The sequence below is a fragment of the Streptomyces sp. MS191 genome (assembly GCF_008042125.1).
Taxonomy (GTDB): Bacteria; Actinomycetota; Actinomycetes; order Streptomycetales; family Streptomycetaceae; genus Streptomyces.
Genome location: NZ_RDBI01000035.1, coordinates 109,440 through 166,623, shown reverse-complemented (window position 1 = coordinate 166,623; position 57,184 = coordinate 109,440). Strand labels below are relative to the sequence as shown.

49 protein-coding genes (1 of these 49 running past the window's edge) are annotated in these 57,184 nt (G+C 72.7%); 23 read left to right on the top strand and 26 right to left on the bottom strand.

What is annotated here, in order from left to right:
* Positions 1–2,776: the 3' portion of a SpoIIE family protein phosphatase gene (locus tag EAO71_RS05390; RefSeq protein ID WP_261992014.1), read on the top strand. Its footprint begins 8 nt before the window's first position; 2,776 of the gene's 2,784 nt are visible here — the last part of the coding sequence; its start codon lies beyond the left edge, outside the window; it ends in the stop codon at positions 2,774–2,776.
* A 56-nt stretch (positions 2,777–2,832) separates the two neighbouring features.
* Here the strand turns inward: EAO71_RS05390 and EAO71_RS05385 are convergent, their stop codons facing one another.
* Complete coding sequence (locus EAO71_RS05385; RefSeq protein WP_261992013.1) at positions 2,833–3,657, bottom strand: ABC transporter substrate-binding protein; 825 nt, start codon at positions 3,655–3,657, stop codon at positions 2,833–2,835.
* A 170-nt stretch (positions 3,658–3,827) separates the two neighbouring features.
* Positions 3,828–4,883 carry a glycosyltransferase family 2 protein gene (locus tag EAO71_RS05380; protein ID WP_261992012.1) on the bottom strand — a complete coding sequence of 352 codons (1,056 nt, stop codon included), beginning with the start codon at positions 4,881–4,883 and terminating at the stop codon, positions 3,828–3,830.
* Positions 4,884–5,233: 350 nt separating this feature from the next.
* On the opposite strand from EAO71_RS05380, the gene EAO71_RS05375 reads away from it, so the two are divergent.
* From EAO71_RS05375 to EAO71_RS05335, 8 genes are all read left to right on the top strand, one after another.
* The gene (locus tag EAO71_RS05375; protein WP_147976603.1) at positions 5,234–6,703 is read left to right on the top strand and encodes a sugar transferase; all 1,470 of its coding nucleotides are present in this window, start codon (positions 5,234–5,236) and stop codon (positions 6,701–6,703) included.
* Between the two features lie 16 nt (positions 6,704–6,719).
* Positions 6,720–7,829, top strand: a complete 1,110-nt coding sequence (locus EAO71_RS05370; RefSeq protein ID WP_261992011.1) for a Gfo/Idh/MocA family protein — start codon at positions 6,720–6,722, stop codon at positions 7,827–7,829.
* Complete coding sequence (locus EAO71_RS38570) at positions 7,826–10,021, top strand: aminotransferase class I/II-fold pyridoxal phosphate-dependent enzyme (protein WP_261992010.1); 2,196 nt, start codon at positions 7,826–7,828, stop codon at positions 10,019–10,021. Before EAO71_RS05370 ends, EAO71_RS38570 begins: the two co-directional genes overlap by 4 nt.
* Entirely contained in the window at positions 10,018–10,743 is a 726-nt protein-coding gene (locus tag EAO71_RS05355; protein ID WP_147976601.1) for an acetyltransferase, read from the top strand. Before EAO71_RS38570 ends, EAO71_RS05355 begins: the two co-directional genes overlap by 4 nt.
* Positions 10,740–11,855 carry a DegT/DnrJ/EryC1/StrS family aminotransferase gene (locus EAO71_RS05350; protein ID WP_147976600.1) on the top strand — a complete coding sequence of 372 codons (1,116 nt, stop codon included), beginning with the start codon at positions 10,740–10,742 and terminating at the stop codon, positions 11,853–11,855. The genes EAO71_RS05355 and EAO71_RS05350 overlap by 4 nt, the downstream gene beginning before the upstream one ends.
* Positions 11,856–11,917: 62 nt before the next feature.
* Positions 11,918–15,178 carry a DUF4082 domain-containing protein gene (locus tag EAO71_RS05345; RefSeq protein WP_147976599.1) on the top strand — a complete coding sequence of 1,087 codons (3,261 nt, stop codon included), beginning with the start codon at positions 11,918–11,920 and terminating at the stop codon, positions 15,176–15,178.
* Positions 15,179–15,274: 96 nt separating this feature from the next.
* Positions 15,275–16,321: a glycosyltransferase family 2 protein gene (locus tag EAO71_RS05340; RefSeq protein ID WP_147976598.1), complete on the top strand. Its 1,047-nt coding sequence runs from the start codon at positions 15,275–15,277 to the stop codon at positions 16,319–16,321.
* A gap of 47 nt (positions 16,322–16,368) precedes the next feature.
* Positions 16,369–16,977, top strand: coding sequence for an acyltransferase (locus tag EAO71_RS05335; protein ID WP_147976597.1), 609 nt, complete (start codon positions 16,369–16,371; stop codon positions 16,975–16,977).
* 28 nt (positions 16,978–17,005) lie between these two features.
* Here EAO71_RS05335 and EAO71_RS05330 read toward each other — a convergent pair whose 3' ends face one another.
* Positions 17,006–17,665: a hypothetical protein gene (locus EAO71_RS05330; protein ID WP_261992009.1), complete on the bottom strand. Its 660-nt coding sequence runs from the start codon at positions 17,663–17,665 to the stop codon at positions 17,006–17,008.
* Between the two features lie 59 nt (positions 17,666–17,724).
* On the opposite strand from EAO71_RS05330, the gene EAO71_RS05325 reads away from it, so the two are divergent.
* Positions 17,725–19,776 (top strand): O-antigen ligase family protein, encoded by a 2,052-nt coding sequence (locus EAO71_RS05325; RefSeq protein WP_147976595.1) that lies wholly within the window; start codon positions 17,725–17,727, stop codon positions 19,774–19,776.
* Positions 19,776–20,747: a glycosyltransferase family 2 protein gene (locus EAO71_RS05320; RefSeq protein ID WP_147976594.1), complete on the top strand. Its 972-nt coding sequence runs from the start codon at positions 19,776–19,778 to the stop codon at positions 20,745–20,747. Before EAO71_RS05325 ends, EAO71_RS05320 begins: the two co-directional genes overlap by 1 nt.
* Here the strand turns inward: EAO71_RS05320 and EAO71_RS05315 are convergent.
* The 9 genes from EAO71_RS05315 to EAO71_RS05275 form a co-directional block, all read right to left on the bottom strand.
* Positions 20,726–21,517 carry a glycosyltransferase family 2 protein gene (locus EAO71_RS05315; RefSeq protein ID WP_147976593.1) on the bottom strand — a complete coding sequence of 264 codons (792 nt, stop codon included), beginning with the start codon at positions 21,515–21,517 and terminating at the stop codon, positions 20,726–20,728. The two genes, EAO71_RS05320 and EAO71_RS05315, sit on opposite strands and share 22 nt — an antisense overlap.
* A gap of 34 nt (positions 21,518–21,551) precedes the next feature.
* Positions 21,552–22,229 carry a class I SAM-dependent methyltransferase gene (locus EAO71_RS05310; RefSeq protein WP_147976592.1) on the bottom strand — a complete coding sequence of 226 codons (678 nt, stop codon included), beginning with the start codon at positions 22,227–22,229 and terminating at the stop codon, positions 21,552–21,554.
* A gap of 99 nt (positions 22,230–22,328) precedes the next feature.
* Complete coding sequence (locus EAO71_RS05305) at positions 22,329–23,450, bottom strand: right-handed parallel beta-helix repeat-containing protein (RefSeq protein ID WP_147976591.1); 1,122 nt, start codon at positions 23,448–23,450, stop codon at positions 22,329–22,331.
* 1 nt (position 23,451) lies between these two features.
* Entirely contained in the window at positions 23,452–25,014 is a 1,563-nt protein-coding gene (locus EAO71_RS05300; protein WP_147976590.1) for a lipopolysaccharide biosynthesis protein, read from the bottom strand.
* A 39-nt stretch (positions 25,015–25,053) separates the two neighbouring features.
* Entirely contained in the window at positions 25,054–25,920 is an 867-nt protein-coding gene (locus tag EAO71_RS05295; RefSeq protein WP_147976589.1) for a YveK family protein, read from the bottom strand.
* Positions 25,921–26,071: 151 nt separating this feature from the next.
* On the bottom strand, positions 26,072–27,175 hold the full coding sequence (gene wecB, locus EAO71_RS05290) for a non-hydrolyzing UDP-N-acetylglucosamine 2-epimerase (RefSeq protein ID WP_147976588.1): 1,104 nt from the start codon (positions 27,173–27,175) through the stop codon (positions 26,072–26,074).
* 3 nt (positions 27,176–27,178) lie between these two features.
* Positions 27,179–28,435 (bottom strand): nucleotide sugar dehydrogenase, encoded by a 1,257-nt coding sequence (locus tag EAO71_RS05285; RefSeq protein WP_147976587.1) that lies wholly within the window; start codon positions 28,433–28,435, stop codon positions 27,179–27,181.
* Positions 28,435–29,208, bottom strand: coding sequence for a WecB/TagA/CpsF family glycosyltransferase (locus EAO71_RS05280; protein WP_147976586.1), 774 nt, complete (start codon positions 29,206–29,208; stop codon positions 28,435–28,437). Before EAO71_RS05280 ends, EAO71_RS05285 begins: the two co-directional genes overlap by 1 nt.
* Positions 29,205–30,347: a hypothetical protein gene (locus EAO71_RS05275; protein ID WP_147976585.1), complete on the bottom strand. Its 1,143-nt coding sequence runs from the start codon at positions 30,345–30,347 to the stop codon at positions 29,205–29,207. Before EAO71_RS05275 ends, EAO71_RS05280 begins: the two co-directional genes overlap by 4 nt.
* 596 nt (positions 30,348–30,943) lie before the next feature.
* On the opposite strand from EAO71_RS05275, the gene EAO71_RS05270 reads away from it, so the two are divergent.
* Together EAO71_RS05270 and EAO71_RS05265 are read left to right on the top strand one after the other, a co-directional pair.
* Positions 30,944–32,371 (top strand): MFS transporter, encoded by a 1,428-nt coding sequence (locus EAO71_RS05270; protein ID WP_410093953.1) that lies wholly within the window; start codon positions 30,944–30,946, stop codon positions 32,369–32,371.
* Positions 32,372–32,373: 2 nt separating this feature from the next.
* On the top strand, positions 32,374–33,402 hold the full coding sequence (locus EAO71_RS05265; protein WP_147976665.1) for a TolB-like translocation protein: 1,029 nt from the start codon (positions 32,374–32,376) through the stop codon (positions 33,400–33,402).
* On the opposite strand, the gene EAO71_RS05260 is transcribed toward EAO71_RS05265, so the two are convergent.
* From EAO71_RS05260 to EAO71_RS05250, 3 genes are read right to left on the bottom strand one after another with little or no spacing between them, the layout of a single operon-like run.
* The gene (locus EAO71_RS05260) at positions 33,368–34,147 is read right to left on the bottom strand and encodes a class I SAM-dependent methyltransferase (RefSeq protein ID WP_147976583.1); all 780 of its coding nucleotides are present in this window, start codon (positions 34,145–34,147) and stop codon (positions 33,368–33,370) included. The genes EAO71_RS05265 and EAO71_RS05260 overlap by 35 nt on opposite strands.
* Positions 34,148–34,199: 52 nt before the next feature.
* Positions 34,200–34,604 carry a hypothetical protein gene (locus EAO71_RS05255; protein WP_187282566.1) on the bottom strand — a complete coding sequence of 135 codons (405 nt, stop codon included), beginning with the start codon at positions 34,602–34,604 and terminating at the stop codon, positions 34,200–34,202.
* A 5-nt stretch (positions 34,605–34,609) separates the two neighbouring features.
* Positions 34,610–35,035, bottom strand: a complete 426-nt coding sequence (locus EAO71_RS05250) for an ATP-binding protein (RefSeq protein WP_147976664.1) — start codon at positions 35,033–35,035, stop codon at positions 34,610–34,612.
* 257 nt (positions 35,036–35,292) lie between these two features.
* On the opposite strand from EAO71_RS05250, the gene EAO71_RS05245 reads away from it, so the two are divergent.
* The 3 genes from EAO71_RS05245 (at position 35,293) to EAO71_RS05235 (ending at position 37,286) form a co-directional block, all read left to right on the top strand.
* Complete coding sequence (locus EAO71_RS05245; RefSeq protein ID WP_147976581.1) at positions 35,293–36,165, top strand: helix-turn-helix domain-containing protein; 873 nt, start codon at positions 35,293–35,295, stop codon at positions 36,163–36,165.
* Complete coding sequence (locus EAO71_RS05240; RefSeq protein ID WP_137992288.1) at positions 36,166–36,402, top strand: DUF397 domain-containing protein; 237 nt, start codon at positions 36,166–36,168, stop codon at positions 36,400–36,402. It abuts the gene before it with no gap.
* A gap of 77 nt (positions 36,403–36,479) precedes the next feature.
* Complete coding sequence (locus EAO71_RS05235; protein WP_147976580.1) at positions 36,480–37,286, top strand: SAM-dependent methyltransferase; 807 nt, start codon at positions 36,480–36,482, stop codon at positions 37,284–37,286.
* A gap of 88 nt (positions 37,287–37,374) precedes the next feature.
* On the opposite strand, the gene EAO71_RS05230 is transcribed toward EAO71_RS05235, so the two are convergent.
* Positions 37,375–39,276 (bottom strand): M64 family metallopeptidase, encoded by a 1,902-nt coding sequence (locus EAO71_RS05230; protein WP_147976579.1) that lies wholly within the window; start codon positions 39,274–39,276, stop codon positions 37,375–37,377.
* Positions 39,277–39,344: 68 nt separating this feature from the next.
* The gene (locus tag EAO71_RS05225) at positions 39,345–40,688 is read right to left on the bottom strand and encodes a 6-phospho-beta-glucosidase (RefSeq protein WP_147976578.1); all 1,344 of its coding nucleotides are present in this window, start codon (positions 40,686–40,688) and stop codon (positions 39,345–39,347) included.
* Positions 40,689–40,705: 17 nt separating this feature from the next.
* Here EAO71_RS05225 and EAO71_RS05220 point away from each other — a divergent pair, with 17 nt between their 5' ends.
* Entirely contained in the window at positions 40,706–41,092 is a 387-nt protein-coding gene (locus tag EAO71_RS05220) for a VOC family protein (protein WP_147976577.1), read from the top strand.
* 37 nt (positions 41,093–41,129) lie between these two features.
* Here the strand turns inward: EAO71_RS05220 and EAO71_RS05215 are convergent, their stop codons facing one another.
* Positions 41,130–42,698: a hydroxysqualene dehydroxylase gene (locus EAO71_RS05215; RefSeq protein WP_147976576.1), complete on the bottom strand. Its 1,569-nt coding sequence runs from the start codon at positions 42,696–42,698 to the stop codon at positions 41,130–41,132.
* Between EAO71_RS05215 and EAO71_RS05210 the strand changes: the two genes are divergently transcribed.
* Positions 42,615–43,019: a YchJ family protein gene (locus EAO71_RS05210; protein WP_261992008.1), complete on the top strand. Its 405-nt coding sequence runs from the start codon at positions 42,615–42,617 to the stop codon at positions 43,017–43,019. The genes EAO71_RS05215 and EAO71_RS05210 overlap by 84 nt on opposite strands.
* A gap of 24 nt (positions 43,020–43,043) precedes the next feature.
* Here the strand turns inward: EAO71_RS05210 and EAO71_RS05205 are convergent, their stop codons facing one another.
* The 3 genes from EAO71_RS05205 to EAO71_RS05195 all read right to left on the bottom strand — a co-directional run bounded on the left by EAO71_RS05205 (position 43,044) and on the right by EAO71_RS05195 (position 47,224).
* Positions 43,044–45,128 (bottom strand): MDR family MFS transporter, encoded by a 2,085-nt coding sequence (locus EAO71_RS05205; RefSeq protein WP_147976574.1) that lies wholly within the window; start codon positions 45,126–45,128, stop codon positions 43,044–43,046.
* A 231-nt stretch (positions 45,129–45,359) separates the two neighbouring features.
* Complete coding sequence (locus EAO71_RS05200) at positions 45,360–45,557, bottom strand: hypothetical protein (RefSeq protein ID WP_384866583.1); 198 nt, start codon at positions 45,555–45,557, stop codon at positions 45,360–45,362.
* Between the two features lie 605 nt (positions 45,558–46,162).
* Positions 46,163–47,224 carry an ATP-dependent DNA ligase gene (locus tag EAO71_RS05195; RefSeq protein ID WP_147976572.1) on the bottom strand — a complete coding sequence of 354 codons (1,062 nt, stop codon included), beginning with the start codon at positions 47,222–47,224 and terminating at the stop codon, positions 46,163–46,165.
* A gap of 52 nt (positions 47,225–47,276) precedes the next feature.
* Between EAO71_RS05195 and ligD the strand changes: the two genes are divergently transcribed.
* The 4 genes from ligD to EAO71_RS05175 all read left to right on the top strand — a co-directional run bounded on the left by ligD (position 47,277) and on the right by EAO71_RS05175 (position 50,200).
* Entirely contained in the window at positions 47,277–48,296 is a 1,020-nt protein-coding gene (ligD, locus tag EAO71_RS05190; RefSeq protein WP_147976571.1) for a non-homologous end-joining DNA ligase, read from the top strand.
* A 158-nt stretch (positions 48,297–48,454) separates the two neighbouring features.
* On the top strand, positions 48,455–49,336 hold the full coding sequence (locus EAO71_RS05185) for an alpha/beta fold hydrolase (protein ID WP_147976570.1): 882 nt from the start codon (positions 48,455–48,457) through the stop codon (positions 49,334–49,336).
* Positions 49,337–49,603: 267 nt separating this feature from the next.
* Entirely contained in the window at positions 49,604–49,768 is a 165-nt protein-coding gene (locus tag EAO71_RS37495; protein ID WP_187282565.1) for a hypothetical protein, read from the top strand.
* Between the two features lie 174 nt (positions 49,769–49,942).
* Positions 49,943–50,200 (top strand): WhiB family transcriptional regulator, encoded by a 258-nt coding sequence (locus EAO71_RS05175; RefSeq protein WP_147976569.1) that lies wholly within the window; start codon positions 49,943–49,945, stop codon positions 50,198–50,200.
* 69 nt (positions 50,201–50,269) lie between these two features.
* On the opposite strand, the gene EAO71_RS05170 is transcribed toward EAO71_RS05175, so the two are convergent.
* From EAO71_RS05170 to EAO71_RS05160, 3 genes are read right to left on the bottom strand one after another with little or no spacing between them, the layout of a single operon-like run.
* Positions 50,270–50,965 carry a hypothetical protein gene (locus EAO71_RS05170; protein WP_147976568.1) on the bottom strand — a complete coding sequence of 232 codons (696 nt, stop codon included), beginning with the start codon at positions 50,963–50,965 and terminating at the stop codon, positions 50,270–50,272.
* Positions 50,966–50,976: 11 nt separating this feature from the next.
* A complete protein-coding gene (locus EAO71_RS05165) occupies positions 50,977–52,179 on the bottom strand; it encodes a hypothetical protein (protein ID WP_147976567.1) in 1,203 nt (400 codons plus the stop codon).
* Positions 52,172–52,471, bottom strand: a complete 300-nt coding sequence (locus EAO71_RS05160) for a hypothetical protein (protein ID WP_147976566.1) — start codon at positions 52,469–52,471, stop codon at positions 52,172–52,174. Before EAO71_RS05160 ends, EAO71_RS05165 begins: the two co-directional genes overlap by 8 nt.
* Before the next feature lie 111 nt (positions 52,472–52,582).
* On the opposite strand from EAO71_RS05160, the gene EAO71_RS05155 reads away from it, so the two are divergent.
* Positions 52,583–53,908 carry an SDR family NAD(P)-dependent oxidoreductase gene (locus EAO71_RS05155; RefSeq protein ID WP_147976565.1) on the top strand — a complete coding sequence of 442 codons (1,326 nt, stop codon included), beginning with the start codon at positions 52,583–52,585 and terminating at the stop codon, positions 53,906–53,908.
* Positions 53,909–53,925: 17 nt separating this feature from the next.
* On the opposite strand, the gene EAO71_RS05150 is transcribed toward EAO71_RS05155, so the two are convergent.
* Together EAO71_RS05150 and EAO71_RS05145 are read right to left on the bottom strand one after the other, a co-directional pair.
* Complete coding sequence (locus EAO71_RS05150; protein WP_147976564.1) at positions 53,926–54,900, bottom strand: acyl-ACP desaturase; 975 nt, start codon at positions 54,898–54,900, stop codon at positions 53,926–53,928.
* A 371-nt stretch (positions 54,901–55,271) separates the two neighbouring features.
* Positions 55,272–56,915 carry an ABC-F family ATP-binding cassette domain-containing protein gene (locus EAO71_RS05145; protein WP_187282564.1) on the bottom strand — a complete coding sequence of 548 codons (1,644 nt, stop codon included), beginning with the start codon at positions 56,913–56,915 and terminating at the stop codon, positions 55,272–55,274.
* Between the last annotated feature and the right edge of the window lie 269 nt (positions 56,916–57,184).

The window sequence follows — 57,184 nt, the reverse complement described above, 5'->3', positions numbered from 1 at the left end:
ACTCGGGCGATTCGCCCCGGCGAGCCGACGGCGCGGCCGCGTGCCGCCGAAGGCCGGGTCGTCGAAGGCCGGCCCGGAGGCCCGCCACCCGGCGGCCGGCCGGCGTGTCCCGTCGTTGCTGAACCCGCGCAGTGCCGCCGGTCAGGTCTTCCTGCTGCAGCTGGTGGTCGTCCTGCTGCTCATCGCCACGGCCCTGGTGGTGCTCGTGTTCCAGGACCGCAACCGAGCGATCCAGGAAGCCGGCGACCGGTCGCTGGTGGCGGCCGAGTCGTTCGCGAACGCCCCGGGCACCGCGGAGGCGATGGAGAGCGACGACCCGACGGCGGCGCTCCAGCCGCACGCCGAGGTGGTGCGCAAGAAGACCGGTGTCGACTACGTCGTGGCGCTGAGCCCCTACGGCTTCCGTTGGACCCACCCGGACCCGGACCAGATCGGGAAGCACGTCTCCACCTCCTACGGCCAGGCGCTCGAGGGCGAGCCCCACCAGACCACGTTCGACAGCAGCCTGGGGAAGGCGGTCGACTCGACGGTGGCCGTCTTCGACGAGAAGGGGAACGCGGTGGGCCTCGTCACCGTGGGCGTCACGGTGGACAAGGTGACCAGTGTCGTGGAGGACCAGCTGCCGGTGATCTTCGCCGCCGGCGGTGTCGCGCTGCTGCTGGCCGCGGGTGGGTCGGCGCTGGTCAGCGGGCGTCTGCGGCGCCAGACCCGGGGCCTCGGGCCGGTGGAGATGACCCGCATGTACGAGCACCACGACGCGGTGCTGCACGCGGTCCGTGAAGGCGTGATCATCCTGGACGTCGACGGAAAACTGCTGCTGGCCAACGACGAGGCGCGCCGGCTGCTCGCACTGCCGCCCGAGGCCGAGGGTCGACCGGTCACCCGACTCGGGCTGAGCCCGGCCCTGGCCGAGCTGCTGGGATCGGGCCAGGCGGCCACGGACCGGGTCTTCCTGGCCGGGGAGATCCTGCTCGCGGTCAGCGTGCGGCCGGTCGTCGGGCCGCAGGGGGGCAGCGTGGCCACCCTGCGGGACACCACGGAGCTGAGCGCCCTCGCGGGCCGGGCGGACGTGGCGGGCGGGCGCCTGCGACTGCTCTACGAGGCCAGCACCCGGATCGGCACCACTCTCGACATGCAGCGCACCGCCGAGGAGCTGACCGAGGTGGCGGTCCCGCGCTTCGCCGACTTCGCCACCGTCGAGCTGGTGGAGCCGGTGCTGCAAGGCGGTGAACCGGCCGGGGCGAGCACGGAGATGCGCCGCATCGCAGCCGCGGGCATCCGGGAGGACGCGCCCTTCCATCCGGTCGGGACGCCCATGCGCTACGCGCCCGGCAGTCCCGTGGCCGTCAGCCTGACCACCGGCCGGCCGGTGGTGGTGGCGCACCTCGCCACGGCCGACGGATGGCGGGCCCAGGACCCGGAGTGGGCCCGGAAGGTCGTCGAATCCGGTATCCACTCCATGATCTCGGTGCCGCTCCAGGCCCGAGGCCAGTTGCTGGGGGTCGTGGAGTTCTGGCGTTCGGAGCAGGACCCCTTCGAGCCGGACGACCTGTCTCCCGCCGAGGAACTCGCCGCCCGGGCCGCCGTGTGCATCGACAACGCGCGCCGGTACACCCGCGAGCACACCACGGCCGTCACCCTCCAGCGCAGCCTGCTGCCCGGAGCGCTCCCCGAGCTGTCCGCGCTGGAGGTCGGGCACCGGTACCTGCCCGCCCAGGCGGGGGTGGGCGGTGACTGGTACGACGTCATCCCGCTGCCGGGGGCCCGGGTGGCCCTGGTGGTCGGCGACGTCGTCGGACACGGTCTGCACGCCGCCGCGACGATGGGCCGCCTGAGGACGGCGGTGCACAACTTCGCCGCCCTGGACCTCCCTCCGGACGAACTGCTCGCGCACCTGGACGACCTGATCACCCGGATCGACCAGGACGCGGCGGCCGAGGGCAACACCGAGGCCGTCGCCGGAGCCACCTGCCTGTACGCGGTCTACGATCCGGTCTCAGGGCGATGTGTTCTCGCCCGGGCCGGTCATCCCGGTCCGGCGCTGGTCTCGCCCGACGGCTCGGTGACCTTCCCCGACATCCCCGTCGCCCCGCCACTCGGCGTGGGAGGAGGCCTGCCGGTCGAGACGGCCGTGCTCCGGCTGGCCGCCGACAGCCGGCTCGTCCTCTACACCGACGGCCTGGTCGAGGCCCGCGGCCGTGACATCGACGTCGGGCTCGACATGTTGAAGGCGGCGCTCGCCGATACGCACGGTGCCACCCCGGACGACACCTGCCGGGCGGTCCTCGACGCGATGCTGCGCACCAGGTCGAGTGACGACGTCGCCCTGCTCGTCGCACGCACCCGGTTGCTCGACCCCGACCAGGTCGCGGAGTGGGAGGTGCCGGACGACCCCGCGGCTGTCCACTGGATCCGCGCCGAGGGCACCCGCAAGCTGGAATCCTGGGGGCTCGGCGAGGCGGCCTTCACGACCGAGCTGATCCTCAGCGAACTGGTGACGAACGCCATCCGGTACGGCGGGAGCCCCATCAGCCTGCGGCTGCTGCGCGACGGCGACAGCCTGATCTGCGAGGTCGCCGACGGCACCAGCACCTCCCCGCACCTGCGCCGCGCGACCTTCACCGACGAGGGGGGCCGTGGTCTGTTCCTCGTCGCGCAGCTGTCCCGCCGCTGGGGGACCCGGTACACCGACCGAGGCAAGATCATCTGGGCTGAGCAGGCGCTCGACGCCGGAGCGGCGGGGGACCTGAGCGGTCTCCTCATGGCCGACCTTTGAGGCGGGACGGAGACCGGACCGCCGCACACCGCGGGGTGTGCGGCGGTCCGGAGCCTTCAGGAGCCGCCGCCGACGGTGAAGTACGGGATCTTGGCCGGATCCTGGCCGAAGGCGGCCCCGAGATAGACGGCCGACAACTTGGTGAGTGTCCCGTCGTCGATCAGCTGCCTGATGATCCGGTCCAGCTCGTCCTTGTTCGGCGACCCCTTCGGGTAGAGGGCGCCGTACCCCTGGTCGGTCCTGTACTGGCCCACGAGGCGCACCCTGCCCTCCCGCTTCTGGGGGTACGCCAGCAGAATCGTCGTGTCGTGGACGACCGCGTCGATCCGTCCCTCCTCCAGCGCCGTGACCATCGCCGGGTCGTTGGCGAAGGCGGTGACGGGCTTGGTCGGCTTGAGGCGCTTCTCGACGAACTCCTCGCCCGTGGTGCCCTCGGCCACCCCGATGCGGACGTCACGGATGTTGTCCTCGTCGATCTTCTCGCCGTCCCTGATCAGCACTCCCAGGGTCGAGGAGAGGTAGGGCGGGGAGAACTCGGCGACCTTGCTCCGCTCCGGGGTGATCGTGATCTGCGCCAGGGCCAGGTCGAAGTCCGTGGTCCGGCCGGACACCACCTCCGGAAAGGGGGCGTTCTCCACCTTCAACCGGTCGAGTCCGGACCGGTAGGCGATGTTGGCGGCCATGCAGTACTCGTAGCCGCTCTCGATCGAGTCCGGCGTGTCGCCGTTCCACCAGCCGGGCGCGGGCAGGGTCGTCTTGACCGTGAGGGCGCCCGCCGTCCTGGGTGAGAGCTGGAACTCCCCGTGACGTCCCGAGATCGGACAGTCGCCGTACCGGGCGTTCGACGACGTCGACCCGCCGTCGTCGCAAGCCGATGTCACGCCGATGAGCGTCACGCTGACAGCCAGAGAGGCGATCGCTGCAGCGGCGCGCATCATCGCACCTCCGGTGAGGGGGCATATGTCCTGAGTCACCATAAATCACCCCGAGCCACAGGACTGCCCGTGCCACGTGGGAAGAATGGGGCCCGGGTCGGGTCGCCCGGCCCGCCTCAGCCCTGCCGGCTGCTCTCGTCGCGCAGCCAGGTGTGGAAGTCGCCCTCCCGGATCGCCTTCTTCGCGCCCCGGCGCGCGGCGATCGCCGCGGCCGCGAAGACGAGGACGGACGGCAGCAGCCGGGGCTCGGCGCGCAGCAGCGCGCGGAGGTCGCCCATGCTGGTGCGCGCCGACGGGCGGTCCGCCGGTCCGCCCGGTGCGACCTCCCCCGGCGGTGCGGGGTCCGCGGCCGGCTCGTTCCGTGCCGCACGCTCCTGCTCGCTCTCCAGCTGCGCCGTCGACGTGGCGGCCCGGACGCGCCGGCGGATCAGGTCGGACCACGTCCGCGGCGGGTGCACCACGACGCGGGCCGCGTCGACCACCGTCCGCTCCTCGGGACCGAAGGCGAGCGAGGCGGCCAGGTCGTCGGCCATCAGGGGAGGCAGTGCGGCGATGCGGGCATGGCCCGCCCCCGACATCGCGATCACCCCTCGCCCGAACAGCCCCTCCCGTACCGCGGGCAACCGCTGCCACACGCGGTAGTACGCGCGCACACGCCAGCCGCAGCCGGTCATCGGCAGATGCCGCTCCGGGGCCGCGGCCAGTTTGGCGCCGGGGCCCTCGAGGGCCGCCGCGAGGGCCCGGGCGTCGGCCGCTCCGAGGACCACGTCCGCGTCCACGTACAGCCGGGGGAAGCCGCGCGCGTGCTCGTCGCCGGCCCGCAGCGCGGCGTGTTTCGAGGGGACCGGGATCTCGACCACACGGACCCGCGCGCCGCGGGCGGCGGCCACGCCCGCCGTGTCGTCCGTGCAGCCGTTGCACACGACGACGATGTCGAAGTCGTCCGCGGAGGCCCGGCCCGGGGCCGCGGGTGCGAGTGAGGGGTCGGACGGGTCGCCGGCGGTGGAACCGGAACGGCCGGGTTCGTCGGTGGGAGCAGCCGGAGCGGCGGAATCACCGGAAGCGGAGGGATCGGAGAGCCCGGAAGGACCGCCCGGCTCGGCCAGGAGCGAGTCCAGGAGCCGGCCGAGTGTGCGCTCTTCGTTGTGGGCAGGGATCACGATGCTGGGCACCGCGCCAGTATGACGAATGCACGCCACGCTCACAGTTTCTTTGACGCTTGGTGGGAGTTTTCCACAACTCCTTCATGACCTGCCCCACTTGCTCTAGATTGAGCGCTGCCGGATCCGCGCGGACGCGAGCACCTTTCGCGACGGGTGGATTCTGCGTCGTTGTGCGGACTCCGGTCGCGGGGGGGCTTCTTGCGATCGGTTCGCACCGTTTGGTCAGGCGGAAGACCCGCGTTCCCTCGACGCGCCATCAATGCCCGTCCTCCACCTCGCGAGTTGTGCGCTCGCGCGGGCGGGACACGGGGCACGGGTGGCTCAACGGGGTACGCGCGAAGCGCCCTTGGGGGGAATGGATGACCGTCCTGCCGGTCACACATGAGCGGCATCGTGTTGAATCCACACACTTCGACGTCCACCGGCTGTGGTGGAAACGGAGACATCAGATCGTCCTGCTGGTCGCGGACCTGGTCGCGGCCTCCGCGGCCTCGCTGCTGGTCCTGGAGGCGGTCGGCCGCTGGCACGTGGTCCTCGGACTGCCACCGGCCTGGATCGCGATGATGTACGGCCACCAGGCGTACGAGCACAGCTCGCTGGGGGCCGGGAGCGAGCTGTACCGGCGGGTGCTGCGCGGCGCCCTCGTGCTGCCGGCCCTCGCCGCGGCCATCGGCTGGGGGATGGCCGGCGACCTCGACCTGCTGCACGACATGATCCTGGCGGCTCCGCCGACGGCCCTGCTGGCCCTGGCCGCCCGGTTCGTGATGCGTCGCTGGCTGCACCGGCGCTGGGCACAGGGCCGGCACCGCACCACGGCGGTGCTGGTCGGGTCCTCGGCCTGTGCCGTCGAACTGGTCGAGGCGCTCTGGCGCCGCGGCCAGGGCTTCGCGCCCATGGGTCCCGACCTGCGGGGCCTCGACATAGCCGGCGTGTGCCTGACCGACCCGGGGAACGCGCCGGTCGTCGCCGAGCTGGGAATTCCGGTGCTCGGCGGGGTCGCGGACGTGCCCGGGGCGCTCCGTGCCCACGGCGGTACGGCGCTGGTGGTCCTGCCGACCTCCGAGATCGACGCGGCCCAGCTGCGCCGGCTCGCGTGGACCGCCGACGCCGCGGGCTGCGACTTCCTGCTGGCCCCCGCCCTGGGCGAGACGGCCGTCGCCCGGGTCGCGGTCCGGCCGGTCGGAGGCGTGCCCATGGTCCGGGTCCGGGCGCCCCGGCTGTCGCGGACCGCCCGGCTGCCCAAGGAGTTCGCGGAGCGGCTCGCCGCCGCGACCCTCCTGCTGCTCCTCGCGCCGCTGCTGTGCGTGGTCGCGGTGACGATCCGGCTCGGCAGCAACGGGCCGGCGCTGTTCCGGCAGAGCCGCGTGGGGCTGCACGGAAAGCACTTCACCATGCTGAAGTTCCGCACGATGCGGCCCGACGCGGAGGCGTGCCGGGCGGAGCTGGAGCACGCCAACCACAACAGCGACGGCCTGCTGTTCAAGGTGCGGGACGATCCGCGCGTCACACGTGTGGGCGCCACGCTCCGCCGCTACTCGATCGACGAACTGCCGCAGCTGATCAACGTGCTGAGCGGCCGGATGTCGCTGATCGGGCCGCGCCCGCCGCTGCCCGACGAGGTGGCCGGCTACGGACACGAGGTCCGGCGCCGGCTCCTCGTCAAACCGGGGCTCACCGGACTGTGGCAGGTGAGCGGACGCTCGGACCTGCCGTGGGACGAGGCGGTCCGGCTCGACCTGGCGTACGTCGACAACTGGTCCCTCGGACTGGACGCGTCGATTCTGCTGCGCACCGGCCCCGCCGTGATGCGCGGAACGGGGGCTTACTGACATGAAGGGGAACAAAGTGAAGGACGTGGATCGGCCCGACGGGCGGCTCGGAGTCGCGGTCGTGGGCGCCGGCTACTGGGGACCCAACCTCGTGCGCAACTTCCAGGCCAGCGACCGCTTCCTGCTGCGCTGGCTCTGCGACCTGGACGTCACGCGCGCCCAGCGGGTCCTCGGCGGATACTCCACCGTCCAGGCGACCGACGACTTCGAGGCGGTGCTCGCCGACCCCTCCGTGGACGCCATCGCCGTCGCGACCCCGGCCGGAACGCACCTGGACGTCGCCCTGGCCGCGCTGCGCGCCGGCAAGCACGTGCTCGTCGAGAAGCCGCTGGCGACCACCTACGCCGACGGGGCGCGCCTGGTCGCCGAGGCCGAGGAGCGCGGCCTGACCCTGATGTGCGACCACACCTACTGCTACACCCCCGCCGTGGGCCGGATCCGCGAGTTGGTGCACTCGGGCGAACTGGGCGAGATCCACTACGTCGACTCGGTCCGGATCAACCTCGGACTGGTCCAGAAGGACGTCGACGTGCTGTGGGACCTCGCCCCGCACGACCTGTCGATCCTCGACTTCATCCTCCCCGAGCACGTGGAGCCGGTCGCCGTCGCCGCGCACGGCGCCGACCCGATCGGCGCGGGCCAGGACTGCATCGCCTACCTGACCCTCCAGCTCAACACCGGCGCCATCGCCCACGTGCACGTCAACTGGCTGTCGCCCACCAAGGTGCGCACCACCATGGTCGGCGGCGCCAAGCGCACCCTGATCTGGGACGACCTGAACCCGGCCCAGCGGGTCGCCGTCTTCGACCGGGGCGTCGACCTGGCGACCCCGCAGGAACTCGGCGCGGACGAGCGGCGCCAGGCGCTCATCTCCTACCGCAGCGGCGACATGGTCGCGCCCGCGATCGGGGAGAAGGAGGCCCTGCGCAGCATGGTGGACGAGTTCGGCGCCGCGATCCGCGAACGCCGGGCGCCGCTGACCGACGGGCGGGCGGGCCTGCGCGTCCTGGACATTCTCGAGGCGGCGTCGCGGAGCCTTGAGTTCCGCGGCGCGGTCGTCGGGCTGCGGACCGGCGCCGGCCGGTCCCTTCGTACGGTGAACGACTCTGTGGGGGAACGGCGTTGAGCGATATTCGCGGTAAGAAGGTCCTGGTCACCGGCGGTGCCGGCACGATCGGCTCCCATGTGACCGACCTTCTCGTGGCGGGGGGCGCGCGGGAGATCGTCGTCCTCGACAACTTCGTCCGGGGGCGCCGGGCCAACCTCGCGCGGGCTCTGGAGAGCGGCGTGGTCGACCTCGTCGAGGGGGACATCCGCGACGCGGCCACGGTCCACCGGGTCACCGAGGGCGCCGATCTCGTCTTCCACCTCGCCGCCATCCGCATCACCCAGTGCGCGGAGGAGCCCCGGCTCGCCAACGAGGTCATGGTGGACGGCACGTTCAACGTGCTGGAGGCGGCCGCCGCCGCCGGAGTGGGCAAGGTGATCGCCTCGTCCTCCGCCTCGGTCTACGGCCTGGCGGAGACCTTCCCCACGACCGAGCGCCACCACCCGTACAACAACGACACCTTCTACGGGGCGGCCAAGGCCTTCAACGAAGGCATGCTGCGCAGCTTCCACGCCATGTACGGCCTGGACTACGTGGCGCTGCGCTACTTCAACGTGTACGGACCGCGGATGGACATCCACGGCCTGTACACCGAGGTCCTCATCCGCTGGATGGAGCGGATCGAGGCCGGCGAGCCGCCGCTGATCCTCGGCGACGGCACCCAGACGATGGACTTCGTCGACGTCCGGGACATCGCCAGGGCCAACCTGCTCGCCGCGCAGTCGGACCTCACCGACGAGGTGTTCAACGTCGCGAGCGCGACCGAGACGTCCCTGCGGGAACTCGCCCTGAACCTCCTGGAGGTGATGGGCTCCGACCTGGAGCCGGTGCACGGCCCCGCCCGCGCCGTGAACGGGGTGACCCGCCGGCTCGCGGACACCACGCAGGCCGAGCAGCGCCTCGGCTTCAAGGCGGAGATCGACCTGCGGACCGGTCTGAAGGACCTGGTCGACTGGTGGCGGTCCGAGCGTGCCGCCGGGTCCGCCCCGGCCACCGCGACCGCCCCGGCGCCGGCCGTCACGGCACCCGTGACCGAGCCGGCGGAGGCACCCGCCGCGCCCCGGGCCGCCGGCCCCGCCCGTACACCGGTGATGGTGCCGTGGCTCGGCGAGGAGGAGGCGGAGGCCGCGGCCGAGGCCGTACGGTCCGGCTGGGTCGCGCAGGGCCCCCGGGTCGCCGCCTTCGAGAACGCCTTCGCCGAGAGGGTGGGAGCCGCGCACGCCGTCGCGGTCAGCTCCTGCACGACGGCCCTGCACCTCGCCCTGCTCGCCCTCGACCTGGGGCCGGGCGACGAGGTCGTGGTCCCGTCGCTGTCGTTCATCGCCACCGCCAACGCGGTGCGCTACGTCGGCGCGGAGCCCGTCTTCGCCGACGTCGACCTCGACACCGGCAACCTCACCGCCGACACCGTGGACGCGGTCCGCACCCCGCGGACCAAGGCCGTCGTCCTGGTGCACCAGGGCGGCGTGCCCGCCGACGTCCGGGCCGTACGGGCCGCGTGCGCCGGCTGGGACCTGCCGGTGGTGGAGGACGCGGCCTGCGCCATCGGCTCCACCGTCGACGGCGCGTCCGTCGGGCACGGGGCCCTGATCGCCGCCTGGTCCTTCCATCCGCGCAAGCTCCTCACCACCGGCGAGGGCGGGATGGTGACCACGGACGACGCCGCCTGGGCGGCCCGCCTGCGGCGGCTGCGCGAGCACGGCATGAACGTCTCCGCCGCCGAACGCCACGCGAGCGGGAAGCCCGTTCTGGAGAGCTACCTGGAGACCGGCTTCAACTACCGGATGACCGACATCCAGGCCGCGGTCGGACTGGTGCAGCTCGGCCGGCTGGACGCGATGGTGGCACGCCGCCGCGCCCTGGCCGCCCGCTACGGCGAGCTGCTGCGGGGCATCCCGGGCCTGCGGCCGGTCAGCGACCCCGGCCACGGCCAGGGCAACTTCCAGTCCTACTGGGTGCTGCTCGCCGAGGACTTCCCGGTGGGCCGCGACGAGCTCCTCGCCGTCCTCGCCGAGGCCGGGATCTCCGCCCGCCGCGGCATCATGGCGTCGCACCTGGAGCCCGCCTACGCCGGGCATCCGGCGGCACTCCTCCCGGTGACCGAGCGGATCAGCCGCGACTCGCTGATCCTGCCGCTGTTCCACACGATGACCGAGGTCCAGCAGGACCGGGTGGTCGAGGTGCTGCGGGAAGCGGCGGGCCGCGCGTGAACGACCTGGTCATCATCGGCGCGGGCGGTCTCGCACGGGAGACCGCCCAGGCCGTGCGGGACGCCGGAGCCGGCGGCCACCGGCTGCTCGGCCACCTCGACGACGACCCGGCGCTGCACGGCGTCGAGGTGGACGGCGTGCCCGTGCTCGGAGGCTGCGACCTGGCGCGCGAACTGCCGCACGCCTCCTTCGTGGTCTGTGTCGGCAGCCCGCGCGACTACGCCGCGCGGGCCCGCCTGGTACGGCGGCTCGGCCTGCCGGCCGACCGCTACGCCACGGTGGTGCACCCCAGCGCCGTCGTCCCCGCGGGCTGCACGGTGGGCCCGGGCTCGGTGATCCTCGCGCAGACCGTCCTCACCGCCGCGGTGCGGGTGGGCAGCCATGTCGCGGTGATGCCGCAGACCGTCCTCACCCACGACGACGAGGTCGGGGACTACTGCACCCTCGCCTCCGGGGTCCGGCTCGGCGGCGGTGCCCGGCTGGAGCAGGGCGCGTACCTCGGGGCCGGGTCCCTGGTCCGCGAGTACACGACGATCGGCGCCTGGTCGCTGGTCGGCATGGGAAGCACCGTTCTGGCCGACGTGCCGCCCGGCGAGGTCTGGGTCGGCAGCCCGGCCCGCCGGCTGCGCGGGGCGAACCCCGCGGCGCTGGAGCAGCTCCGGTCAGACGACACCGACGGCCTCGCGCAGCAGGCCGAGGCAAGGGAAGTGAAGGGCAGATGAACCAGATACCGCTGGTCGACCTCAAGGCGGCCCACTCCGAAGTCGCCGACGAGGTCCGGGAGGGCTTCGACCGCGTCCTGGCCGGTACCGCCTTCATCGGCGGCGAGGAGGTGCGGGAGTTCGAGCGCGAGTACGCCGAATTCGCCGGCGTCGCCCACTGCGTCGGCGTCGCCAACGGCACGGACGCCCTGGAGCTGGCGCTGCGCGCGAGCGGCGTCGGGCCGGGCGACGAGGTCGTCCTGCCCGCCAACACCTTCATCGCCACCGCCGGTGCCGTGGCCCGGACGGGCGCCCGCCCCGTGCTCGTCGACTGCGACCCCGACAGCCTGCTGATCGACACGCAGGCGGCGCTCGACGCGGTCGGCCCCGCCACCCGCGCGGTGGTACCGGTCCACCTGTACGGGCAGAGCGCCGACGCCGCGCGGCTGGCGGCCGGCGTACCGGACTCCGTCCGGGTCGTCGAGGACGCCGCCCAGAGCCAGGGCGCCACCCGCGACGGCCGTCAGGCCGGCAGCGGAGGCATCGCCGCGACCAGCTTCTATCCGGGCAAGAACCTGGGCGCGTACGGCGACGCGGGTGCGGTGCTCACCGACGACCCCGACGCGGCGGCCGTCGTACGGGCGATCGCCAACCACGGCGGCGTCCAGAAGTACCGGCACGACCTGCCCGGGTTCAACAGCCGGCTCGACGGGCTGCAGGCCGTCGTCCTGCGCGCGAAGCTGCGCCGGCTGGCCGCCGGGAACGAGGCCCGGCGGACGGCCGCCGCGCGCTACGACGACCTGCTCGCGCCGCTCGCCGGCGCGGGCCGCCTCGTGCGGCCGACGACGGTCGACGGCAACGTGCACGTGTGGCACCTGTACGTGGTGCGCGTCACCGGGGCCGACCGGGACGAGGTGGTGGGCAAACTCAACGCGAGCGGCATCGGCGCGGGCGTGCACTACCCGACCCCGGTCCACCTGACGCCCGCCTACCGCTCCCTCGGGCACCGTCGCGGGGACTTCCCGCACGCCGAACGTGCGGCCGACGAGATCCTCTCGCTGCCGCTCTTCCCGCAGATCACCCCCGACCAGCAGCAGCAGGTCGTGGATGCGCTGGCGGGCGCACTGAGCTGACGCTCACCCTCACCACCCCCGGCCGGTAGGCCAGGACCTGTACTGCCCTGAAAGGTACAGCGATGAAGAACCACCTCAGTCGGGCCAGGGGCGCCGTGTTCGCCCTGGTCGCGGCATTGCTATCGATCGTCCTGCCACCGGTGGGGAGCGCGAGCGCGGTCGCCGATCCCTGTGGGACCGGCAGTAATCCCATCGTGTGCGAGAACTCCAAGCCGGGCACGCCGATGTCCGACTGGTTCGCCGCCAACTCGTACGGCGACATCGCCGGCTTCCCCACGAAGACGAGCCTCCAGGCCGGGGAGAGCATCGGGTTCAAGGTCCAGTCCCCGTCGGCCTACCACGTCAAGATCTACCGCCTCGGCTGGTACGGCGGCGACGGCGCCCGGCTGATGTCCACGGCCGCCCAGGCGGCCCAGACCTACCCCGCCAACTACACGACCAAGCACGCCGACTGCCTGAAGAACCAGCCCACCGGGCTGATGGACTGCGGCAACTGGCCTACCACCGCGACCTGGACCGTGCCGAGCGACGCCGTCTCCGGCCTGTACATCGCCAACTTCGACCAGGCCGACGGCAACGGCCTCATGCCCTACCCCTTCGTCGTGCGCAACGACTCCAGCCACTCCGACATCCTCGTCCAGACCTCGGACCAGACCTGGCAGGCGTACAACGACTGGGGCGGGACGAACCTCTACGACGGCCAGGGCCCCGCGCCCGACGGACGCGCCTACAAGGTCAGCTACAACCGCCCCATGGACATCGGCGGTGACAACGGCATCTACGGCTCCGAGTTCGAGATGATCGCCTGGCTGGAGCGCAACGGCTACGACACCAGCTACGTCTCCGGCGTCGACACCGCGGGCCGCGGCGCCTCGCTGCTGCCGAACCACAAGATGTTCATGTCCCAGGGCCACGACGAGTACTGGACCCAGGAGCAGTTCACCAACGTGCTCAACGCGCGGAAGGCGGGCCAGCACCAGACCTACTTCGCGGGCAACGAGATCTTCTGGAAGACGCGCTTCGAGCCCAGCATCGACGGCACCAACACCGCCGACCGGACCCTGGTCTGCTACAAGGAGACCAAGCTCAAGTTCCCCACGCCCAACGGCGTTCCCGACCCGAGCCCCGAGTGGACCGGCACCTGGGTCGACCCGGACAGCACCAAGGAAGGCGCGCCCTACCAGCCGCAGAACATCCTCACCGGTTCGCTGTTCCAGGTGAACGGGCCCCGCAACGACGCGATCACGGTGCCCGCCGCGTACTCCAAGATGCGCCTGTGGCGGAACACCACGGTCGCCGGCCTGACCGGCAACCAGGTCGCCACCTTCCCGGCGGGCACCCTCGGTTACGAGTGGGACAGCGACGTCGAGAACGCCAGCCGTCCGGCCGGCCAGATCCGGATGTCCTCCACCACCGTGGAGGTCACCGACGGCACCTACCTGCTCGACTGGGGCAACAACTACGGCAACGGCACCGCGACGCACAGCCTCGTCGCCTTCCGCGACCAGACCTCGCACGCCCTGGTGTTCGGCACCGGCACCGTGCAGTGGTCCTGGGGTCTGACCAACGTCCCGACCGCCGACCCCGGCGGCGGCGTGGTGACCGAGGACAAGCGGATGCAGCAGGCGACCGTCAACATCCTCGCCGACATGGGCATCCAGCCCAAGACCCTGCAGTCCGGCCTCGTCGCGGCCTCCGCCTCCGGCGACACCACGGGGCCGGCCGTCACGGTCACCAGCCCGGCCTCGGGCAGCTCCGTCTCGGCCCTCCAGCAGGTCACCGTCACGGGCACCGCGGCCGACTCCGGCGGCGGTGTGGTCGCCCGGGTCGAGGTCTCCACCGACGGCGGCACCACCTGGCACGCCGCCAACGGCACGGCCTCGTGGAACTACACCTGGACCCCGATGACCACCGGGCCCGCCCAGATCAAGGTCCGCGCGATCGACGACAGCGTCAACATGGGCGCCGTCACCACCGTGCCCCTGACCGTCGAGGCGCAGAAGTGCCCCTGCACGGTCTGGCCCCCCTCCACCACGCCCACCAAGGTCAACGGCGGCGACGGCAGCTCCGTCGAACTCGGAGTGAAGGTCCGCAGCTCCGTGCCCGGCTCCATCACGGGCGTCCGCTTCTACAAGTCGGCCGCGAACACCGGCACCCACAAGGGCAGCCTGTGGAGCAGCAGCGGCCAGCTGCTGGCCACCGGAACCTTCGCCAACGAGACCGCGTCCGGCTGGCAGCAGCTGAAGTTCGCCAACCCGGTCCCGGTCAAGGCGAACACCACCTACATCGCCTCCTACTTCGCCCCGAACGGCGGCTACTCCTTCGACGCGGGCTACTTCGCCGACAAGGACGCCGGCCTGGCACCGCTGACGGCGCTGAAGTCCGGTACCGACGGCGGCAACGGCGTCTACCGCTACACCTCCACCAGCGCCTTCCCGTCCTCGGCGTCGTCCGGCAGCAACTACTGGGTGGACGCGATCCTGGAGACCGGCTCGGCCTCCACCGACCCGCCCACGGTCACCGGCCGCACCCCGGCCGTCGGGGCCACCGGAGTGGCGACCACCGCGCCGCTGTCCGCCACCTTCAGCCAGAGCATCGACAGCAGCACCCTGGTGTTCACCGTGAAGGGACCGGGCAACACCGCCGTCCCGGGCAGTGCCGCACTCAGCAGCGACGGCAAGACCGCCGCCTTCACCCTCTCCAGCCAGCTCGCGCTGGGCACCACGTACACCGCGTCCGTGCAGGCCGCGGACCTGTGGGGCAACGTGATGGCGGCGCCGGTGACGTGGACCTTCACCACGAGCGCCACCCCGCCGCCGGCCACCTGCCCGTGCCTGCTGTGGAGCACGGACTCGGTGCCCACCAAGCCCGAGGTCACGGCCGACACCAACCCCCTGGAGCTGGGGACCCGGTTCGAGTCGGCCCTGAACGGCCGGGTCACCGGAGTCACCTTCTACAAGGGCGCGGGCAACACCGGCGTGCACACCGGCAACCTGTGGACCGAGGACGGCGACCTGCTCGCCAGCGGCACCTTCACCGGTGAGACCGCCTCCGGCTGGCAGACGCTCACCTTCGCCACACCGGTCGCGATCACGGCCAACACCCGCTACATCGTCTCGTACCACGCGCCGAACGGGCGCTACGCCGCCGACGCGGGCTACTTCGCGGGGGCGCACCTGTCCTACCCGCTGACGGCCCTCGCCGACGCGAGCGGACGTGCCAACGGCCTCTACCGGTACGGGAGCACGTCGGGCTTCCCGACCAGCTCCTACAACGCGACGAACTACTGGGTCGGCCCGGTCTTCACGACCGACGCCGGCTGACACCCGGGTGCGCCGGGCCGGGTCGTCACGACCCGGCCCGGCGCACCCGTCCGTAACGAACACACCGGCAGAAACCGGGGATTGGGCCCTCCAACCATGAGCTCCGTCAGCGTCGTGATTCCCTGCTACAAGTACGGCCACTTCCTGGCCGACTGCGTGCGCAGCGTGCTCGACGAGCAGCCCGGCCTCGACGTCCGGGTGCTGATCATCGACGACGCGTCCCCCGACGACTCGGCGGAGGCGGCGCTGAAACTGGCCGCGTCCGACCCGCGGATCGAGGTCCGGGTCCACGAACAGAACCGCGGCCACATCGCCACGTACAACGAAGGACTGCTGGAGTGGGCCGACGGCGACTACGTCGTGCTCCTCTCCGCCGACGACCGGCTGGTGCCGGGAGCGCTGGTCCGCGCCGTCGCGCTCCTCGACGCCCATCCGGAGGCCGGCTTCGCCTACGGCCGGCCGCTGCGCTTCCAGCACGGCGGACCGCTGCCCCGGGCCCGCACCGGCGACTCCGGCTCCGTGGTCTACCCCGGGCACTGGTGGCTGGAGCGACGCTTCCGCGAGGGCACCGGCTGCATCACCTCGCCCGAGGTCGTCGTCCGCACCAGCCTCCAGCGCGAGGTCGGCGGCTACGACCCGGAACTGCCGCACGCCGGCGACATCGAGATGTGGATGCGGCTCGCCGCGCACGCCGACGTCGGCTACGTCAGCGGCGCGGACCAGGCCTACTACCGCGTCCACGGCAACAACATGTCCACCACGGACTTCGGCGGCCAGCTCGACGACATCCGGCAGCGCCGCGCCGCGTTCGGCGCGGTGCTCGACAAGTGCGGCGACCGGCTGCCGCAGGCGGACCGGCTCTCCGCGCTGGTGAACACCAGCCTGGCCCGCCAGGCCCTGCGGCGCGCCTACCGCGCCTACGACCGCGGGCGCACCGACGTCGTCCCCGTCGACGAGCTCCTCGCCCTCGCCCGGGAGTGCCGCCCCGACGCGGAGACCCTCCCGGAGTACCGGGCGCTGCGGCTGCGCCGACGGATCGGCGCCCGCACCATGCCGTACCTGCAGCCCCTGGTGCTGTCGGCGGTACGCGACCGGATACGCGAGTGGTTCTGGTGGCGTTCCTGGCAGCGCCGCGGCATCTGAAGCCGAGGCCGGACGGCCCACACCCTCCAGACACGAAAGGCACCACAGTGAACTACCGGGTCCAGCCCACGGCGGACGTCGACAAGACCGCGGAGATCGGCGACGGCACCAGCGTCTGGGAACTCGCCCAGATCCGGGAGGACGCCCGTCTCGGCGCCCACTGCGTCGTGGGACGCGGCGCGTACGTCGGCCCCGGCGTGGTCATCGGCGACAACTGCAAGCTGCAGAACTACGCCCTGGTGTACGAACCGGCCGTGCTGGCCGACGGTGTCTTCATCGGCCCCTCGGTGGTCCTCACCAACGACCACAACCCGCGTGCCGTGGACCCCGAGGGCACGTTGAAGCGGGGCGGGGACTGGGAGCCCGTGGCCGTCCGGATCGGCGAGGGCGCCGCCGTCGGCGCCCGCTCGGTCTGCGTGGCGCCGGTCGAGATCGGCCGCTGGGCGCTCGTCGCGGCCGGGTCGGTCGTCACCGCCGACGTCCCCGACTTCGCCCTGGTGATGGGTGTCCCGGCACGGCAGGCGGGCTGGGTCGGCAGGGCCGGCGTCCGGCTGGCCGAGCACCCCGAGCGCCCCGGGGTGTGGGAGTGCCCGCAGACCGGCGCGCTGTACGAGGAGAAGGACGGGCGCCTCACCGAACACCGTGCGGCGCGCTGACGTCCACGCGGCCGCGGCGCCCCGCCCGTCAGACGGACAGGGGCGCCGGCTCGGGCCGCGGGGCCGGTGCGGACCTGAGCCTGCGCCGGACCGCGTACCGCTCGCTCCACAGCGCGGCCATCACCCCGCTGAGCAGACCCAGCGCGCCGACACCGGCCAGGGCCCGGCTCCGGTTCGGCGGCAGCGACACGGTGCCCGGCCGGTTCACCAGGTCGACGCTCATCAGCGAGCCCTGGGGCACCTGCTGGGAGGCCTGGAGCGCGCCCAGGTGCCGGCCGTAGGCCGCGATGATCAGCTGCACCACGCGGTCGGCCTCGGCGGCCTCGGGCTGTTCCGCCTCGATCTGCAGCGTGGGGATCGAGTAGAACGGCGTGGCGCTGGTGCCGCTGTTGCGCGGGCTCAGGCGGTACGTCCCGTGCACACCGTCCGCGCGCAGCTCCGCCTGCCCCTCGGGGGAGCGCAGCTGCTGTACGACGGCGTACGAGACGGCGGCCAGCGCCGGCTGGAGGTTGGTGAGCTGGTTCGGCTGGTTGTCGGTCCGCGGCGGCTTGACCACCAGCACGGCCGAACTCAGGAACCGCGGCTCGGGACGCAGCGCCGGGTAGCAGGCCGCGGTGGTGACGAGCAGGACGAGGGCCAGCACGTACCACCGGCGCAGCAGCACGCCGACGAGTCCTTCGGGCGACAAGACATCTCTTTCCATCAGAACCGATACTGGCACCACGAAGAGGAACCGGGGGAGGGTTCGTGAGCATCGCCGAGATCTTCCGCGTACTGCGCAGGCGGTGGTACGTGATGGTGCCGCTGACGGTGCTCGGACTCCTCGCGGGCGGATTCCTCTATTCCACCGTCCCCGTGACGTACGAGTCCCAGAGCCAGCTCACCCTGCTGAACTCGCCCCGCATCGCCAAGCCGGCACCCAGCTACGGCAACCCCCTGGCCTACGCCAGCGGTTCGCTGATCAGCACCGCCGACGTGCTGATCCGGGCCCTCCAGTCGCCCGAGTCCGCCGAGGCGCTGCGCGGGCACGGCGTGACCGACGCCTACACCGTCGACTTCGCCGCCAAGGCCGAGGGACCGCTGCTGACCCTCACCGTGACCGGCGAGGACCGGGACAAGGTGTTCGCCGAGACGAAGACCATCACCGACTTCGCCGCCGAGCAGCTGGTGGCCCTCCAGAGCGAGGCGCGGGTGCCCGCGGACTACTCCGTGCGGGCCGCGCCGATCGTCCCGCCGCAGAAGCCGGTCTCCCAGCCCAAGTCCCGCTACCAGAAGGTCGCCGCGGTCCTTGTCCTCTGCCTCACCGGGGCCTTCCTGCTCTCCTTCGTCACCGACGTGTGGGCCGCCGCCCGCCGCCGCTCGCGCGGCCTGCCGTCCCTCGACGACGGACCCCGCGGGCCCCGGCCGGGCGCCTCGCGGCTGCGCAGGCAGCTGAGCAGGCCCCTGGACGCCACCGCCGTCCTCACCGGCTACCTGGCCCTGGCGCTCTTCCTGCCGTCGAACCTGGCCCTGCCCGCGCTGGGCGGTGCCGGCACCCCCGCCAACGTCTTCGCCCTCCTCGGGCTCTTCTGGTACTTGGCGACCTGGTGCACCGGCCGGCTCGCCCCGGCTCCCGGCACCCGCACGGTACGGACGGCGGTCCTGCTGCTCGGCTTCGTGGTGCTGCTGTCCTACGTCGCGAACACGGCCCGGATCAGCTCCCAGAAGGAGGTCCTGGCCGCCGACCGCGGGCTGATCGTGCTCCTGGTGTGGGTCGCCCTGATCGTCCTCGCCTCCGCCGGCATCCAGGACCGCGCCCGGCTCGACGTCTTGATGCGCCGGCTCGTGGTGATGGGCTCGGTCGTCGCCCTGCTCGGCCTGTACGACTTCTTCACCGGCACCAACATCGCCGACTCGCTGCGCATCCCCGGACTGAACTCGAGCGTCGCCAACGTCGCCGTCCTCGACCGCGGTTCGTTCACCCGGCCCCGCTCGCTCACCGCCCATCCGCTCGAGTTCAGCGGCATGCTGGCGATCCTCGTGCCCTTCGCCATCGCCCAGGCCTTCGACCCGGCACGGGCCCACCTGAGCACCTTCCGCCGCTGGGCACCGGTCGTCCTGCTCGGCGGGGGACTGCCCCTCACCGTGTCGCGGACCTCGATCATCGGTCTGCTCGTCGTCGTCCTGGTCATGGTGCCCCGCTGGAAGCCCCAGCGGCGCTGGACGGCCATCGGGGTCCTGCTGGGCGCCGTGGCCGTCTTCAAGGTGCTGGTGCCCGGCCTGATCGGCACCATCACCGGCCTGTTCTCCGGCAGCCTGAACAACGCCGACAGCAGTACCCAGGCGCGCACCATCAAGTATCCGAAGATCGCCGAGTACTTCATGGAGGACCCGGTCCTGGGACGCGGGTTCGGCACCTTCACCCCGGAGCGCTACTTCTTCACGGACAACCAGTACCTGCTGACGCTGGCCGAGCTCGGCGCCCTCGGCGTGCTCGCCCTGCTCGTCCTGGGCCTGACCGGCGTGCACAACGGCGGCGCGATCCGCAGGCTGGCGCGAACCGAGTCCGACCGGGAGCTCGGCCAGGCGTTCTTCGCCTCCGCCCTGGTCGCCCTCGTCATCAGCGCCACGTTCGACACCCTCAGCTTCCCGATGTTCGCCGGAGTGTTCTTCCTGCTGCTGGGCGCGGGCGCGAGCTGTCTCGGCTTCGTCCGGCGCGAGGCCGCCGGGGAGAGCCCCGGCCAGGCGTCCGCCGGGCAGGCCGAAGGGTCCCCGCGGCGCCCGACACCCGACGCCCCACCGCACCTTGTGGAGATCTGATGCACCCTCAGTACGAGGCCGCCGACCGCGGCCCCGTCGCCGTCCTCGTCGTCACCTGGAACAGCGCCGCGGTGCTGCCCGGCTTCCTCGCCGCCCTCCCGAAGGCGATGGCCGGCCTCGACTGGCGGCTCGTCGTCGCCGACAACGACTCCGCCGACGACACCGTCGCCGTCGTCCGGGCCCTGGCCCCCGAGGCCACCGTCGTGGAGACCGGGCGCAACGGCGGCTACTCCTTCGGCGTCAACGCCGCCCTCCGGGCCGCCGGCGACTGGGAGGGCGGCTTCTCCGCCGCGCTGGTGTGCAACCCGGACATCCGGATGAGCGAGGGCTGCGCGGCGACCCTGGTGGACGCCCTCGGCACGGAACCGGCCGACGGCGACCGGGTCGGGATCGCCGTCCCGCTGCTGTACGAGGAGGACGACGCGCTCATCCACTCGCTGCGCCGCGAGTCGAGCGTGTCCCGGGCGTTCGGCGAGGCGGTGCTGGGCAATCGCCGGGCGGGCCGCTTCCCCGCCCTCAGCGAACTCGTCACCGACCCCGCCGCCTACGCCGGCCGGACCCGCGCGGACTGGGCGACCGGCGCGCTGATGGCGATTTCCAGGGAGTGCCTGGACGCCTGCGGGCCGTGGGACGAGTCCTTCTTCCTCTACTCGGAGGAGACGGAGTTCTGCCTGCGCGCCCGGGACCTCGGCCATGTCACCCGGCTCGAACCCGCGGCCCGCGCGGTCCATCTCGGGGGCGACTCCCGTGTCTCCCCGCGCCTGTGGTCGCTGCTGACCGTCAACCGGGTGCGTCTCTACCGGCGCCGGCACGGATTCGCGGCCACCGTGGCCTTCCGGGGGGCCGTGCTCCTGCGGGAACTCTCCCGGGCCGCCCTCGGCCGGGCGCCCAGCAGAGCGGCTGTCGTGGCTCTGCTCACGACGGCGGCGACCTCACCGGCCGCCGGGGGTCAGTCCCGCCAGGAGGTGTAGAAGCTGCCCGGGTTCACCAGGTAGCGCACGGTGGGCTCCGGCAGGTGCTCCACCCGGTGGGTCCGGCCGTAGCGCCGGACCAGCTCCCAGTCCTCCCGGGGCAGTACCTCCGGGCGCCGCCGCAGCCGGCTGAAGTGCAGGGCCCTGCTGCGGCGGGCGACGAACGCGTTGGTGTCCAGGAAGGACTCGTGCGCCGCCCGCCGCCGGTCGAACGGCACGGACAGGATGTCCATGTCGGTGCCGTCCGGCAGGACGCGCCGCAGCGCGGTGTACACGCCGTCGGGGCCGCCGGGGGATTCGAGCACCTCCAACGCCCGCCTGAGGTGGTCCGGTTCCCACAGGTTGTCGTCGTCGAGGAAGGCGACGTACCGGGACCGGGTCAGCCGGATCCCGACGTTGCGCACGATCCCCGCCACGCCGGTGTTGCGTGCCAGGGAGACGGCGAACAGACGTGGGTCCGCCGGGAGTTCGGGCAGCCCGGCGCCGTCGTCGACGACGATCACGACGTGGTCCTCGACGGTCTGGCCCAGCGCCGACCCCACCGCCCGGAGCAGCTCCTCCGGACGGCGATGGGTGGCGATGACGGTCACGACCCGAGCGGCCGGCGGGTCCGGCCAGGCCGCCGCGAGGCGGGCGACCTCGGCGTCCTCGACCCTGCGCAGCCGCAGGGCGGTGGGCGCGAGCACCACCTTGTTGCGTGCCTCGTACAGCACCAGCCACCCGAAGATCCGCTTCAGCAGCTCCCAGGGGCCCCGGAGGATCCGGCGCATGGTGTCGGTGTCCTCTCCCGAGTCCCGTCCGCGTTCAGAGGCGCTGGAGGGACGCCTCCGTGCGGACGGCCGTGAGGGACTTGGTGAGTCCGGCCACCCGCTCGCTGAGGATCACGGAGCGGGGGAACAGGTAGCGCATCTCGGCCCGGGTCAGCAGCTCGATGTTGATCACCGCGTCCATGCCCTCCTCCGGGCTGCCCGGCCGGCTGTGGGTGAGCGGCCAGTGCCGTACGAGCTTGGCCTGCGCGGCCAGCGGGAGGAACTGGAAGCCGGGCGCCAGGAAGTGCGGCTCCACGGGGAAGTAGCGGTAGGGGGTCTGCACCCAGTGCAGCGGTGCCAGCGCCTCGATCGCGGAGACGAAGCGCCGGCGCTGGGCGTGCCCGCCCACGTGCTCGATCGTGGAGTTGGACACCACCAGGTCGAACTCGCCCAGGGCGGACGGGATCGACGGGTCGGTGACGTCGGCCGTCTCCGCGCTGATCCAGTCGGGCAGCTCGGCGGGGTGCTCCGCCAGGTTCACGAGGTGCACGTGCTTGGGGCGGAGCGGCGACCGCAGCCAGTTGTCCGCCGTGCCGCCCAGGTCCACCACGCTCATCTCCGTGATGCGGGGGAAGCAGGACCGGAAACGCTCCCAGCGGGCCGCGCGGAACCGTTCGCCGAGTGAGTCGGGCGCGTCGACGAATCGGTTGCGGAGAGCACGGGTGAGCGGCATCGCATCAACCACCTGGGGTTTTGAGCCTACGAGGATGTCGCGATCAACGGTAGTCGGGAAGAGGGGATTTATCAGGCGATCGGATGTTCTGAAGAAGGGTCAGAGGGGTTCGGGGACGATCGGGGTCCCGTCGGCCATCCGGTTGCCGCGCCACACGTTCCCCGCGCCGGCGGCGTTCCAGTAGGCGACGGGGCCGTAGAGCCCGCCCTTGGGGTGCAACTCGGGCGAGAACACATTGTCGGTGACCTCGATCCCGGCCGAGTCCTTGCCGCCCGCGTAGAGCGTGTACGCCCCGCCCGCCAGCCAGTTGTCGTCGACCACGGTGTGGGTGACCGGGGCGGTGTCCGCGAAGAGGCCGATGCTCGCCGAGGCGCCCCGGTCCACGGGAGTGGCGTTGATCAGCGTGTTGTGGCGGATGATCAGCTTGCCCTTGCCGCCGCCGTTGCTGATCACAGCGTTGGTGTGCTGCCACTCGCCGTCGAGGTTCTTGAAGGGCCTGATGTCGTGCACGTAGTTGTCGTGCAGGTTGCCCTGGCCCATGGACAGGGCGTCGCCGAACACCGAGACGTCGCACCAGCCGACCTCGACCGAACTGGTCCCCATGTTCGACACCGCGTAGTCCGAGCCGCCGTTGTTCGGGCCCTTGCCCGGCACGGCCCGGATCTCGGTGTGCAGGATCCGCAGCCCCGAGTAGCCCGGCCGGAGGTTGACGCCCCACCAGTTGGTCGAGGTGATCCGGCTGTCGATCACGGTCACGTTGTTCGCGTAGATGTCGAGCGAGCCGGTGATGTCCCAGCCCTTGATGACCGTGCCGTCGGTGCGGATCGCCGCGTTGCCGGTGCTCTGCGGGGTCAGGGGGATCCGGGGTCCGGTGGTCGAGGCGTCGGGGTAGCCGCAGGCGCGCGGGCTCGCGCAGCCCTTCGGCGCCGGTGGCTTGTCCGAGCGGGCCGGCGGCCCGGACGCCGTCGAGGAGGGCTTGGCCGGGGTGGCCGGTGTGCCCGACGGGGTGCCCGGGGAGCCCGGCGCGGTGGTCCGCGGCGTGGCCGGGGAGCCGGTGGCGCCGGGGGAGGTGATCGCGCGGGAGTCGCACAGCGCGGCACCCCCGAGACAGATCGCCTTGCCGCCCACGCCGGCGCAGGTCACCAGGGCGAAGAGCAGCACGGCGGTCAGCAGCAGGCCTCCGAGGAGCCTGCGGCGGCCGGTTCGGGCCAGGGAACTCACCTCATCGTTCGTGAGCCGGCGCGGCCGGCTGATTCTGCTGAGCCGGGAGCACGGGGACGGTGGGAGCGGTGGCGACGACGCCCCCGTCCTCCCCCCGGCTCCGGCTGTGCCGGGGAAGCGAACCCCGGATCAGTCTGCGGCTGGGCAGCACGCACAGCGCGTAGCACACGAGCCCGATGACACTGGTGGCGCACAGGGCGAGCACCCCCTCGCCGAGACGCTGCCGCAGCAGGGTGACGACCACGGTCATCACGATCCCGCCGAGCAGGGGCCAGGCACAGGCCCGGGCGAGCGAGCGGGTCGCGATCCCGCCGCGGCGCAGGGCCAGAACGAAGGCGGGCAGCACCACGAGCCCGGCCACCAGGACGTGTCCGGCGGCGACGGAGGCGATGCCCCCGGTGCGCGCCGCCACGATCAGGGTGGGGACCAGGGCCACCAGCCACAGCGCCTGGATCAGTACGAGCGAACGGCGGCGGCCGATCGCGACCAGGCAGTCGTACGTGAGCTCCGCCGCGATCCGGGCCAGCCCGAGCGCCATCAGGCAGGGCAACGCGGCGGCGGCCGGGGACCACTTGGAGCCGTACAGCAGCTCCACGGCCGGGCGGGCCAGCGCGCCGAGCAGCACGCAGGCCGGCACGGTGCACGTGACCAGCATCGCGAGGGCCCGGCCGAAGCCGTCGGACAGCGCCTTGGGCGAGTCCGCCAGGCGAGAGAAGCCGGCGAACGAGACGCGGCGCGCGGCCTCCGAGATGACGCGGACGGGCCAGCCGGCCATGTTGAAGGCGAGCATGTAGAAGCCCAGGGACACGTTGCCCAGTACGGCGCCGACCACCATGGCGTCCGCGTTGACGACGGCCAGGGACAGCATGCTGGCCCCGGCCAGCGGCAGCCCGAAGCGGAGCAGCGCGCGGGCCTGCTCCGGGTTCCAGCCGAAGCGCAGATAGCCGGGGGCGGCCAGCGCGCAGCCCGCCAGGGCGACCAGGTTGCCCGCCACGGCCCCGCACGCGAAGCTCATCGCGCCCCAGCCCTGGAGGGCGAGGACGAGGGTGACCGACGTGCTCAACGCGAAGTTGAGCGCGTCGATGACCATCCGCCGGCCCTGGGCGAACTCACGGGTGAGGACGCCCGCCGGCACCTGCGACAGGCCGTCGAGCACCAGGCAGACGCACATCACCCGCAGTACGCTCGACGCCTCGGGCGAACCGAGCAGACCCGCCACGCCCGGCGCGGCCGCGAAGATCCCCAGGTAGAGCAGGCTGCTGGAGATCGTGCTCAGGGTCAGCACGGTCGGGGCGAAGGAACGGACGTCGCCCTCCCAGCGCACCACGGCCAGGGTCACGCCGAGCTCGTTCGCGGCGAGCAGCACCATCAGCACGGTCTGGGCGACCCCGTACACGCCCCAGGCCGCGGGGTCCAGGACGAACCGGGCCAGGATGATGCCCGTGGCGAAGTTGCCCAGGCGCATGACCATGGTGTTGATCAGGCTCCACCGGGCGGCCGAGCGCACCTTCGTGCCCAGCGAGGCCGCGGTGGCCTCGGTCCCGGTGGTCGGCGCCGTGTCCATGGGAGGACTCCTCGTCGAACGGGTTGTGCGGTGGTGGGGTCACTTCACCCAGGACGGCGGCCGCTTCTTCCCGGCGCGCTCGGACGACGGCAGCAGGGGCAGCTGGACGGTCGGCTGGTCGAGCTGCCGGCCGCCTTCCGGACCGGCCGCGGCGGGTTCGCCGCCGGACTCCCCGGCGCCGGGCCGTTCGGCCCGGGAACGGCGCGTGCCGGCCCGGTCGTCGCCGGCCTCGGCCGGAGTGGCCGCGGTCTCCTCCCCGGGAGCCTCGTCCGTGTCCCGGGAGCGGTTCTGGCGGTGCTTCGGGAGCGCCTCGCGCCGACGCCGCGCCTCGACGAAGAAGGACGCGACCAGACTGAGGACCAGACCCGCAGCGCCCGCCATCACCAGGTACTGGATCTTGGACTTCAGCTGGGCCTGCGGCTTCTGCGGCGGGACGATGGTCGTCATCCTTATCATCGAGTCCGCCGGCACCGACTGCGTGGCCTGCAACTCCTCCAGCTTCTCGGCGGAGTACTTCATCAGCGTGTGGTTCGCCGCCAGCACCCCGTCCTGGTCCTCGCCGGTCACGGTGAGCCACAGCAGCGGCCCCTGGGCGTTGTCCGCGATCTTCGCCTCGTACTTGGCGGTGACGCCGCGCTCCCTCAACTCCGCCACCGAGGCGTCGGAGTTGAGGTTGCGCGCCAGGCTGTCGGCCATGCCGGTCAGCGCGGGGACCATCACGAGGTAGGGATTGCCGTCGGCCGCCGTACCCCTCTTGGAGTTCAGCAGCGCCACCGTGCTCTGCGACTCGTACTGCGTCGGCACCATCAGGCCGGCACCGGCGGTGACGGCGGCCGTCAGCAGCAGTCCGGGCACCAGGACGTACCAGCGTCGGCAGATGACCCGAAAGATCTCTGCGAGGTCCATGGCGTTCCCCCTTGCGCCCTTTCTGTGACTGTCGCGCCCCGGGCGTCGGCGGCTGTCGCGACTCGCCCCCGGACGGCAACAGCCGTACCGGACACGAGGATAGGTGGGATCAGGACCGTAAGAGAACAGTTCTGGATCAACAGTACGTCGATCACCCGTGGTCGGTGGGCCGCGGACGGCCCTGCGCCGGTCCTCCGTCCAGGAGGACCGAGGCGATGCGGTCGCCCGCCCGGCCGTCCCAGAGTGCGGGGCGGCGCGGCGCGGGCGGGTCCTCCAGGAGGCGGACCGCCGTGGACACGATGCGTTCCGGATCGCGGCCGGCGAGCACGTTGGTGCCCTCCTCGACCGTGATGGGACGCTCCGTGTTCTCCCGGAGCGTCACGCACGGCACACCCAGGGCGGTGGTCTCCTCCTGCACCCCGCCCGAGTCGGTGAGCACGATCCGGGCGGACGCCTGCAGGGCGATGAAGTCCAGGTATCCGGCGGGCGGGACCAGCAGGATCCCGCCGGGAACGCCGAGTTCGTTCAGCCGGTCCGCCGCCCGTGGGTGCACGGGCAGGACGAGCGGACAGTGGCCGGCGACCTCGCCGAGCGCCTTCAGCAGCCCGGCCAGCACCTCGGGATCGTCGACGTTGGCCGGCCGGTGCAGGGTGACCAGGCCGTATCCGCCGGGGGTGAGTCCGTGCCGGGCCAGGACGTCCGAGGCCGCGGCGCGCTCCCGGTTCGCCAGCAGCGTGTCGATCATGACGTTGCCGACGAGGTGGATCTGGTCCTCCCGGTAGCCCTCGGCGCGCAGGTTCTCCACCGCGTCGGGCGAGGGGGCCAGCAGGTAGTCGCTCAGCCGGTCCGTGGCGACCCGGTTGACCTCCTCCGGCATCGACCAGTCGCGGCTGCGGAGTCCCGCCTCCACGTGGGCGAGCAGCGGACCGCCCTTCGCCGTGACCAGGGCGCAGGCCAGCGTGGAGTTGACGTCGCCGACCACGACGACCAGATCGGGGGAGAGCTCCGCGAGCAGCGGCTCGAAGGACTCCATCACCCGCCCGGTCTGGGTGGCGTGGCTGCCGGAGCCGACTCCCAGGAAGTGGTCGGGCGGACGGATGCCGAGGTCCTCGAAGAAGACGTCGTTCATGGCCGGGTCGTAGTGCTGCCCGGTGTGGACGAGGATCACCTCGGCGCCGCGCCGCTCCAGGGCGTCCATCACCGGTTTGATCTTCATGTAGTTGGGGCGGGCCCCCGCGACACAGATGATCCGCATGGTTCAGAGCACCTCGATCCTGGGTCCGCTCAGCCGCCGGCGGCAGTCGAGTACGAAGGCGGCGTGCTGTTCGACGAGCGCGTAGTCGAAGGCGTCGTGGTCGGTCAGGAGCACGACCGCGTCCGCCGCCTCCAGCTCCTCCTTGGTCAGTTCGACCCGGACGAGCCGCGGGTCCACCCGGTGGCCCTCCACGACGTGCGGATCCGCCGCCCTGAGCTCGGCGCCCATGTCGAGCAGCAGCTGCGAGATGCGCAGCGCGGGCGACTCGCGCGCGTCGCCGGTGTTCTTCTTGTAGGCCAGTCCGAGCAGCAGGACGCGCGATCCGTTCACCGCGCGGCGGCGGGTGTTGAACGCGTTGATCAGCCGCCGGGTGACGTACTCGGGCATGTGGTTGTTGATGTCGTTGGCCAGCTCCACGAAGCGGAAGCTCTGCCCGAGTTCCCGCTGCACCCGCCAGGACAGGTACGACGGGTCGATCGGCAGGCAGTGGCCGCCGACGCCGGGGCCCGGGGTGAAGCGCATGAAGCCGAAGGGCTTGCTGGACGCGGCGTCGATCGCCTGCCACACGTCGATGTCGAGATGACGGGCGAACATCGCTATCTCGTTGACCAGCGCGATGTTCACGTGCCGGAACGTGTTCTCCAGGAGCTTGGCCAGCTCGGCCTCCTTCGGCGAGCCCACCGGCACCGTGGTCTCCACGAGCTCGTCGTAGAAGTCCCGGACGGCCTTCAGCGAGGCCTCGTCGACACCGGAGACCACCTTCGGGGTCTCCTCGAAACCCCAGACGGGATTGCCCGGGTCGATGCGCTCCGGGCTGTAGCCGAGATGGAAGTCGGCGCCCGCGACCAGCCCCGAGCCCTCTTCGAGGAGCGGGGCGAACAGCTCCTGGGTGGTGCCCGGATACGTGGTCGACTCCAGCACCACGGTGGCCCCGGGCCGCAGGTAGCGCGCGAGCGTACGGGCGGACTCCTCGATGTAGCGGAGGTCCGGCGTCCCCTCGTGCAGCGGCGTCGGCACCGTCACCACGGCGACGTCGAAACCGCCGCAGTCCCGCGCGGAGTCGCTGGCCCGGTAGGTGCCGGCCTCCATCGCCGCCCGGATCCGCTCCGAGGACACGTCCTCGACGTACGACTCGCCCGCGGCCAGGCTCTTCACCCGCTCCGCGTCCACGTCGTACCCGATCACCTGGTGACCGACCTCGGCGGCACGGATGGCCAGCGGCAGTCCGACGTATCCCTGTCCAACCACGACGACGCGCATCACGACTCCCTGCTGGCGGTACGGATCGACGGGGTGGGGCGCAGCAGCTCCCGTGCCGTCATGAGGACGAAGGCGACGTTGGTGGTCAGGTAGCGCCGGCCCAGCCGGCGCGGCTCCTGGGCCGCGCGGTAGAGCCATTCGAGGCCCAGCCGCTGCCAGCCTTCGGGAGCCCGGCGGGTGACCCCGGCCAGGATGTCGAAGGAGCCGCCCACGCCGTGGACGAGGTTCACGCCGCTGCGCTCGCCGTAACCCGCGACGAAGATCTCCTTCTTCGGCGAGGTCATGCCGAGGAAGAGCAGCTGGGCGCCGCTCTCCTTGACGGCGTCGGCGATCGCCGGCTGCTCGCTGTCGTCGAAGTAGCCGTTCCGGCTGCCGGCGACCCGCAGCGCGGGGAAGCGCGCGGCCACCTCCCGCAGCATCCGTTCCAGCACCTCCTCGCGGGCGCCGAGGAAGTACACGGACATGCCGGCGGTCTCCGCCTCGGCGAGCAGCCGCATGAACAGGTCGATCCCCGCCACGCGTTCGGGCAGCGGACGGCGCAGCAGCCGGCCGGCCCACACCACCGCCTGGCCGTCGGCGAGGACGAGGTCGCAGCCCGAGACGGCCCGCGCGAGCGCGGGGTCCCGCCGCATGTTCACCAGCTTCGCCGCGTTGACCACGCCGATCTCGAGCCGTTCGCCCTCGCGGACCGCGGTGAGGCAGCGGCCCAGGGTCTCGTCCATGGTCAGGGCGTCCAGCCGGACGCCGAACAGGGTCTGGCGCTTCGTCGTCATCCCCGGAGACCTCCGAGCCAGGCGTACAGCATCCAGCCGAACTCGTACGGCCGGCACTCGCGGTCCACCGACGCCGGGCGGAACACCCGGTCCAGCGGCCGGAGCTTGAGCCCGGGGGCCACCCGGGTGGTCAGGCCGCGGGCGGCCCGCACCGCCTTCTTCGGGTCGCCGCGGTAGACCTTGCGCCAGGTGACGCCGAGCTCGTCGAGGATCAGCGGCTCGCCGTCGGGGCCGAGTTCCGGCACGTCCGTCATCCAGCGGAGGCCGAGGCGGATCGCCGCGCCGAAGTCGGTGCCGCCCGCGTCCGCCAGGTCGAGGAGCGCCGTCGGGGCCATCGCGTGCTGGTGCACGCTGTACACCGGATAGCCCTCCACGACCTCGCCGCGGGGCGCGTCGTAGTGCCACCACCACTGGCCGCCCTCGCCCTGGAGCGCGCAGATGCGTGCCGCGCAGGCGTCCGCGGCGGCCAGCGCCTCCGGGTCGTCGCCGCTCGCGTGCGCCCGGGCCAGTGCCTGCAGCGGGTAGGTCTGGTCGGCGAAGCAGCCGACGTGCGAGCGGTACCAGGGGTTCAGGCCGGGTCCCGTGGCGTGCGGGAAGAGCGGGCTGCCGTCGATCCGGGCGCCCAACAGCCGGTCACGGGCCGCGGCGAGGCGGTCCTCGACGTCGACCGTGGAGCGGGCGGCGGCCAGCGCCGACAGCACCCAGGCCGCCTCGACCGTGTACTGCGGGCGCCCGCTCCCGTCCAGGGCGGCGACCCGGTCCAGGGCGTCCGCCAGCTTGGGGTGGCCGGTCTCGGCGGCGGCCCAGGCGACGAGCGCCGCGTCGCCGAGGTTGACCACCGACGGCAGTTGCTGGACGAGCAGCCCGGTGAACTCCTCGGCGGTGTGCCCGCCGAGGACGGCGCGCTGCCGGTCGAGGGGGAGGAGGCGGACCCCCAGTGCGGTGATGGCCGCGTACCGGAGGCTGGTTCCCCGTTGCTCCAGCGTCCAGGAGCCGTCCTCCGCGGCCGTGCCCACCCTGGTGAAGACGAAGCCGTCGCCGGTCGGCAGCAGCATCGCCGGCAGGCCCGCCTCGGCGAGGCCGAGCAGGCGGGTCACCAGGGCGTGCAGCGGCTGATCGGCCTCGGCGAGCGCCCGCATGCGTGAACTGTCAGGTGTGTTGGCGGGATCGCCCGGTCTGTGCGTGTCCGAGCCATGACGAGCTGCTGACACACCCACCCCCCTCGGGTCGGTCCCGGGACGGGCGAACCGCCCCGGATCTGCTTGCTGTTGGACTGTGGAAAAGACGAGTCGACGCGCGAAGCGCGCTGGAACGTAAGGAGGAGAGCGGTCACCGGAGCGTCCGCGCACGACAGTGCGCGGCGTCAGCCGATCGGACGGTCCCCAGGCGCGCGGACACGGTCGTCGCACGCACCCCCGCCGACGGCCGGCCGTACCCGGGCATGCCGAGAAAGGCAGTCGACATCGGAGCGCGAACACTCCTGCCCACTGCCGGTGATACCCCCCACGAACACCCCCAGCGCACAGCGAATGCCGTGCTCAACTCGCAGCGTACAACCGCAAGATAGGTCCACAACACGGTGACGATGAGGCGTTTCGAAGAATTGGTGCCAAGCAGTCGGTATGCCGCACCTGAACCACCGGTCGTCCGGGCGTCCAGAGGCTACAGTTGGGCCCCGCCCGCTCGACCGGGCGTCCCGACCACCTCGGCGTCACCGCAGCTGGAGTCCTCGACTGTGTACCTGGCCGATCGCTCAACACCCCGCGGGGCCCGCGAGTCCGCCGAGACCTCGCCCGCCACACCCGACGGCATACGGAGGCGGGGGCCGCTGCGGGCGGTCCCCCCGACCGTGCTGGCCCTCGGCACCGTCAGTCTCATCACCGACGTGTCCACCGAGATGGTCACGGCCGTCCTCCCGCTCTACCTCGTCATCGGGCTCGGCCTCAGCCCGCTCGGTTTCGGCGTGCTGGACGGTCTGCAGAACGGCGTCAGCGCCCTGGTCCAGCTGACCGGCGGCCACCTGGCCGACCGGGTGCGCAACCACAAGCTGATCGCCGGCATCGGCTACGGCCTGTCCGCGCTGGGCAAGCCCCTGCTCCTGGTGCACAACCTGGGCGCCCTCGGCGCGGCCCTCACCCTGGACCGCACCGGCAAGGGGCTGCGCACCGCGCCGCGCGACGCGATGATCTCGCTGTCCGCCCCGCCCGAACGCCAGGGCCGCGTCTTCGGCGTGCACCGGGCGATGGACACCACCGGCGCCCTGCTCGGCCCGGTCCTCGCCTTCCTGATCCTGGGCGTGGCGGCCGGCGGCTACGACGCGGTCTTCGCGGTGAGCGGCTGCGTGGCGGCGCTCGGGGTGCTGGTCCTGGTGCTGTTCGTACCGGGCCGCCAGGGCCGCGCCGCCGCCGGCCCCGCCCCGGGCGGATCCGAGGCCGGCGGCCCGGACGCCGCCCCGCCGGCCGGGGACACCGCGGGGACCGCCCGGGTGCCCGCCGCGCGCACCGCCGAGGACCCCCCGGCCGCCGAGGCCGGAGCGACGGAGGCGGCCGCGGCGGTACCCGCCCCGCCGCGTCCCGACCTGCGCGCCGCCCTCGGCCTGCTGCGCGGCCGCCGGCTGCGCTCGCTGTTCGTCTGCGCCGTGCTCCTCGGCCTCACCACCGTCAGCGACGCCTTCCTCTACCTGCTCGTGCAGCGCCGCACCGGGATCGGCGAGCAGTGGTTCCCGCTGCTCCCGCTCGGCACCGCCGCCGTGTTCCTGCTGCTCGCCATGCCGCTGGGCCGCCTCTCCGACCGGATCGGCCGTCGCACCGTCTTCCTGACCGGCCACGCCGGCCTGCTCCTCGCCTACGCCCTGCTGCTCTGGGCACCGTCGACCCCCTTCGTGCCGTACCTGGTGCTGCTGCTCCACGGCGCGTTCTACGCCGCCACCGACGGGGTGCTGCCCGCCGCCGTCGCCGCCACGGTTCCCGAAGGGCTGCGCGCCAGCGGACTGGCCCTGGTCGGCACGGGGCAGGCCCTGGCCCGCTTCAGCTGCTCGCTCGCCTTCGGCGCAGCGTGGGCCGCGTGGGGCGACGGCCCGGCGCTGGCCGCCGCCGCGCTCGGACTCGTCTGCTGCGCCACCGTCGCCGGCGCCGCGCTGCGCCCCACCGGAGAGACCCGATGAACCTGACCCCGCAGCGTCGCCTGCTGATCCTGGCCCTCGCGATCGTGCTGCTCGGCGGAGTCGGAGCCTGGTCCGTCCTGCGGGCGGCCGACGAGGCCGACCGGCGGAACCGGCCCCGGGCCGGCGGACCGGCCGTCACCGAGGGCAAGGTGACGCTGGGTCAGGCCGAGCGGCTGGTCTTCCGCAACACGGCCGCCGGCCCGCACCGGGACGAACTCGTCACCGTCCCGTCGGCCGACCCCACCGGCGCCACCCGCACGGCCTCCGGCGTCAGCTGCCTCCGCTTCCACACCGCCCGGGGCACCGGCGTCTGCCTCCAGTCCTCGACCGGCGTGGCCCAGCAGAACTACCGCGCCCGGATCCTGGACGCGGACCTGCGCACGGTGAAGACGTATCCCCTCGCCGGCATCCCCAGCCGCGCCCGGGTCTCGCCCAGCGGCAGGCTGATCGCCTGGACCGTCTTCGTCAACGGCGAGTCCTACGGGACCGCCTTCTTCTCCACCCGCACCGCGATCCTGGACACCCGCGGCTGGAAGCTCGTGCCCAGCCTGGAGGAGTTCGCCGTCACCCTGGACGGCAAGCCCTACCGGGCGGCCGACGTCAACTTCTGGGGCGTCACCTTCACGGCCGACGACGACACCTTCTACGCCACCCTGAGCACCGGCAAGCACACCTACCTGGTCCGCGGCTCCCTCGCGCGGCGCACGGTCACCACCCTCGCACAGAACGTGGAATGCCCCTCGCTCTCCCCGGACGGCACCCGGATCGCCTACAAGAAGCGCGTGCTCGGGACCGCCGCGCTCTGGCGCGAGCACGTGCTCGACCTGCGCACGATGAAGTCGACACCGCTGGCCGAGCGCCGCAGCGTCGACGACCAGGCGCTCTGGCTCGACGACCGCACCCTGGCCTACGCCCTGCCGGGGGAGGGCGGCCAGAAGGACGCCCACGACGTCTGGACGGTCCCGGCCGACGGCACCGGCGCCCCGCGCGTCCTGCTCAAGGACGGGCTCTCCCCGTCACGCCTGCGGTGACGGCCCGCGGAGCGGCGGGGGCCGCCCGTCGCTCCGCCGTCCGGCGCGCCACCACCATCCGGCAGCGCGGGCTGCCGTCCTCGCGCCTGCCCAGGGACTCCATGGGGAGGGTCTCCACGGCGAAGCCCGCCCCGGTGAGGCCGGCCCGGACGTCCGCCAGGCGGAAGGTCCGGTAGTACATGACGAAGGGGGGCCGCCACAGGGCGTTCCTGACCCTCATCGCACCGTCGAAGCCGAGCAGCGTCCACCAGAGCGGCGAGCCGACGCGCGGCGGCGCGGGCAGCGGGAAGGCGAAGGTGCCGCCCGGCCGCAGCGCGGTGTGCACCTGGGCGAAGAGCCGGGTCTGCTGCGCCGGCAGGAAGTGCCCGAAGGCGCCGAAGCTGACCGCAAGGTCGAAGGCCCCGGCGAAGGGGAGGGCCAGGGCGTCCGCGCGGACCAGATCGGCCGCGGGATGCGCCGCGCGGGCCTCGGCGAGCATGCCCGCGCTGAAGTCGACGCCCGTGGTCCGGCCGGTGCAGAGCGCGTCCAGGACGGGCAGGCCCGCGCCGGTGCCGCAGCACAGGTCCAGTCCGGCGCCGAAGGGGCCCAGCGGGCGCAGGGTGTCCGTCACCGCCTCCAGGAGGCGGTCCGAGGTCCGGAAGGGTGTCTCGTCGAACTTCGACGCGAGCAGGTCGTAGCCGTGCTCCACCGAGGACAGCGCCTGGACGGTCAGCTCACGGAGGCTCGGGCCCCGGGGGGTGAACATGCACCGACCCTACGCCGTCACCTCGCGGCCCGGGTGTCGCTCGCGGTGATGCCTAGAGCGCGGAGCGTACGGGCGGGACGTTCCAGGACGGGGTGATCCCGGTGAGCTGGCAGGCCAGCAGGTAGAGCGGGATCGGAGGGGTGTACGGGGAGGTGCCGTCGGGCCGGTGGATGAGCCGCGGGCCGCGGTCGGGGATGTCCGCCCCCGGGGCGTAGCAGGCCGGCAGCGGCCAGGTCAGGTCGAGGTCGGAGCCGGCGGGGACGAGCCACCACCACCAGTCCGTGTCCGCGTAGACACAGCCCTTGGAGGGGAGGCGGGACAGGACGCGGAAGCCGTGCCGCGCGGGCACTCCGACGGCGTCGCAGCCCAGGGCGGTGCTGAGGCCCGAGGGGACGATCAGCCGGGTCGAGGCGGAGCCGGTGGGCCTGCGTCCCCTGGAGTTCAGCAGGGTCGCCATCGACCTCAGCACGGGTTGCCCATGCCGTGGGCGAGCTCCGCCCAGACGACTCTGGCCGTGCCGTGGCCGGTGCGGTCGGCGCCCCAGGCGCTGCAGAGGCCGTCCACGAGGAGCAGGCCGCGGCCTCGCTCGTCCTCGCCGCAGTCGCGTATGCGCGGGTCCGCCGCGCCTCCCTCGTCCCGTACCGCTATCCGCAACTGCTCTTCCCCTTCGCGCAGTTCGCAGACGACGTAGCTGCTCGCGGTGTGGACGACGGCGTTGGTCACCAGCTCGGAGACGATCAGCGTCACCGTGTCGCGTATGTCGGGGTCGCAGCCCCACAGGATGAGGCGTTCCTCGGCCAGCCTGCGGGCGCGCGAGACGGATTCCGTGCGGGCGGGCAGCTCGAAGGCGAAGCGCCGGGAGGTGGCGGTATGTGGGCGCTGGGTCATGACGCGGGGGCCCATGAGACCTGGGGGAAGCGCGTTACCAGAAGCCACGACCGGTCCTCACAACAGTGGGTAAGCAGTGCCGTACAGCGCGACGGTCGTGACGGCGCACGACAGCAGCACGTACTGGTTCACCGGAATACTGTGCTCCCGACGCGGACACTTGGCAAGTGGCACTCTGAAAATTGCAGAGTGCTGTGTTCTCTCTGGCCCTGTTCATGGCACACTCGGTCGAAACAGCGCGTCGGGGAGGTCTGAGAGTGAGCGAGCCGCGGTCCGCCCCCACGGTGGGACAGGTCGTTCTCGGCAAGCGTCTGCAGGATCTCCGCGAGCGGGCCGGCCTGAAGCGGGAGGAGGCCGCCAAGGTCCTCCGCGTCGCTCCGGCGACGATCCGGCGCATGGAGACCGCGGAAGTCGCGCTGAAGATCCCGTACGTACAGCTCCTGCTGAAGGCGTACGGCATCACCGACTCCGAGGCGGAGGGCTTCGTCGCCCTCGCCGAGGAGGCCAACCTCCCCGGCTGGTGGCAGCGGTTCCACGACGTGCTGCCCGGCTGGTTCTCCATGTACGTCAGCCTGGAGGGGGCCGCGAGCCTCATCCGGGCGTACGAACCGCAGTTCGTCCCCGGTCTGCTCCAGACCGAGGGGTACGCCCGCGCCATTCTGCGCAGCGGGGCGGTCGGCGGCAGAGATGCCGAGAACGACGAGGACACCGAGCGGCATGTAGCCCTGCGGATGGAGCGCCAGTCCCTGCTGACCAGGGACGACGCCCCGAAGTTCTGGGTGATCATGGACGAGACGGTGTTCCGCCGACCGGTCGGCGACGGGCCCGAAGTGATGCGCGACCAGCTCGACCGGCTGCTCGAAGCGTCCGAGCTGCCGAACGTCACCCTGCAGATCGCGGAGTTCGCGTCCGGCCACCACCCCGGCACCTACGGACCGTTCGTCCTCTTCCGCTTCGCCATGCCCGAACTCCCGGACATGGTCTACAGCGAGTACCTGACCGGCGCCGTCTACCTCGACGCGCGCCCGGAGGTGGCCTCCCATCTCGAGGTCATGGACCGCATGGCGGCCCAGGCCGCGACTGCACAACGCACGAAGGAGATTCTCCGGAATCTCCGCAAGGAGCTGTGAATGGATCGCATATACAACGGCATGCCCGCCGCGGATCTCGGTGCCGAAGGCTGGCACAAGCCGTGGAGCGGCGGGAACGGGGGCAACTGCGTGGAGGCCATGAAGCTGGCCGACGGCAGAGTCGCCGTGCGACAGTCCGCAGACCCTGAAGGCCCCGCCCTCATCTACACCCACGGCGAGATCGCCGCCTTCATCCAGGGAGCGAAATCAGGTCAGGCAGACTTTCTGCTCACCTGACCTCTTCCGTCACACCCCGCTCGTCGCGTAACTCTTGCTGCAGTGCCAGTAGTTCTCTCCGCCGACCAGGAGCCCCGATGACCCAGGACCCCGCAGCCGTAAGGATCGACACCAGCAAGCCGCATCCCGCGCGGATGTACGACTGGTTCCTGGGCGGCAAGGACAACTACCCGGTCGACGAGGAGATGGCCCGGCAGCTGCTCACGGTCGACGCCCGGGGCCGGGACATGGCCCGGGTCAACCGGGCCTTCATGCACCGCGCCATCCGCTGGCTCGGCGCCAACGGCGTACGCCAGTACCTGGACATCGGCACCGGCATCCCGACCGAGCCCAACCTGCACCAGATAGCCCAGCAGGTGGCGCCCGAGTCGCGGATCGTCTACTGCGACAACGACCCGATCGTGCTCGCGCACGCGGCCGCCCTGCTGCGCTCGACCCCCGAGGGGGCCACCGAGTACATCCAGGCGGACGCCCGAGAGCCCGAGATGATCCTCGAAAGGGCTGGAAAAGTCCTTGATTTCGACCAGCCGATAGCCCTCTCCATGCTCGCCCTGCTGCACTTCGTGGGCGACGAGGACGGGGCGTACGACCTGGTCGGCAAGCTCGTGGAGAAGCTCGCGCCCGGCAGCTACCTGGTGCTCTCGCACGTCACCGGGGACTTCGATCCGGAGGGCGCCGCGAAGGCCGCGGGGATGTACCGGGCGCGCGGCCTGACCCTGCGGCCCCGGTCGCGCGACGAGCTGGCCGCGTTCTTCGACGGACTCGAGTTCGTCGAGCCCGGTGTCTCGCTCACGGCCGAGTGGCACCCCGAGCTGGGCGAGCCCGTCCCGGTCATCGGCGACGACCCGATTCCGGGCTGGGCCGCGGTCGGCCGCAAGCCCTGACCGCGTCCCACCCGTCCCTCCACGGAAGGGGCCCGCAGACCGTGAGGGCTGCGGGCCCCTTCTCCTGCCGGTCGACCGGGCCGGCGGGCTACGCGGCCGGCTTCACCAGGGTGACCCGGAACGACGAGGGGGCGCCCACGTTCCCGGCGGCGTCGATCGTCCGGTACTCCACCGTGTGCGTGCCGTAGTCCGGTGTCGCGTCGTCCCACGGCACGGCCCGGCTGCGGCCCAGCTTGCCGTACACGAGGTCGTCGACGACCGTGCCCGACGGCGAGAAGCGGAAGGGTGCCGCGGCGTCCGTCGGCCAGCCGTAGTACGTGTACCAGCCGTCGCCGTCCACCCGGAACTGGCTCACCACCGTGCCCGGCCGGTCGTCCCGGGCCGTCAGCCGCATGGTGAACGCGCCGTCGTAGACGTACTCGACGGCTCCGCCCGGCCGGTGCACGGTCCGCAGCGGCTTCGACAGTTCGTACGCCGCCGTCGCCGGCCGGGCGTCGACCGTCCAGGTCGACTCGGCGCGGCTGCCCGGGATCCGGGCGGTCAGCGTGTGCGTGCCGGGGGACAGGCGCAGCGAACGCAGGTCGAGATCACGGTCGTTGCCGTCGTCGGCGACGGCACGGCCGTCGAGGGTCCAGCGCACGGAGAGCGTGCGGCGCGTCGGATGGGTGGTGTCGGCGTACACGACGGACCGCGCGCCGACCGGGGCCCTGGTCGCGGTGTGCCCCGTGAACGCGGCCTCCGTCTCCTGGACCGGAGTGGTCGCGCGGGTGTCCACGGTCCAGCTCACGGTCCGGGTGAGCGCCGCCGAGGCGCGGACCGCCGGGTCCCGGACGAACGGGGTCGGGTCGCTCACGGTCGCGGTCAGGGTGTGGGTGCCGGGGGAGAGGCGCAGGTTCCGCAGGTCCACGGTGCGGGAGCCGCCGGTGGCCAGCTGCCGGCCGTCCAGCCGCCAGCGGACCGACAGTTCACCGCCCACGGGGTGCAGGGTGTCCACCCAGACGGTGCGGTCGGCGCCCAGCGGGGCGGAGTTGTCCGTGTGGTCCTGGACCAGGTCCACCTTGGCCGAGATCGCCTGGACCATCACCTCCCGCTCCACCTGGTCGAAGGCGTAGCCGAGGGTCTTCATCAGCGAGTGCCGGCTCGGCCGCCACACCCCCTGGGTGCTGTACATCCCGCCCTCGTGGCGGCCGAGGACGCCGCCCGACTCGCTCTCCTCGCCCAGCCAGCGCCACCACTTGGCGCGCTGCGCGCGCATCTGCTCCTCCGTGAGCAGGGTGTGGTGGGCCGAGGACGGCTCGGGCCCCGAGTAGGCCCCGCCCGGGACACCCCGTGCGTAGTAGTCGTACTCGTCCTGCAGCTTGCCCAGCGAATGCCCGATCTCGTGCGGGGTGATCAGCGCGGAGAGGGCGTTCCCGCCGGACGCGGTGGCGTAACTGCCGCCCGCTCCGCCGTAGGTGTCGCTGTGCGCGAGGGCGACGATCTGGCGGTTGGCTCCCGTCGTCCCGGGCACGAGGTCGGCCAGGGCGCCGGCGAGCCGGCTGTCCACCGTGAGCAGCCGCTGCACGCTGCCGGGGTCGCAGCCGCCCCAGAAGCCCATGCCCAGGGCGGTGTCCCGGCGCGGGGCGTCCAGCGCGGGGTCGCAGTCGACTCCCGACTCGCGCGAAGGGACCTCCACCGCCCACACGTTGACGTACGAGCGGTACGAGGCGAAGGGTTCGACGCTCCACAGCACGTTCAGGTGCTTCTCGACGTCGGCGCGGAACCGCGGCATCTCCTCGGCCGTGTAGCCGTCGCCCATGACCACCAGGTTGAAGCGCTTCTCGGCGGGGCCGGTGGTCTGGACGGGGACCACGGTCGCGGTGTCCGCGACCGTCGGGGCGGCGACGACCGCCGGTCCGGCTCCCACCAGACCGACGGTCAGCAGACAGCCCACGGTGAGCCGGGCCACCGTCCTTCGCGCACGCCGGAAACGTATGCCATGTGAGGTCATGGGGCGCGAGCGTAGGCCGCGCCCCGAGTGACGTAAAGATGTCCGTCGGCCGTCATCGGCCGTCCATGTCAGCTTCGCAGATAGGCCAGACCCGGGTGCTCGTCCGTGTATCCGTCCAGCAGGCGCCGGGCCACCGCGACGGAGTCCACCAGTGGGTGCAGCGCGAAGGCCTTGACCGCCGTCGCCCGTGAGCCGCTCTCCGCCGCCGCCAGGACCTCCCGCTCCACGCCCTTGACCGCCGTCACCAGCCCCACCGCGTGGTACGGCAGGGGAGCCACGGTCACCGGGTGGGCGCCCGTCGCGTCCACGAAGCACGGCACCTCGACGACCGCGTCCGCGTCGAGCACCGAAAGCGTCCCGCGATTGCGGACGTTGAGGATCAGCGTGGCGCGCTCGTTGCGCGCGACGGCCCGCATGAGCGCCAGTGCGACCTTCTCGTAGCCGCCCGACTCCAGGTCCTCCTCGTCGCGCTCGCCGATCCCGGCCGCCTCCCGGTTGGCCGCCATGTAGGTGGCCTCGCGGTCGGCCAGCGTGCGGTGCCAGGCGGCCAGCGGGGGCGTGTCGGCCTTGCCCATCTCCCGGTAGAAACCCGCCTGCTGGTCCAGCAGGTAGGCGCCGCGCGTCCGTTCCGCCTGCCGGTAGGCGTGCACCGCCTCGCGGTTGAAGTAGTAGTAGTGCAGGTACTCGTTGGGGATCGCGCCCAGCGAGCGGAGCCACTCGGGGCCGAAGAGCCGGCCCTCCTCGAAGGAGCCGAGCGCCTGCTCGTCCGCGAGCAGCCGGGGCAGCTGGTCGCGGCCCCCGACGTGCAGGCCCCGCAGCCAGCCCAGGTGGTTGAGCCCCACGTAGTCGATCCACGCCTCGTCCGGGTCCGCCCCCAGGATCCGGGCGACCCGGCGGCCCAGTCCCACGGGGGAGTCGCAGATGCCGACGACCCGGTCGCCCAGCACCCGGGACATCGCCTCGGTGACCAGACCGGCGGGGTTGGTGAAGTTGATGACCCAGGCGTCCGGCGCCAGCGCGGCGACGCGCCGCGCGACGTGCGTCGCGACCGGCACCGTGCGCAGCCCGTACGCGATGCCGCCCGCCCCGACGGTCTCCTGGCCGAGGACCCCCTCGGCGAGCGCGATCCGCTCGTCCGCCGCCCTGCCCTCCAGCCCGCCGACGCGGATCGCGGAGAAGACGAAGTCCGCCCCGCGCAGGGCCTCGTCGAGGTCCGTCGTCGCCGTGACCACCGGCGCGTCCGGCACCCCCGCGCCCTGTTCGGCGAGGACCCGGGCGATCGCCGAGAGCCGGCCCGCGTCGAGATCGTGCAGCGTGACGTGGGTGACCCGCCCCTCCGCGTGGTCGCCGAGCAGGGCTCCGTACACCAGCGGGACCCGGAATCCGCCGCCTCCGAGAATCGTCAGTTTCATGGTCGTACGCTACTCGGATGCACGTACTGAGCAGCCGGATCCTCCTGCGGCCCGCCGACCCCGAGCGCTCCCGGCGCTTCTACGGGGAGACGCTGGGGCTGGCGGTCCACCGCGAGTTCGGCACCGGCCCGCAGCGCGGCACGGTCTACTTCCTGGGCGGCGGTTTCCTGGAGGTCTCCGGGCGCGCCGACGCCCCGGCGCCCTCGCCGGAGCTCCGGCTCTGGCTCCAGGTCGCCGACGTGCGCGCCGTGCACGAGGAGCTGCGGGAGAGGGGTGTCGAGATCCTGCGGGAGCCGGTGACCGAACCCTGGGGACTGGTCGAGATGTGGATCGCGGACCCCGACGGGGTCCGCATCGCCGTCGTCGAGGTGCCCGAGGACCACCCGCTCCGCTACCGGCCCTGACGCGCGGGGCCGTTGCGGGGTCCGGTGCCTCCGGGGCTCAGCCCACGTCGAGCGCGTGCGGCAGGCCGAGACGGTACCGGATGCGGTCGTGGCGCTTCAGGCCCTCCAGTTCCGGCGCCCGGAAGAGCGGCCGCACCGCGCAGCGGGCCGCGGCCGACCCCGTACGGTCGAGCAGCGCGTTGACGGCCTGCCGGGCGGAGGCGTTCGCGCCCTCCATCGTCGCCAGGTCGATGTCCACGGCCACGTAGTCGCCGGCGAGGTAGAGGTTGGGGACGGCGGTGGCGGCCCGCGGCCGGTTGTGGAAGGTGCCGACCGGATGGATCAGCAACTGGTCCTCGTTGGTCGGGTTCGGGGTGCCGAGACCGTCCACGCCCGGGTCCAGGAACCAGGAGTGCAGGGCGCCGTCCTTCAGGACCGTGCGGCCGGTGTCGTTGAACGCCGCCTTCAGCTGCGCCCACACCTCCCGGGCCACCTCCGCGCGCGTGCACTGCTTGGCGGTCTTCCCGTAGAGGATCCCCGGCCGGTCCCACTCGGAGATGTCCACCGAGAGGCAGTCCACGACCGCCCCGTCGCCGTAGTCGGCCGCGAAGTCGCGCGCCGGCCAGTGCCGCGCCTGCTGGATGGCCGTCAGGGACCAGGGGGAGTCGATGCAGTTGGCGTGCCCGGCGAGCAGCGGTGCCCGCTCGGTCAGATAGAACTGGATGCCCGTCATCCAGTCCGTCTCCAGCCGGTCGCACCGGGCCAGCTGCGGGTCGGCCGCGCGCAGCGCCGCGCCCCAGGTACGGCGGGCGTGCTCGACCGGCATGGCGCAGACGTAGTGGTCCGCGGTCACCCGGTGCGTGGCGCCCTGCGGGTCCTCCACGACGGCCGCCCCGATCCGCCGGGCCCCGGAGTCGTACGCCAGCTCCCGGACGGTCCAGCCGATCCGGAACTCCACGCCCAGGCCGGTCAGATGGTCCACCCAGGGGTCGATCCAGGCCTCGTTGGTGGGCAGGTTCAGGATCCGGTCGAGGGGACCGTCGGCGCCGCGCCCCAGCGCGTTGAAGGCGAAGGCCTCCAGGAGGGTGGCGACCGTGCGGGTGCTGGCCTCCTCGGCCTTGGTCGCCACGATGTTGCGGGTCAGTCCCACCGCGAGGATGCGCTGGTAGTCGTAGCTCATCCGGTCGGCGCGCAGGAACTCCCACCAGGGCGTGCGCTCCCACACCTGGTCCCGCCGCTCGTCGCAACTGGTCAGGAAGACCAGGAACCGGTTCACGAAGTAGGCGGTCTCGTGGAGGGGGATGGATCCGGCGGTGTCCAGGAGCGCGGTGAGCGCGCGGCGGATCTCGTCGAGGGTGAGCTCGGCCGGCCGGTGCCCGGGCCAGGGGAGCGGGATGCGCAGGTCCTCGCGGCCGCTGCGGGCGAAGGACATCTCGGCCGGCGCGACGAGGTTGTCCCAGACGCCGTTCGCGTTCCCGGGGAAGGGGATGCGCCGCAGGGTGTCGGGGAGGTTGTGGTAGATGCCCGGGATGAACCGGAAGCCGTGCTCGGCGGGGAGCGGGCGCCGTCCGCCGCATGCCCCTGCGGCCTCGCAGCGGTGTACGGGGACTGCTGCGGGCGCTTCCACGCGGGCACCGCCGCCGCGCCCACCGCCGAGCTCCTCATGCGCTCGCGCTACAGCGCCTTCGTCGTCCGCGACGAGCCGTACCTGCTGCGCACCTGGGCACCGGAGACCCGGCCCGGCGAGGTCGACTTCGACCCGTCGCTGCGCTGGCGGGGCCTGGAGATCCGCGAGACCACGGACGGCTCCGCCTTCCACGGGCAGGGCACGGTGACGTTCGTCGCCCGCTTCACGCACGGCGGCGAGGAGGGCGCGCTCCACGAGCGCAGCCGCTTCACCCGGCACGAGGGTGCCTGGGTCTACGTGGACGGCGACTTCGTCGAGTGAGGCCCGCGCCCCGCGTCGGCGCGGTCAGGAGGTGACGCCGACCGGCTCGCGGGGGCCGCGCGGCAGACCGTTCGCCAGGTCCTCCGCGACGAGCTTCTTCGCGATGGCGTCCGTCGCGGCCCGCAGTTCGGGTCCGCTCGGCCGGCCGCGCTCCCGCTCGATCCGCTCACTCAGCCAGTCCGACCAGGCGAGGGTGATGACCTGCGCCTCGCGCCTGCCGGCCGCCGTGTGGGAGAACAGGTTGCCCTCCCGGGTCAGATAGCCCTCGTCCACCATGCGGTCGAAGACCGGCAGCAGGACCTCCGGGGGTACCCGCCGGCCCGCCGAGATCAGGCCGAGGCTGGCGTGACCGACCATCCGGGTGAAGAGTTCGACCTGCATCACCGCCCACGCGCCCGCGGTGTCGAGCCGGGTGTCCGAGCCGGAGACGACTCCCCGGGCCGTCGCCAGATCCATCCGGCGCATGATCCGGCCGACGGAGAGTTCCAGCAGTTTGGCCGAGTCGCCGGACATGGTGGGTGAGCCGAAGCCCTCGCCCATGTCGGGAGCGGCGGCCCGGGCGGAGTCCCGGAGCGGGACCTGCTTGAGGAAGAGCGCCACCACGAAGCCGACGGCCGCCACCGGCACCGTCCAGAGGAAGACCGTGTGGAGCGTGTCCGCGTACGCCTGGACGATGGGCGCCGCCACCTCGTCCGGCAGTCCGTGCACCCCGGCGGGGCTCCGCGCGGCCACGGCGATCGCCGCCGCGTCGCCGGCGCCGGCGACCGCCGCCGCCTCCGCGATCCCCTGGCTCAGGTTGGGCCCGAGGGAGTTGGTGTAGATGGTGCCGAAGACGGCCGTGCCGAACGAGCTGCCGAGCGTGCGGAAGAAGGTGACGCCCGAGGTGGCCGTGCCGAGGTCGGCGTACTCGACCGTGTTCTGCACGGCGATCGTCAGCACCTGCATGCACAGGCCGATGCCGACGCCGAGCACGAACATGTACAGCGACTCCAGCCAGGCGCTGGTGCCGGTGCCCATCAGCGACAGCAGGAAGAGCCCGAGTCCCATCACCGCGCAGCCCACGATCGGGAAGATCCGGTAGGTGCCCGTCTTGCTGACCACGTTGCCGCTGTAGATCGAGGCGATCAGCAGGCCGACCACCATGGGGAGGGTCCGGATGCCGGAGATCGTCGCCGAGTCGCCGTCGACGTACTGGAGGTACGAGGGCAGGAACGTCATCGAACCGAGCATCGCGAAGCCGACCACGAAGCTCAGTACGGAGCAGACGGTGAACACCGGATTCGCGAACAGGCGCATGGGGAGCATCGGTTCGGCGGCCCGGGTCTCGACCCAGCAGAAGAGGGCGAGGGCGATCAGGCCGCCGGCGAAGAGGCCGATGATGACGGCGGAGCCCCAGGCGTACTCGTTGCCGCCCCAGCTGGTCGCCAGGATGAGGGCGCTCGAACCGGCGGCGACGAGCGCGATGCCCGCGTAGTCGATGACCGGGCGGCTCGCGGAGCGTACGGAGGGGATCGTGCGGGCCGCCGCGATGACGACCAGGATCGCGATCGGCACGTTCACGTAGAAGGCCCAGCGCCAGGTGAGGTGGTCGGTGAACAGACCGCCGAGCAGCGGGCCGATGACCGTCGAGACGCCGAAGACCGCGCCGATCGCACCCTGGTACTTGCCGCGGTCGCGCAGCGGGATCACGTCGGCGATGAGGGCCATGGAGGTCACCATCAGACCGCCCGCGCCGATGCCCTGGAGCCCGCGCCAGGTGATCAGCAGGCTCATGTTGGTGGCGAGGCCGCACAGGAACGAACCGGTGATGAAGACGATCGCGGAGATCTGGAAGATCACCTTGCGGCCGAAGAGGTCGCCGAACTTGCCGACGAGCACGGTGGCGACGGTCTCGGCCAGCAGGTAGGCGGTGACCACCCAGGACATGTGGGCGGCGCCGCCCAGGTCCGCGACGATCGTGGGCAGCGCCGTGCCGACGATCGTCTGGTCCAGCGCGGCGAGGAGCACGCCGAGCATGATCGTGCCGAAGACGATGTTGCGGCGGCGGCCGTCGAGCACCGGGGGCTCGGTCGCCGGAGGCGCGGGGGCGGCTTCGCTGGTGGTGGTCACCCTCGCAGCCTCACACCGGGGGACGCGGCACGCATGCGGGGCACGGCCGAACCGGTGCGGCGGACGGGCGCCCTCGGCGGAGCGGTGAGCTGCGCGGAGTCCCCGCCGCACGCTCGCCCGGGGCGCCCGGGGGGCCGGCCGGTGCGAGCGGGTTCGGCGGTACGGAGGCACCCGGTGGGACTCGGCCCGGGGCGCGCCTTCCGGGCCGGGCCGGGCCGCCGGCGGGGTGTGTCAGTTCGGGAGCACCGGCAGCAGCGGGTGGTGTTTGGCGAGGATCTTGTTGGCCCGGGCCAGCGCCGACAGGGCGTGCTCGCGGTCCGCGCGGTCCTCCGCGCACAGCGGTCCGCGGAACCGGTACACCTCGCGCGCCGCGCTGTCGGCGTCGACCTCTGCCTGCAGGACGTGCAGCGGCAGACACGACCCGATCATCGCGGCCACGCGGTCGGGGATCGGGACGGGAACGAGGGGTGCGGGCGAGGTGATCACGGGTCAGTCCTTGTGGGTCCGGAGGCGAGGTGGGGTCTCTCTCCTACATACGTACCGGATGGGGTTCCGGGTTCGTCGACGGGGTTGTCCCCGCGTCGCAACGGGTCGCGGACCCTTCGGCGGGGCGTGCGGCCCGGCCGCGGGCCGGTGGATCACCCGGGCCCCGGGGCGGTCCGGTGCGTTCTCGCAGGTGCGGGGAGCGTGGCGCGATCTTCCCCGCGGCCGGCGCCTCGCGATCGCTCGGACGTTCGTCGAACAAGACGTCGGGAGAGGGGGGATGGGGCCCTGACGCGCCGTCGGTGAATGTGAAGCATCTCACGCTCTTCTCGGGCCGTTTCCGGGTTTGGCGCGGCGCCGAGGCGGTTGACCGCTGGACGACCCGGGTGGGTCGAGGAGGCCTCGCGGGGCGGGCCGCCGCCGGCCCGGTGCTCGCCCGGGTGCGGTCGATCCCGTCCGGCCGATCCTGTCCGGACGGTTGGATTCTGCTTGTGCGTGGGTCGGTTGACTGCCCGGTGGGGCCGGATGCGGCGTGACCGGCGTGGCGCCCCTCAGGGAGCCAGTACCTCGGCCAGGTCGTAGGAGACCGGCTCCTCCAGCTGGGTGTAGCCGCAGGACTCCGGCGCGCGGTCCGGCCGCCACCGCTTGAACTGGGCCGTGTGCCGGAACCGGTCGCCCTCCATGTGGTCGTAGCCCACCTCGCACACCCGCTCCGGCCGCAGCGCCACCCATGACAGGTCCTTCTTCCCCGACCAGCGGCTCGGCGCTCCCGGCAGCCGGGCGCCCTCGTGCGCGGACTCGTCCGTCCACGCCGCCCACGGGTGCCCGTCCGGCGGGTCCATCCGCAGCGGCTCCAGCTCCGCGACCAGCTCCTCGCGGCGCTTCGCGGTGAACGCCGCGCAGACGCCGACGTGCTGGAGCCGGCCGGTGTCGTCGTACAGGCCGAGCAGCAGCGAACCGACGACCGGGCCGCTCTTGTGGAAGCGGTAGCCGGCCACGACCACGTCGGCCGTCCGCTCGTGCTTGATCTTGTACATCAGCCGGGCGTCCGGGCGGTACGGCAGGTCCAGCGGTTTGGCGATCACCCCGTCGAGCCCGGCCCCCTCGTACTGCTCGAACCAGCGCGCCGCCACCTCGGGGTCCCGGGTCGCCGGGGCCAGATGGACCGGGGCGTCGACCCCGCGCAGGGCCTCCTCCAGCGCCGCCCTGCGCTCGGTCAGCGGAGTGTTCAGGAGGGAGTCGTCACCGAGGGCGAGCAGGTCGAAGGCGATGAACCGGGCGGGAGTCGTCTCCGCCAGCATCCGCACCCGCGACGCGGCGGGGTGGATGCGCTCGGAGAGCCGGTCGAAGTCGAGCCTGCCGTCGTGTTCGATGACGATCTCCCCGTCGACCACGCACCGCTGGGGCAACCGGGGCGCCAGCGCCTCCACCAGCTCGGGGAAGTACCGCGTCAGGGGCTTGCCGGTGCGGCTGCCGATGACGAGCTCGGGGCCGTCGCGGTGGACGAGGGCACGGAAGCCGTCCCACTTGGCCTCGTACTGCATGCCCGGCGGAATCTTCTTGACGGCCTTGGCCAGCATCGGCTTCACGGGCGGCATCACCGGCAGATCCATGCAGCGATTGTCCGGTATGCGGGGAATGTCGGCGAGCCCTACGCTGGCGGGCATGGCAGGCAAGGCGGCAGCGGTGGAACTGGAAGTCGGCGACCGGACGGTCCGTGTGTCCCATCCCGACAAGGTGTACTTTCCCGAACCCGGCTACACCAAGCTCGACATGGTCACCTACTACCTGGCGGTCGGCGACGGCATCACCCGTGCGCTGCGCGACCGCCCGACGACGCTGGAGCGCTACCCCGACGGGGTGACGGGCGAGTCGTTCTTCCAGAAGCGCGCCCCCACGTACATGCCCGACTGGATCCCGACCGCGCACATCACCTTCCCCAGTGGCCGGTCCGCCGACGAGATGTGCCCGACCGAGCCGGCGGCCGTCCTGTGGGCCGCCAACCAGGGCGCCGTCACCTTCCATCCGTGGCCGGTGCGCCGCGAGGACACCGACCACCCCGACGAGCTGCGCATCGACCTCGACCCGCAGCCGGGCACGGACTACGCCGACGCGGTCCGCGCCGCCCACGAGCTGAGGGCCGTGCTCGACGAAGTCGGGCTGCGCGGCTGGCCCAAGACCTCCGGCGGGCGCGGCCTGCACGTCTTCGTGCCGATCGAACCCCGGTGGACCTTCACCCAGGTGCGGCGGGCCGCCATCGCCTGCGGCCGGCAGCTGGAGCGCCGGATGCCCGACCGGGTCACCATCAAGTGGTGGAAGGAGGAGCGGGGCGAACGGATCTTCGTCGACTACAACCAGACCGCCCGCGACCGCACCATCGCCTCCGCCTACTCCGTACGGCCCCGCCCGCACGCACCGGTCTCGGCGCCGCTCCGCTGGGACGAGATCGACGACGCGGTGCCGCGGGACTTCGACATCAGGACGATGCCCGCGCGCTACGCCGAGGTCGGCGACGTCCACGCGGACATGGACGACCGGCGCTTCAGTCTGGAGAGCCTGCTGGAAGTGGCCCGGCGGGACGAGGCCGATCACGGCCTGGGCGACCTGCCGTACCCGCCGGAGTACCCCAAGATGCCGGGGGAGCCGAAGCGGGTGCAGCCCAGCCGGGCGAAGAAGACCGACTGACGGCGAAGCGGGCGACCGGCGGCGAGCCCCGCCCCGGTCGGGTTCGTCCTGCCCGCCGGCCGGGGGGTCGATGCCGGGGGTGCCGCTGCGGCACTAAAACAACACGAACGATCGTGCTAGCATTTTCTCATCGCTCCGGCCGACCGAGGAGATCCGGCATGCATCCCCTGGTTCCACTCCTGCGCACCTCGCTGAACGCCGCCGCCCGCCTGGCCCCCGGACTCGCCGGACGTGCCGCCTTCCACCTCTTCGTCCGCCCGCAGGGCCGGGCAAGGCTGCGGCCGGAGGAGGAGCGGTTGCTCGCCGAGGCGCGCCCGGGCCGGCTGGAGGTGCGGGGCAAGGGGGTCGTCACCTACGCCTGGGGCGACGGCTCCCGCCCCGTCCTGCTGGTCCACGGCTGGTCGTCGCGCGGATCGCGCTTCGCCGCCTTCGTCCGGGCCCTGCGTGAACAGGGCTACAGCCCCGTCCTGTTCGACGGCCCGGGACACGGCGCCTCGGAGGGGCGCGCCACGAACATCCGCGAGTACCGCGAGATCATCCGTCATCTGCACGCCGAGCACGGTGACTTCGAGGCCGTGATCGCCCACTCCTTCGGAGTGCTCGCCGCCCTCTTCGCGCTCCGCGACGGGGTACGGACCGAGCGGTTCGTCGGCCTCGGCGGTGTCGGCCGCTTCGACTGGCTCGTCGAGGGGTTCCGGACCGGTCTCGGTCTGGACGAGCGGGTCATCGACGGGATGCGCGGTCACGTGGAGACGACGCTCTTCCCCGACGAGCCCGACATCTGGCGGCGGCTGAGCGCCACCCACGCGCCCGAGGAACTCGCCGCGCCCGTCCTGCTGTTCCATGACGCGCAGGACGACATGGTGCCGCCGGCCCAGTCCCGGGCGCTCGCCCGCGCCCACGGCACCGGGGCCCGCCTGGTGGTCACCGAGGGGCTCGGTCACCGCCGGATCCTCGCCGACCCGGAGGTCGTCGCGGAGGCCGTGCGCTTCGTGACGGCGCCCGCGCTCAGCCCGAGCGGGGTGCCGGCCGCGGGATGAGCCGCGCGCCCCCCGATGACGCCGGAACAGGTGCCGGGCAAGGCCCGGAGACGTGTCCGGAAAACTGGCCCGGGCGCGCTCCTGGAAGGCGCCCCGACGGCCCTCCGCGGGGGGTGTGCGCCGCCGGGGCGGCGAGCACTCCGAAGGAGTGGGCGATCACGGCCTCGAAGTCACCGTGCTCGGCGTGCAGATGACGGATGATCTCGCGGTACTCGCGGATGTTCGTGGCGCGCCCCTCCGAGGCGCCGTGTCCCGTGCAGATGACGGATGATCTCGCGGTACTCGCGGATGTTCGTGGCGCGCCCCTCCGAGGCGCCGTGTCCGCCCGACGGCGGCTCCCTCGGCCGCCGCCGGATCGTCTGCCGCGGCGGCAGGGCCTACGTCCTGGAGGAACCGTCCACCGAGTGGGCGGTGTTCGACATCGGCGGCTGAGCCCCGGGGGCCGCGAACGGAGGAGAGGCGAGCGGGGCGCCTACGGCGCATGGGCCTTTCTGGTCGTCATGTGCCGATCATCGCCGACGCGCCAGGCCGTGGCAAACCCTTACGGCGCGCCGCATTGATCGAACGTTGATGGCTCGTTTACGACCCTCGGGCAGCGTGTACGCCATGCAGACCGACACGACCGTACTGACCGCACCGGAGCCCGACATGTCCTGGCAGGAGAACGCCCTGTGCGCCCAGGCCGGCCCGGAGTTCTTCTTCCCGGCGCCCGGTTCCTCCACCCGCGAGGCGAAGCAGCTCTGCGGCGCCTGCGAGGGGCGCGTGGCGTGCCTGGAGTACGCGCTGACACACGACGAGCGCTTCGGGGTCTGGGGCGGACTCTCGGAGAAGGAACGGTTCCGCCTGAAGCGCCGACAGGGCTGAACGACCCTCACGAGGCCCACCCGTGGCCGCCCCGGCACCGCCGGGGCGCGGGGACGGCACGGGCTCCCGTCACAGCAGGACGTCGAGCAGCCGGCTGCGGGCCGGCGCGGTGTCCGGCTCGGCCGGGCCCTCCGGTTCGGTGAAGCGGACCGTACCGCCGACGGCCAGCAGGATGTCCGTGTACGCCGCCGCCTCGGCGGGGTGCGCGGTGGTGAGGTCGGCGACGACGACGCGCGAGCCGCGCGGCCGGGCGATCGCGAGACGTGCCTGGAACGCCCGTGGCACGGGACCGTCCACGCCGTCGGGCCGCCCCGGCAGCAGCGAGGTCACGAGCGCGGCGGGAGTGCCGCACGGCAGGTCGACCAGTCCGGACTCCCACACGTCGCCGAGGCCCGCCGTGGCCAGATCCAGCGCGCACCGGGCGGCCGCCGCTGCGGAGCTCGGCGCGCCCGTCTCGACCTCGGACAGCGAGAACACCGATACCCGCGCCTCGTCCCGCGCCTCCCGGCCCGGCGCCCCGCCCTCCCGCGTCCCGTCGCCCGCGTGGAGCCCGATCGCCGTGTGCAGGACGCCCCGATCGCGCAACTGCTCCAGCACGCCGAAGAGCGCCCGGGACTCCCGTGCCGCGCGGGCCGCACGGTCCGGGTCGGCGCACAGCGTCGCCCAGTCGGCGAGCAGCCCGTCCCGGAGCGGCTCCAGTGCGTCGAGGTCGAGGTCGACGTAGCCGGGCGGCAGCCGGAACCAGACGGCGTCCGGGTCCCGCACGGCGGTCCTCCTCAACGGACGGTCCCGGCGGCGCGGCCCATGTCGCGGGCGTGCGTCCAGTAGGCGGGGATCTCGGAACTCCCGAGCCGCGCCGCGTCGACACCGGTGGCCCCGTCGCGCGCGAGGCGGTCGTCGTCGGGCGCCGCCACACCGCTCGCGGCCGTCAGCGTCCCGGTGCCCGCGAAGGCGGCGTTGACCGGCGTCCGGGCTCCCGGGCCCACGCGCCGTACGGCCCACTCCGTCACCGGTCTGGGCGCGGCGTCGAACTCCCGCAGGGCGGTGGTGGAGGACCGGCCGAAGGTGCGGACCCCCTCGCCGAACCCGGTCGCCGCCCGGGCGCCCTTGGCGCCCTGGGCCACCGCACCGAGGCCCGGCACCGCGCCCACCGCGTCGCCGGCGAGCGTCGCCGTGGCGCTGAAGAACCGGCTGTCGAAGCGGCCTTCGGTGAAGCCGCCCTTCAGCGCGGTACGGATCTTCGGGTCCCCCGCGTGCAGTGCCAGCGCGGCGAGGCTGAGCCCGGCAGCGGCGAACAGCAGCGGGACGACGAGCCCTCCGGTCGCGAAGACCGCGACCAGGCCGAGCAGCGCCGAGGTGAGGCTGAGCGTGTCGCCCAGGTTCTCGTCGAGCCAGTCCAGGCCCTTGTCCAGCCAGCCGGGCTCCCTGGGGGCCAGCTTGTCCGTCGCCTCGTTCAGGGACTTCGCGATGGCGCCGGCCTGCGTCCGGTGGGTCTCCTCCAGCTCACGGGCCTTGCGGCGGACGTGGTCCAGCGCCTGCCGCGCCTTGGTCAGGTCCGCCGAGGCGCGCCTCAGCTCCGGCTCGGGGGTGTCCGCGCCCGGGGCGGAGGCCGTCCGCCAGGCCGCCTCGGACCTGCGGACCGCTTCCGCGTCGAGGCCGGCCCGGGTCTCGTAGGAGCGGGCGGTCGACTGGTAGCCCACCAGCGCGTCGTGCCAGGCACCCAGGCGGCCGGCCGCCTTCGTCAACGACCGGTGGGCGTTCCCCAGATGGCGGGGCAGGTCGCCGGCGAGGGCGTCGCGGAACGCGTCCGCCGCCTCGCCCCGCCACCCCGCGCTCTCCGACAGCAGCCGGTCCACCAGGCGGTGCGCGGTGCCGAGCGACCCGGCCGACGCCGACAGCTTCGCCCGCAGGGCGGCGATCTCCGGCGGGCTGCCCGGCGCCGGGTCCCAGCCGAGGTGCGGGAAGTCCCGGTCAGCCACGCTCCACCGCCCGGAAGGCCGCCTCGATCGCGCGGTTCAGCTCGGTGTAGCCGGCGTGGCTGAGACGCACTCCCGTGCGCACCTCGCCGATCCGGGCACCCAGCTGCTCCGCCCCGTACTTCCAGCGCTGCTGGAAGCCGTCGCACGCCTCGTCGAGCTCCTTCGTCCCCAACTGGTCGGCCCGGGCGTGCTCCAGGGCCCGTCTCGCCGCGGCGAGCGACGTCAGCGAGGAGTCGAGGGCATGCGAGAAACGGCCCAACTGATCGGCGTCCACCTGAAGATCACGATCCATGGGCGACCACCCTGGCAGATCATCGGCGCGGCGGAGAAATGCTGGTCACACCGGCGGGTGAGGCGATAACCGGATGCTGACGACGTGCCCACCTCACTACGATGAGTGTCCATGGAGCCCCACCACACGCGCGTCACGGACGAGGAGCTGGCCGCCTTCGGCCGCACGATCGACAGGCTGCGGAGCCTGCCGCTGGGAGATCCCGCCCGGATGCGCGGCGAGGAGATCGCCGCGACCTTCAGCCGCGAGAGCCGCAACAAGCGCCGCAAGGCCCGGCGTGCCGAGCGGGCCGCCGCCGACGCCGCGCTCGACGCGCGCACCATGACCGGAGCGCTCGAACGGCGTGAGGACGCGCCGCTGGCGGCCACCGGAGCCGGCTCCCCGGGGAACTACGTCCGGACGCGGCACTGCTATGTCTGCAAGTCGTCCTATCGACGGGCCGACGCCTTCTACCACCGTCTCTGCCCGCCCTGCGCCGTCGACAACACGGCCCGGCGCGCCCTGAGCACGGACCTCACCGGCCGCCGCGCGCTGCTCACCGGCGGCCGGGTGAAGATCGGGTTCCAGCTGGCGCTGATGATGCTGCGCGACGGGGCCGAGCTGCTCGTCACCAGCCGCTTCCCGCACGACACCCTGCGCCGCTTCCACGCGGTCGAGGGCAGCGAGCGGTGGCGGGACCGGCTCAGCGTCGTCGCCATCGACCTGCGCGACCCCCGTCAGGTGCTCGGACTGTGCGAGCGGCTGAACGCGGAGGGGCGGCCCCTGGACATCCTCGTCAACAACGCGGCCCAGACGATACGCCGGCCCCCGGAGGCGTACGCCCTGCTCGCGGCGGGGGAGCGCGGGGAGCTGCCGCCGGGGGTGATCCCGGCGCCGGGGTACGAGCGGGCCGACCGCGTCCCCGTGCTCGCCGGGCTGGAGCCGGACGAGGCCGGGCTGCTGCCGGACGCCTCGCCGCACAACTCGTGGTCCGTACGGCTCGGGGAGCTCGACCCGGCCGAGGTGCTGGAGGCCCAGCTGGTCAACGCCCTCGCGCCGACGCTGCTCTGCGACCGGCTGCTGCCGCTGCTCCTGGCCTCACCGAGACCGCGCCGCTACATCGTCAACGTGTCGGCCGTGGAGGGCCGCTTCACCGTGCGGAACAAGACGGGCGGCCACCCCCACACCAACATGGCGAAGGCCGCCCTCAACATGCTCACCCGCACCAGCGGGGCCGAACTGGCCGCGCAGGGCGTTCACATGTGCAGCGTGGACACGGGCTGGATCACCGACGAGAACCCGGCGCCCCGCAAGGCGCGGATCGCCGCCGTCGGGACCCGCACCCCGCTGGACGTCGTCGACGGCGCGGCCCGGGTCTACGACCCGATCGTGCGCGGCGAGGCGGGGGAGCCGTCGTCGGGCGTGTTCCTCAAGGACTACCAGGAGGCGGCCTGGTAGTCCGGTGGGCCGAGCGGTCAGCCCGCCGCGCGGGCCGCCATGCGGGCCTTGCGGGCCGCGAGCTTCGCGTCGAACTTGCTCGCCTCGTCGTCCAGGCCCGTCATGTAGAGGCCCAGCTCCTCCTGGGCCTTCAGGCCCTCCGGGCCGAGGCCGCCGATCTGCAGGACCTTGAGGAAGCGGAGCACCGGCTGCAGCACGTCGTCGTGGTGGATGCGCATGTTGTAGATCTCGCCGATCGCCATCTGCGCCGCCGCCCGCTCGAAGCCGGGCATGCCGTGTCCGGGCATCCGGAAGTTCACGACCACGTCCCGCACGGCCTGCATGGTCAGGTCGGGGGCGAGCTCGAAGGCCGCGCTCAGCAGGTTGCGGTAGAAGACCATGTGCAGGTTCTCGTCGGTCGCGATGCGCGCCAGCATCCGGTCGCAGACGGGGTCGCCCGACTGGTGGCCGGTGTTGCGGTGCGAGATCCGGGTGGCGAGCTCCTGGAAGGAGACGTACGCGATCGAGTGCAGCATCGAGTGCCGGTTGTCGGACTCGAAGCCCTCGCTCATGTGGGCCATCCGGAACTGCTCCAGCTTGTCCGGGTCGACCGCGCGCGAGGCCAGCAGGTAGTCGCGCATGACGATGCCGTGGCGGCCCTCCTCCGCGGTCCAGCGGTGCACCCAGGTGCCCCAGGCGCCGTCGCGGCCGAAGAGCGAGGCGATCTCGTGGTGGTAGCTGGGCAGGTTGTCCTCGGTGAGCAGGTTCACCACGAGGGCGATCTTGCCGATGTCGGTGACCTTGGACTGGGACGGGTCCCACGCCTCGCCGTCCTCGAAGAAGCCGGGGAAGTTCCGGGCGTCCGACCACGGGACGTACTCGTGCGGCATCCAGTCCTTGGTGACCTTGAGGTGCCGGTTGAGTTCCTTCTCCACCACTTCTTCCAGCGCGTACAGCAACCGGGCGTCGGTCCACCCGGTCGGGCTGCCGAGGTGGGGAGAGGTGAGCGTCACGGGGACTCCTGGGGACGGAGGAGGGGAAGCGGAATTACTTACGCACTCGTAGGTTACGAAACCGTAGGTTAAAGGCCGCGTGAGGGCTGGGCCAAGCCCGGCTTGGCGATGTCCGATTACGTTGCGTTATGTGCGCAGCTCGTGAGCGGTTGTGAGGGGCGACGGAGACCCAGGTCACGCCGATGTGTCGCCGCCGGGGCGTCCAGGGGGCGACGATCACGGCTACACAGAGCAGACGGCCCGCTCCGCCCGCGTGGGCCGCGGGGGAGCGGGCTCGGTCCGGGACGCACGCCCTGGTCGTGCCCCAAGAGGAACGTGGGGCGGACGGGGCGACCGGTGCCGCCGGAGCGGGTGTCCCGGGTGCCCCGGGCTCAGTGGGTCKCCGTCAGGCCCTCCCGCACCGCCTCCGCCGTCGTCGGCCGCAGCTCGCCGTCGAGCAGCAGCCACCGGGTGATCCCCAGCGACTCCAGGAAGGGCACGTCGTGGCTCGCCACGATCAGCGCCCCCTCGTACGCCTCCAGCGCCGCCGTCAGCTTGGCGACGCTCGCCATGTCCAGGTTGTTCGTCGGCTCGTCCAGCATCAGCAGCTGCGGCGCCGGGTCGGCCAGCAGCAGCGCCGCCAGCGTCGCGCGGAAGCGCTCGCCGCCCGACAGCGTCCCGGCCGGCTGATCCGCGCGTGCCCCCCGGAAGAGGAACCGCGCGAGCCTCGCCCGGATCTCGTTCGCCGTCGCGTCGGGCGCGAAGCGGGCGACGTTGTCCACCACGCTCCGGTCCTCGTCGAGCACGTCGAGCCGCTGCGGCAGGAAGCGCAACGGAACCTGCGCCAGCGCCTCGCCCGCCACCGGCTCCAGCTCCCCGGCGATCGTCCGCAGCAGCGTCGTCTTGCCCGCTCCGTTCCGGCCCACCAGGGCGATCCGCTCCGGGCCGCGCAGCTCGAACCCACCGCTCACCCGGGCCCCGTACCGCAGCTCCAGGTCGCGCAGCTCCAGCACGCCGCGGCCCGGATGGACGACCGTGCGCGGCAGCTCGATCCGGATCTCGTCGTCGTCCCGCACCGCGTCCACGGCGGCGTCGAGCCGCTCGCGCGCCGCGTCGAGCCGCTCGGCGTGCAGGGCGCGGTGCTTGCCCGCCGACACCTGCGCCTCGCTCTTGCGGTTGTTGGCGACGATCTTCGGCACCACCTTGTTCTGGGCGCTCTTCTGCGCGAACCGCTTGCGCCGCGCCAACTTCATGTGCGCGTCCGACAGTTCGCGCTTCTGCCGCTGCACGTCGGCCTCGGCGACCCGCACCATCCGCTGCGCCGCGTCCTGTTCGGCCGCCAGGGCCTCCTCGTACGCGGAGTAGGCGCCGCCGTACCAGGTGACCTCGCCGTCCCGCAGGTCGGCGATCTGGTCGACCCGCTCCAGGAGTTCACGGTCGTGGCTGACCACCACCAGGACGCCCGACCAGGCGTCGACGGCCTCGTACAGCCGGTGCCGCGCGTGCAGGTCGAGGTTGTTCGTCGGCTCGTCGAGCAGCAGGATCTCGGGCCGGGCGAGCAGCAGTGCCGCGAGACGCAGCAGTACGGACTCGCCGCCCGACACCTCGCCGATCGTGCGGTCGAGGCCGACGTGGCCGAGACCGAGCTCGTCCAGCGTGGCCCGGGCGCGTTCCTCGACGTCCCAGTCGTCGCCGACCGCCGCGAAGTGCTCCTCGGCCGGATCGCCGGCCTCGATGGCGTGCAGGGCGGCCCGGACGCCGGCGATGCCCAGTGCCTCGTCGACCCGCATCGCGGTGTCCAGCACCACGTTCTGCGGAAGGTGGCCGACCTCGCCGAGCGTGCGGATCGTGCCGGACGCGGGGGACAGCTCACCGGCGATCAGCTTGAGGAGCGTCGACTTGCCGGAGCCGTTGAGACCGACCAGACCGGTCCGGCCGGGGCCGACGGCGAGCCGGAAGTCGTCCAGGACGGGTGTGCCGTCAGGCCAGGAGAAGAAGAGGGACGAGCAGGTGATGAAAGTGGGGCGGACTGCCACGAGGGCCTCCCTGTTGCAAGAGCGTGGGCTGGGGCAACGGGTGAGACACCGGAGGCGCGGGCAGCCAAGCGGAAAGCTCGTACTCGTACGCCGAGGGTCGAAGACGGCACACGCGGCGCTCAGGGCGGCACGCGCGGCTCGGTGTCTCGAACCTCAGACGAGCAACGGCCTATCTCCGATCGGGCGACAACAGGGCCAGTACGGACCGTACGCCGGGCGCGGAGGGCGGGCAATCGAATTAGCGGGAGGGGCGGCGGGCCGTGCCCGTC

What these genes read in the sequence shown, in the direction of transcription:
- EAO71_RS05375 (WP_147976603.1), top strand. Translation starts at nt 5,234, where the DNA reads ATGACCGTCCTGCCGGTCACACATGAGCGGCATCGTGTTGAATCCACA.
- EAO71_RS05350 (WP_147976600.1), top strand. Translation starts at nt 10,740, where the DNA reads ATGAACCAGATACCGCTGGTCGACCTCAAGGCGGCCCACTCCGAAGTC.
- EAO71_RS05345 (WP_147976599.1), top strand. Translation starts at nt 11,918, where the DNA reads ATGAAGAACCACCTCAGTCGGGCCAGGGGCGCCGTGTTCGCCCTGGTC.
- EAO71_RS05340 (WP_147976598.1), top strand. Translation starts at nt 15,275, where the DNA reads ATGAGCTCCGTCAGCGTCGTGATTCCCTGCTACAAGTACGGCCACTTC.
- EAO71_RS05320 (WP_147976594.1), top strand. Translation starts at nt 19,776, where the DNA reads ATGCACCCTCAGTACGAGGCCGCCGACCGCGGCCCCGTCGCCGTCCTC.
- EAO71_RS05315 (WP_147976593.1), bottom strand. Translation starts at nt 21,517, where the DNA reads ATGCGCCGGATCCTCCGGGGCCCCTGGGAGCTGCTGAAGCGGATCTTC.
- EAO71_RS05310 (WP_147976592.1), bottom strand. Translation starts at nt 22,229, where the DNA reads ATGCCGCTCACCCGTGCTCTCCGCAACCGATTCGTCGACGCGCCCGAC.
- EAO71_RS05300 (WP_147976590.1), bottom strand. Translation starts at nt 25,014, where the DNA reads ATGGACACGGCGCCGACCACCGGGACCGAGGCCACCGCGGCCTCGCTG.
- EAO71_RS05295 (WP_147976589.1), bottom strand. Translation starts at nt 25,920, where the DNA reads ATGGACCTCGCAGAGATCTTTCGGGTCATCTGCCGACGCTGGTACGTC.
- wecB (WP_147976588.1), bottom strand. Translation starts at nt 27,175, where the DNA reads ATGCGGATCATCTGTGTCGCGGGGGCCCGCCCCAACTACATGAAGATC.
- EAO71_RS05285 (WP_147976587.1), bottom strand. Translation starts at nt 28,435, where the DNA reads ATGCGCGTCGTCGTGGTTGGACAGGGATACGTCGGACTGCCGCTGGCC.
- EAO71_RS05280 (WP_147976586.1), bottom strand. Translation starts at nt 29,208, where the DNA reads ATGACGACGAAGCGCCAGACCCTGTTCGGCGTCCGGCTGGACGCCCTG.
- EAO71_RS05275 (WP_147976585.1), bottom strand. Translation starts at nt 30,347, where the DNA reads ATGCGGGCGCTCGCCGAGGCCGATCAGCCGCTGCACGCCCTGGTGACC.
- EAO71_RS05260 (WP_147976583.1), bottom strand. Translation starts at nt 34,147, where the DNA reads ATGTTCACCCCCCGGGGCCCGAGCCTCCGTGAGCTGACCGTCCAGGCG.
- EAO71_RS05255 (WP_187282566.1), bottom strand. Translation starts at nt 34,604, where the DNA reads ATGGCGACCCTGCTGAACTCCAGGGGACGCAGGCCCACCGGCTCCGCC.
- EAO71_RS05250 (WP_147976664.1), bottom strand. Translation starts at nt 35,035, where the DNA reads ATGACCCAGCGCCCACATACCGCCACCTCCCGGCGCTTCGCCTTCGAG.
- EAO71_RS05240 (WP_137992288.1), top strand. Translation starts at nt 36,166, where the DNA reads ATGGATCGCATATACAACGGCATGCCCGCCGCGGATCTCGGTGCCGAA.
- EAO71_RS05235 (WP_147976580.1), top strand. Translation starts at nt 36,480, where the DNA reads ATGACCCAGGACCCCGCAGCCGTAAGGATCGACACCAGCAAGCCGCAT.
- EAO71_RS05230 (WP_147976579.1), bottom strand. Translation starts at nt 39,276, where the DNA reads ATGACCTCACATGGCATACGTTTCCGGCGTGCGCGAAGGACGGTGGCC.
- EAO71_RS05225 (WP_147976578.1), bottom strand. Translation starts at nt 40,688, where the DNA reads ATGAAACTGACGATTCTCGGAGGCGGCGGATTCCGGGTCCCGCTGGTG.
- EAO71_RS05220 (WP_147976577.1), top strand. Translation starts at nt 40,706, where the DNA reads ATGCACGTACTGAGCAGCCGGATCCTCCTGCGGCCCGCCGACCCCGAG.
- EAO71_RS05200 (WP_384866583.1), bottom strand. Translation starts at nt 45,557, where the DNA reads ATGATCGGGTCGTGTCTGCCGCTGCACGTCCTGCAGGCAGAGGTCGAC.
- EAO71_RS05195 (WP_147976572.1), bottom strand. Translation starts at nt 47,224, where the DNA reads ATGGATCTGCCGGTGATGCCGCCCGTGAAGCCGATGCTGGCCAAGGCC.
- ligD (WP_147976571.1), top strand. Translation starts at nt 47,277, where the DNA reads ATGGCAGGCAAGGCGGCAGCGGTGGAACTGGAAGTCGGCGACCGGACG.
- EAO71_RS05185 (WP_147976570.1), top strand. Translation starts at nt 48,455, where the DNA reads ATGCATCCCCTGGTTCCACTCCTGCGCACCTCGCTGAACGCCGCCGCC.
- EAO71_RS37495 (WP_187282565.1), top strand. Translation starts at nt 49,604, where the DNA reads ATGATCTCGCGGTACTCGCGGATGTTCGTGGCGCGCCCCTCCGAGGCG.
- EAO71_RS05175 (WP_147976569.1), top strand. Translation starts at nt 49,943, where the DNA reads ATGCAGACCGACACGACCGTACTGACCGCACCGGAGCCCGACATGTCC.
- EAO71_RS05160 (WP_147976566.1), bottom strand. Translation starts at nt 52,471, where the DNA reads ATGGATCGTGATCTTCAGGTGGACGCCGATCAGTTGGGCCGTTTCTCG.
- EAO71_RS05155 (WP_147976565.1), top strand. Translation starts at nt 52,583, where the DNA reads ATGGAGCCCCACCACACGCGCGTCACGGACGAGGAGCTGGCCGCCTTC.